The sequence below is a fragment of the Streptococcus sp. 449_SSPC genome, assembly GCF_001073005.1.
GTDB classification, from domain to species: domain Bacteria; phylum Bacillota; class Bacilli; order Lactobacillales; family Streptococcaceae; genus Streptococcus; species Streptococcus salivarius_F.
In genome coordinates, this window is record NZ_JVGR01000005.1 from 1 (window position 1) to 44861 (window position 44861).

A 44861-nucleotide genomic window follows, 5' to 3' on the forward strand; every position below is an offset into this window, starting at 1 on the left:
CGCTAAGCGACTACCGTATCTAACAGGGGGCAACCCCCAACTACATCAGGCGTACTAGGGCTTAACTTCTGTGTTCGGCATGGGAACAGGTGTATCTCCTAGGCTATCGTCACTTAACTATGAGTATTCTCAACTCAAAATTGAATATCTATACTGTATCAAGAAACCTTAACGTTGTCAATATGTCTCAGTTACTTTCTTTGGATAAGTCCTCGAGCTATTAGTATTAGTCCGCTACATGTGTCACCACACTTCCACTTCTAACCTATCAACCTGATCATCTCTCAGGGCTCTTACTGATATAAAATCATGGGAAATCTCATCTTGAGGTGGGCTTCACACTTAGATGCTTTCAGCGTTTATCCCTTCCCTACATAGCTACCCAGCGATGCTCTTGGCAGAACAACTGGTACACCAGCGGTAAGTCCACTCTGGTCCTCTCGTACTAGGAGCAGATCCTCTCAAATTTCCTACGCCCGCGACGGATAGGGACCGAACTGTCTCACGACGTTCTGAACCCAGCTCGCGTGCCGCTTTAATGGGCGAACAGCCCAACCCTTGGGACCGACTACAGCCCCAGGATGCGACGAGCCGACATCGAGGTGCCAAACCTCCCCGTCGATGTGAACTCTTGGGGGAGATAAGCCTGTTATCCCCAGGGTAGCTTTTATCCGTTGAGCGATGGCCCTTCCATGCGGAACCACCGGATCACTAAGCCCGACTTTCGTCCCTGCTCGAGTTGTAGCTCTCGCAGTCAAGCTCCCTTATACCTTTACACTCTGCGAATGATTTCCAACCATTCTGAGGGAACCTTTGGGCGCCTCCGTTACCTTTTAGGAGGCGACCGCCCCAGTCAAACTGCCCGTCAGACACTGTCTCCGATAGGGATAACCTATCTGGGTTAGAGTAGCCATAACACAAGGGTAGTATCCCAACAACGCCTCACTCGAAACTGGCGTCCCGAGGTCATAGGCTCCTACCTATCCTGTACATGTGGTACAGATACTCAATATCAAACTGCAGTAAAGCTCCATGGGGTCTTTCCGTCCTGTCGCGGGTAACCTGCATCTTCACAGGTACTAAAATTTCACCGAGTCTCTCGTTGAGACAGTGCCCAAATCATTACGCCTTTCGTGCGGGTCGGAACTTACCCGACAAGGAATTTCGCTACCTTAGGACCGTTATAGTTACGGCCGCCGTTTACTGGGGCTTCAATTCATACCTTCGCTTACGCTAAGCACTCCTCTTAACCTTCCAGCACCGGGCAGGCGTCACCCCCTATACATCATCTTACGATTTAGCAGAGAGCTGTGTTTTTGATAAACAGTTGCTTGGGCCTATTCACTGCGGCTGACCATAAGTCAGCGCCCCTTCTCCCGAAGTTACGGGGCCATTTTGCCGAGTTCCTTAACGAGAGTTCTCTCGCTCACCTGAGGCTACTCGCCTCGACTACCTGTGTCGGTTTGCGGTACGGGTAGAGTATAATTAACGCTAGAAGCTTTTCTCGGCAGTGTGACATCACTAACTTCGCTACTAAACTTCGCTCCCCATCACAGCTCAATGTTAGAGATATAAGCATTTGACTCATATCACACCTCACTGCTTGGCCAGACACTTCCAATCGTCTGGTTTAGTTAGCCTACTGCGTCCCTCCATCACTATATACTCTAGTACAGGAATATCAACCTGTTGTCCATCGGATACACCTTTCGGTCTCTCCTTAGGTCCCGACTAACCCAGGGCGGACGAGCCTTCCCCTGGAAACCTTAGTCTTACGGTGGACAGGATTCTCACCTGTCTTTCGCTACTCATACCGGCATTCTCACTTCTATGCGCTCCAGCACTCCTCACGGTACACCTTCTTCGCACATAGAACGCTCTCCTACCATACCTATAAAGGTATCCACAGCTTCGGTAATATGTTTTAGCCCCGGTACATTTTCGGCGCAGGGTCACTCGACTAGTGAGCTATTACGCACTCTTTGAATGAATAGCTGCTTCTAAGCTAACATCCTAGTTGTCTGTGCAACCCCACATCCTTTTCCACTTAACATATATTTTGGGACCTTAGCTGGTGGTCTGGGCTGTTTCCCTTTCGACTACGGATCTTAGCACTCGCAGTCTGACTGCCGATTATATCTCGTTGGCATTCGGAGTTTATCTGAGATTGGTAATCCGGGATGGACCCCTCACCCAAACAGTGCTCTACCTCCAAGAGACTTAACATCGACGCTAGCCCTAAAGCTATTTCGGAGAGAACCAGCTATCTCCAAGTTCGTTTGGAATTTCTCCGCTACCCACAAGTCATCCAAGCACTTTTCAACGTGCCCTGGTTCGGTCCTCCAGTGAGTTTTACCTCACCTTCAACCTGCTCATGGGTAGGTCACATGGTTTCGGGTCTACGACATGATACTAATGCGCCCTATTAAGACTCGGTTTCCCTACGGCTCCGTCTCTTCAACTTAACCTCGCATCATATCGTAACTCGCCGGTTCATTCTACAAAAGGCACGCTCTCACCCATTAACGGGCTCGAACTTGTTGTAGGCACACGGTTTCAGGTTCTATTTCACTCCCCTCCCGGGGTGCTTTTCACCTTTCCCTCACGGTACTGGTTCACTATCGGTCACTAGAGAGTATTTAGGGTTGGGAGATGGTCCTCCCAGATTCCGACGAGATTTCTCGTGTCTCGCCGTACTCAGGATACTGCTAGGTATAAAGACTATTTCGAATACGAGGCTATTACTCTCTTTGGCCTACCTTCCCAGGTAGTTCTTCTATAATCTTTAAGTCCACGTTGCAGTCCTACAACCCCGAAGAGTAAACTCTTCGGTTTGCCCTCTTGCCGTTTCGCTCGCCGCTACTAAGGCAATCGCTTTTGCTTTCTCTTCCTGCAGCTACTTAGATGTTTCAGTTCACTGCGTCTTCCTCTACATTACCTTAACAGTAATGAGTGACAGGCATTACCTGCCGGGTTCCCCCATTCGGACATCTCTGGATCATTGCTCACTTACAGCTCCCCAAAGCATTTCGTCGTTAGTCACGTCCTTCATCGGCTTCTAGTGCCAAGGCATCCACCGTGCGCCCTTATTAACTTAACCTTATTTTGGTCTTTCGACCTAACTCATTAAATATTCACAGCGTTTCGGTTTATTTTCTTGTTACTATCTATATGTAATCAATTACATATGGAATTTGATATAGATATTCAATTTTCAATGGACAATACTTGAATCTTTCGATTCAATGGAGCCTAGCGGGATCGAACCGCTGACCTCCTGCGTGCAAAGCAGGCGCTCTCCCAGCTGAGCTAAGGCCCCACAAGACCTCTCAAAACTAAATAAGAAACTCAAGTACATTCCGTTTTTCCTTAGAAAGGAGGTGATCCAGCCGCACCTTCCGATACGGCTACCTTGTTACGACTTCACCCCAATCATCTATCCCACCTTAGGCGGCTGGCTCCAAAAGGTTACCTCACCGACTTCGGGTGTTACAAACTCTCGTGGTGTGACGGGCGGTGTGTACAAGGCCCGGGAACGTATTCACCGCGGCGTGCTGATCCGCGATTACTAGCGATTCCGACTTCATGTAGGCGAGTTGCAGCCTACAATCCGAACTGAGATTGGCTTTAAGAGATTAGCTTGCCGTCACCGACTCGCAACTCGTTGTACCAACCATTGTAGCACGTGTGTAGCCCAGGTCATAAGGGGCATGATGATTTGACGTCATCCCCACCTTCCTCCGGTTTATTACCGGCAGTCTCGCTAGAGTGCCCAACTGAATGATGGCAACTAACAATAGGGGTTGCGCTCGTTGCGGGACTTAACCCAACATCTCACGACACGAGCTGACGACAACCATGCACCACCTGTCACCGATGTACCGAAGTAACTTTCTATCTCTAGAAATAGCATCGGGATGTCAAGACCTGGTAAGGTTCTTCGCGTTGCTTCGAATTAAACCACATGCTCCACCGCTTGTGCGGGCCCCCGTCAATTCCTTTGAGTTTCAACCTTGCGGTCGTACTCCCCAGGCGGAGTGCTTAATGCGTTAGCTGCGGCACTGAATCCCGGAAAGGATCCAACACCTAGCACTCATCGTTTACGGCGTGGACTACCAGGGTATCTAATCCTGTTCGCTCCCCACGCTTTCGAGCCTCAGCGTCAGTTACAGACCAGAGAGCCGCTTTCGCCACCGGTGTTCCTCCATATATCTACGCATTTCACCGCTACACATGGAATTCCACTCTCCCCTTCTGCACTCAAGTTTGACAGTTTCCAAAGCGAACTATGGTTGAGCCACAGCCTTTAACTTCAGACTTATCAAACCGCCTGCGCTCGCTTTACGCCCAATAAATCCGGACAACGCTCGGGACCTACGTATTACCGCGGCTGCTGGCACGTAGTTAGCCGTCCCTTTCTGGTAAGCTACCGTCACAGTGTGAACTTTCCACTCTCACACTCGTTCTTGACTTACAACAGAGCTTTACGATCCGAAAACCTTCTTCACTCACGCGGCGTTGCTCGGTCAGGGTTGCCCCCATTGCCGAAGATTCCCTACTGCTGCCTCCCGTAGGAGTCTGGGCCGTGTCTCAGTCCCAGTGTGGCCGATCACCCTCTCAGGTCGGCTATGTATCGTCGCCTAGGTGAGCCGTTACCTCACCTACTAGCTAATACAACGCAGGTCCATCTTGTAGTGGAGCAATTGCCCCTTTCAAATAAATGACATGTGTCATCCATTGTTATGCGGTATTAGCTATCGTTTCCAATAGTTATCCCCCGCTACAAGGCAGGTTACCTACGCGTTACTCACCCGTTCGCAACTCATCCAAGAAGAGCAAGCTCCTCTCTTCAGCGTTCTACTTGCATGTATTAGGCACGCCGCCAGCGTTCGTCCTGAGCCAGGATCAAACTCTCATTAAAAACTTTAATAATTGTTCGAGCGTTAACTCATTACCGTCGTCTGACGATTTATTCTTGTAAATTGACAGGTTATAATGTCTTCTATCATAACCCTGCACTTGGTTTCTTATTCAGTTCTCAAAGGTCTTTGTCTCTCTTAAGACAACTTCTATATTCTAGCAAATCTAGAATACCTTGTCAACACTTTTTTTGAAGTTTTTTCACTTCTCGTGTCCGCTGTCTCTCCCGAAACAGCTTATTTATAATATCATCTCTAGCTTGTCTTGTCAATAACTTTTTTTAAGTTTTTTCAAACTTTTTGTTACTGGACAATTTCCTTAAGACTTTATTAGTCTATCAAGTTTGTGAACTAATGTCAATACTTATTTTCTATGCCAGAGTAAACGTAAAAAGAAGATCGCAAGTATCTCCTTTTTTACTTTTTTATAGAGCTGCGCGCATGCGTGCTTGTGAATTTTCGATATTTCGTATTGAACGTGGTAAGAAAGCACGGATATCATCTTCCTTATAGCCCACTTGCAATCTCTTATCATCAATTAAGATTGGACTCTTCAAGATTCTTGGGTTTTCTTGAATCAAATCAATCACCTCACTGACACTGAGCTCGTCGATATCACAATTTAGAGCTTTAGCATAGCGATTTTTTGATGAAACAATACTCTCAACACCATTCTCTGTTTTTGATAGGATGTTTAAGATTTCTTCTTTTGTAAGTGGTTCTTTACCAAGGTTTTGTTCTTTATAAGGAAGTTGATGGTTGTTCAACCATGTCTTTGCTTTTTTACAACTTGTACAACTTGAGATTGTATAAATCTTAATCATGTTAATTCTCTCTTTCTGTCACATGATACTATTATCTTATCACTGTCCTTGATTTTAGAAATCGGTCTAGCGACCTATTTTGAATCTTGGGGAACTTTTTCAATTATTACAGACCCTTTTTATTTAGATAAAAACAAAGAAAAAAAGAGCTCTTCAGCTCTGTTACACTTATTCTTCAATTTCAATGGTTGAATCTAGGTCTAAAACAAGTTCATCAGATGTTTCTTCAACTTGTGCTTCTTCAACAATATCCTCTTCATCTGGTTCAATCAAACCATAGTGTACACGTACTTTATGATCAATTTCTTCAAAAATATCTGGATGATCTGCCAAATATTTTTTAGCATTTTCAGACCCTTGACCAATCTTCTCTCCATTATATGAGAACCATGCTCCAGCTTTTTGAATAATGCCTAAGTCACTAGCGATTTTTACAAGCTCACCTGTTTGTGAAATCCCTTCACCATACATAATTTCAACAAAGGCTTCTTTAAATGGTGGAGCAACCTTGTTTTTGACTACCTTAATTTTAGTTTCCTTACCAACATTTTGGTCTTTTTTATCACCAGTCCCTTTGATTTGCGTATTTCCACGTACATCAAGACGTACTGATGCATAGAATTTTAGAGCACGTCCACCAGGAGTTGTTTCTGGATTACCAAACATAATACCAACTTTTTCACGCAATTGGTTAATGAAGATAGCAATTGTTTTTGTTTTATTGATAGAAGCAGAAAGTTTTCGCATGGCTTGACTCATCATACGCGCTTGAAGTCCAACATGGCTGTCACCAATATCTCCATCAATTTCTGCTCGAGGTACCAAGGCTGCAACTGAGTCAACAACAACCAAATCAACTGCACCAGAGTCAATCAGCTTACCAGCAATTTCGAGACCTTGTTCACCTGAATCAGGTTGTGACAAAAGAAGCTCATCGATATTAACACCTAGGGCTGCCGCATAAGCAGGGTCAAGGGCATGCTCTGCATCGATAAAGGCAGCAATTCCGCCTTCTTTTTGTGTCTGAGCAACAGCATGGAGGGCTACAGTTGTTTTACCTGATGATTCTGGTCCGTAAATTTCGATAATACGACCTTTAGGATAACCACCTGCACCAAGAGCAATATCCAAAGCTAGCGAGCCTGAGCTCATAACTTGAACTTTCTGCTCTGCACGCTCACCAAGACGCATAACCGCACCCTTACCAAAATCTTTTTCAATATTCTTCAAAGCATCGTCAAGTGCTTTACGACGCTCATCTCCAAATTTCTTTGTAATTTCTTCTGTTTTCTTTGTTTTCTTAGCCACTTATTTTCCTCTTCTTTCTATCGTTAAAGACAAACTTAAATTATGTCTTCTTGTAATAAAGCTTGGCGAACTAGGTTAAAGGCATAGAGGGTACTAATATATCTAACATCAGAACGACTTCTTCCACCTATAACAACCTTGATTGACCTTACTTGATTCCTATCAGCAATACCAATAAATACCGTACCTGCTGGGTGTCCTTCTAAGGAATCTGGTCCAGCTACACCGGTAAGTGCAATTCCATAATCGCTATCTGTTTTAGCTCGAGCACCTTCAGCCATTTTTTCTGCAGTAAAATGACTGACAACACCATGTTCTTCTAGTTGCGACAAAGGAATACCCAACATTTTAGCTTTTTCTTCAATGCTGTAAGTAACAAAGCCACCTTTAAATACTTGTGAGGCTCCTGAAAAATCAGCAATACTAGCCTGAAATAAACCTGCTGTTAGGCTTTCAGCTGCAGTGATGGTCTTGCCATGGTGCTTAAGCAAACGAAAAGCTTCAAAGGCTAAACTATTAGACTCTCCATATCCATAAATGAAATCAGATAAGGATTTGCCATCTAGAGTTTTAGTCGAACGAATTTGTTTTTCTAAAACATCTAGTTTTTGATCTGCTTCTTCTTGCGAAGAAGCCTTCGTTGACAAGCGAAGTGTTACTTCCCCCACTTTAGCGTATGGAGCTATGGTTGGATCTGTTTGGTTAACAATAAACTCTTTCAGAATAGTCACTAATTGACTTTCTCCAACGCCAAAGAATCTTAGGACTCTCGAATAAAGACTTGAGTGATTCTCAGTAAGAGCTGGAATAAGTTCTTGATTCACCATAGGTTTGAGTTCACTTGGTGGACCAGGTAAGACTACATAGGTCACCTCTTGAGCAGTAATAATCCCTCCAACTGCAAGACCTGTCGGGTTTTGCAAGGGAATAGCTCCCTCAACAATTTGTGCTTGACGTTCATTATTAGGCGTTCGTGTGTGTTTAGGACGAGTAGCAAAGAAACTATCCAGTTTTTTACTAGCCTCCTCATCAAAAACAAGTTCTTTTCCTAAAAATTTAGCCAGTGTTTGCTTGGTTAAGTCGTCCTCAGTAGGGCCAAGTCCACCACAAAGTATGACTAAATCACTACGTTGACTAGCCTGATCAAGAACTGAAAGTAGGCGGTTTTCATTATCTCCTACTGCTGTGTGAAAATACACGTCAATTCCTAGTTCAGCTAGTTTCTCAGATAAAAATTGGGCATTGGTATTGGTGATTTGCCCGGTTAGGATTTCAGTTCCTACTGCAATCAATTCAGCTTTCATTGGTTCACCTATATTACTATTCGTAAAATAATCTCAAAAACATGTTCGTTTATAAACTAACATGTTTTTCTCGTCTTGTCAATCAAATCTACTCATTTATTTGAAGTCACAGTTGTTTTCATGATCATTCACAAATCCTGCGGCTTGTAAAAATGAATATATAGTAGTCGGTCCTAAAAATTTGAATCCTCTCTTTTTTAGGTTTTTGGCAATCTGTTGGGATAAGTCAGTTGATGATGGGACATCCTTATATGTGGGTACATTATTTATCAAGGGCTTTCCGTCAAAGAAATGCCAAAAATAATGGGACAGTGAGCCAAATTCATCTTGGATTTTTAGTACTTGTTTGGCATTATTTACGGTTGCTTCTAGCTTAAGTTTGTGCCTAATGATGTCTGGATTTTGAAGCGCATCTTCAAGTTCACTTAGGCTAAACTGGGCAACACGCTCAATATCATAGTCATGAAAAACACGATTAAAGGCCTGTCTTTTATTTAAAACGGTTAACCAAGAAAGCCCTGACTGATAACTTTCTAAGCATAGAAGCTCAAAAAGTTTTTGGTCATCACCAATAGTTTTTCCCCACTCCTTGTCATGATAATCACAATATAATTTATTGTTTGTTGGAACCCAACGACAACGATTGACCATTGCTTACCTCATTTCATCAACATCTTAAGAGCCGATTTAATGTATTGCTCTGCCGTTTCATTAGTACCTTCGAAGAAGGCCTTGATTTTCTTAAGTTCTGCGGCTTTATAACCAAGAGCAAGCAAGGCTTCCATAGCCTCATCCAACTGATGATTTCCTTCAGGTTGACTTGGTGTCGTCTTGGTCGTTTCTGTTGGTAACTCTGCAAATTTTCCTGCCAAATCCAGAACCATTTGTTGAGCTGTCTTTTTACCAATCTTCGGAAACTTCATCAGGTACTTGATGTCACTATTATCAACGGCAGCAACCAAGCCTTGATTATCATCAACAGCAACAATGGCTAGAGCTGTAGTCGGACCTATTCCAGAAACTGAAATAAGCTTAAGGAAAACTTCTTTTTCATCTTCAGTATGGAAACCAAAAAGAAGGTGGGCATCATCTCTAATAACCTGATGAAGATAGACTTGAATGGTCTGGTTCATTTGGTCAGAAAAACTATATGGATTCGCTACAGTGACAATATAACCTAAGCCGTTTGCTTCTATAACAATATACTTGGCGGTAATTTTCACTAGAGTTCCCTTGATGTAATCATACATAGCGTGTGATTTCCTTTCTCGTTCGTTTCTTCAATGGATTGCTTTATCAATTTATACTTGTAAGATAATTGTCTTGAGTGTTTATTTGTCATCTCAAGCACTGCTGTACTATTGTAACAAAAAATCCACTCGAAGGTGGATTCTGTTTGCTCTATTTTATGGATGACTACTCGTCTTCAAAGTATCAGTAATCATCTTCAAACCTAATAGAATATATGTTACAACGCCTAAAGTAAAGGCAATGCTAGAAACATTTACGAGAGTATTCTCCAAACTTGGTTGACCTAACCAGGCCAAAATATAGAAAATCAAGCTAGTCGCTAAAAATGTTAAGCCAACAAGTAAAAAGTGTTTGTTAGTTTTTGTTAGGTGTCTCATCACTATACCTCCTAACTTAAAAATCAGGCAATCATCCTACAATGATCCGCTAAAACATTAGAAGATTCCTCATCTTCACCACTATTATAAATCTAACATTCCTATTCGTAAAGCAAGACCAAAAAAAGTTTTAATACTTCCCTAGGTCACGTAGACTTGTATGATTTTCTTGGATACGACGGAACATTTTTTCCATATCAGACTTGGTAAAGTTGACAAGTACTGGACGTCCGTGAGGGCAATTGTAGGGATTTTTACACTGTGCAAGCTGTACTAGGAGGTCACGCGCAGAGTAATCATCAAGAGCATGATTGGCCTTGATTGAACGTTTACAACTCATCATGATGGCCAACTCAGCACGGTAGGTCTTAACAGACACTTCATTCGTCAAAAGAAGCATGTCACACATTTCATAGACCGCTGATTCAATCTCTTCTTCCTTCATCCAGATAGGATGTTCACGAAGAATGAAAGTGTTGTTCCCATAAGGCTCTAAATAGATACCAACCTGGTTAAGAAGGGACATTTTTTCTTGTAAACTAATGTAGTCTGAACCTGAAAATTCAAAGAGATAGGGAACCAAAAGCTGCTGTAAACTGCTGTCAACCTCACCAATCTTTTCGCGATAGTACTCATACTTGACACGTTCTTGGGCAGCATGCTGGTCAATGATGTAAAGTCCGCCTTGTCCTTGCGCAAAGAGATAGGTTCCATGCATTTGACCAAAAAACTCTAATTCAGGGAAGGTTGATGTTTCCTCATTGTCCAGAGTTTCAAGCATGCGCTTCATTTTCGACTTGTTTTTATAATCAAGTTTTTCGTGTTCGCTATCACCTTCATCTACTGAACGTTGTGCCTGTTTAACAGAAGGTTGCGGTTTATTTTCTACCGATGAAACTGGAGACTCTGACTCTAATACAAGAGGTTTGATATCTTCTTGGACTGTCTCTGGTTTGACAAAGAAATCATTACGACTGCTATCATAGTAAAGATTGGTTTGTTTGAGTGGAAGACTGGTTTGAACTGGCTTAGCTGCACCTCTGGTACTAGACTTGGCTAGATTTTCAAGGGCATCAGGAATCAAATCCTGCTCTCTAAGGCTTTGAGCAATGGCTGAGCTGATAAGGGCCATGAGCTCTTTTTCTTTAGAGATACGTACTTCCTGCTTTGTTGGGTGAACATTGACATCGGCCAAGTAAGGATCAATCTGAATATCAATAACTGCAATAGGGAAGCGTCCTACCATGAGTTTAGAACCATAACCATCAAAAATAGCACGGTTAAGCAGGAAGTTTTTAATATAACGTCCGTTAATGAGAATCGTGATGTAGTTACGATTCGCACGGGTCAACTCAGGGAGACTAACATATCCAGAAACTTCAAAATCAAGGTCAGAATTTGAAATCTCCACCATTTTTTTAGCCGTTGTCAAACCATAAATACCAGCAATAGCTTGACGGAGGTCTCCAGTACCTGATGTCTGTGTCAACTGACGACCATCATTAAGCAAGGTAAAGGCAACCTCGGGATGAGCTAGACTCAGACGATTGACAACATCGACAATATGAGCCAACTCAGCCTGTAAACTCTTCATATACTTGAGACGAGCTGGGGTATTATAAAATAGGTTTTCAACGGTAATCTTTGTTCCAACTGGTGTTGAAATAGGGTCCTGACTCTCAATTTCTCCACCTTTAGCAACCAGTTTAGTCCCGTAGGCTTCCCCATCCGCTGCTGTCACAATAGTTAGGTGACTGATAGAAGCTATAGAGGGAAGGGCCTCACCTCGAAAACCAAGGGTTCGAATACGAAAGAGATCTCCTTGATTTTTGATTTTACTTGTTGCATGACGGCGCAAACTCATGGCCACATCAGCTTGAGCCATTCCTTCACCATTGTCTGTTATTTGAATTTTTGAGAGGCCTGATTCTTCAACTTCAATGGTAATCTGGGTGCTACCTGCATCAATAGCATTTTCCACCAACTCTTTGACAACACTAGCTGGACGCTCTACGACCTCACCAGCAGCAATCTGGTTGGCTAACACCTCTGGCAATTCGATGATTTTTGGCATAATTATTATTTTCCCTTCTAAAAGGTTGTGAGATTACTGTTTCTAACTGTTACTGATGCTTCCTATAAAGCCATAACTCACACACAACTGTTAGCCAAGATAAGGCTGTAGCTATAACAATCATATCCCCATGACGAAGGTTGAACCAAATGAGCCCAGAAAAAATCAAGAGGTAGGTGACTTGGAAAATCCATTGGTAGGTTTTGGGTGAACTTGTCGAATCCATAAACTGCTTAACAAAGAAATAAAGCAAAAGCAAGTTCAGTGTTAGTGCCTTTTCAAAAGGTGTAAAAAAGCTCAAAATCAGACTGCAGGCAAGAAAAATTCCTGCTAGCCATTTCATTATAGATTTCATGTGATTACCTCGTCAGTACGTTTTCATTAAGTATAGGGGTTTTCGAAAATATTTTCAACCACTTAGACAACATATAGGACCACATAGACAAACGCTATTGCTGTGGCCTAGTAAATAGTGTTTAATAAAGGTGTGAAAGGGAGGAGACCTCCTCAATTACCAATAAGAAAGGATAGTTATGAAAATAAAAGTTCAGATTGACTCGGTATTTCAAGAAGAAATGTTGCAGATTCAGGCACCTAGTCGAACGCCTAAGATTCAGCAAGTTGTCGAGTTTGTCGAAAGTTTGGATGATAACCAACGACTCAAAGGAAAAAAGGATGGCGAAACTTATCTCATCGAGCCTAATGCTATTTCCAGAATTTACATCGAAAATCGTCAAGTTCTAGCTGAAACTATTCAAGGAGAGTACCACTTAGGCTTACGTCTCTATCAAGTTTTAGAAAAACTGCCATCTTACTTTATCAAAATCTCACAATCAGAGATTGTCAACCTCAAAGAAATTGAACGCTTCAACATTACCCCTAACGGCCTCGTTGAAATTCACCTTAAAAACAAGGGAACCACCTACTCATCACGCCGTTACCTCAAAGCAATAAAGGAGAAATTACAATGAAAAAGCAACTTTTTAAATCAGGCACAAAGGGCATCCTTATCGGACTTGCCGTATCCATGATTATGTCTCTTATCTGGTCACCAAGCTACATGCCTCTTAATCCTCATTCAGCTATTGGACAATGGATGACGTCACATCAGGTTCACGGATCTTTGGTATTGGCCTACTGCCTCATCACTTGGTTTGCTATCGGTATCCTCTTTGAAGTCGCTAGTTATATTTTCCGTAAGGCTGAGTGGAGTTTACTTCGTGCAACCCTCACTCACTACGCCTTGACCTGTCTAGGTTTCATTCCACTAGCTACCCTCAGCGGATGGTTCCCTCTACGTTTAACTTTCTACTTGGAGCTAGTCATTGAATTCAGCCTTATCTATCTCCTCGTTTGGGTCTTCTCTTATTGGAAAATGAAAAAGGATATTGAACAACTCAACCAAGAATTGAAACACCTATAAAAGACAAGAAGCCTGTCAATCGACAAGCTTCTTTTATAATTTCTGTTTCAAATCTGCTACAGCCATCATGACCTGCATCGGTGTCATATTGTAAATGTCCAAATCACGTAACTCTTGAAGAACTGGATTTTCAGTAAAATCATCAAAGAGAGAGATTTGCTCGTTGACATGCGTTTCAGTGGCAGGCTTCTCTTGAGGCGATACCTTTTCCTGAGGTTGGATGGTAACTGTCTCGCCCTCTAGTTGTGTCAAGATGGTGTCAGCACGTTCCAGTAAATCTGCTGGTAAACCTGCAATCTTAGCTACATGAATACCATAAGATTTATCGGCTGGACCATCGACAATCTTGTGAAGGAAAGTCACCTCTCCGTCCTTTTCAAGTGTCGCCACATGAACGTTGACAAGGTGTGTCAAAGTATTTGACAAGGCTGTCAACTCATGATAATGGGTAGCAAACATGGTTTTAGCCCCCACCTTGTCATGAATAAACTCAATGATAGACTGGGCCAAAGCCATACCATCATAGGTGGCTGTCCCACGCCCCAACTCATCAAAAATAATCAAGGAATTAGGTGTCGCCCGCTTAATGGCCTGATTAGCCTCCATCATCTCAACCATGAAGGTCGACTGACCTGAAATCAGGTCATCTGCAGCACCAATACGTGTATAGATGGCGTCAAAAACTGGCAAATCAATACTATCTGCTGGCACGTAAGAGCCCATCTGAGCCATAACGACTGACAAGGCCAACTGACGCATATAAGTAGATTTACCACTCATATTTGGTCCTGTGATGAGCTGAACATTGGTCTGACTGTCAAAGGTAATCGTGTTTGGAATGTATTCCTGAACGCCCATAACCTTCTCAACCACCGCATGACGGCCTTGATTAATAACGATACGATGCTCATCATTGAACACAGGACGAACATAATGATTCGTCTCTGCTGTAACTGCTAAACTCTGAAGCACATCGACTGTCGCAATAGCCTTAGCCAAAGATTGCAAACGGTCAATATAGCGTTCAACCTGCTCACGGACACGCATGAAAATATCATACTCTAGCGTTGATGACTTTTCACGTGCCTCAAGCATCTCACCTTCAATCTTAGCCAACTCGGCAGTTCCAAAACGCTCTGAGTTTTTCAGGGTTGCCTTGCGGAAGAAATGGTCAGGAACCAAGCTAAGGTTAGAGTTGGTCACATGGAAGTAATAACCATCTTTACGGTTATAATCAATTTTTAGTGTTGTAATACCAGACGCTTCACGTTCCTTGGCTTCGATGTCTGCGATCCATGACGTCCCCTCGCTCATCACCTTGCGATACTTGTCCAAGGTCTCATCAAAACCAACACGGATAATGCCACCTTCTGTAATGGTTGCTGGAGCATCGGGATCAATAGCCGACCGAATCAAACTTTCTAATTCTGGCAGAGCATCTAGCTCTTGTAAAAGACGTGACAAGGCCTCGTCATCAAAAGACTCCAAAATCGCCTTAATAACTGGAACCTGAGCTAGGGTATGACCTAGCTGAATCAAATCTTTAGGGTTAGCCTTTCCGAAGGAAATACGACTAGCCAAGCGCTCAATGTCGTAAACCCCTTTAAGACTCTCTGTCAGGTCACTACGCTCGAAGAAATTGTCCAAGAAAACTTGGATAATATTCTGACGCTCCACGATTGCAGCCTGATTCACTAAAGGACGGTCAATCCAAGTACGCAAGAGACGCATCCCCATAGCTGTCTTGGTTTCATCCAAGAGCCAGAAAAGAGAACCGTGTTTCTTACCTGTTCTAGCATTTTCCAACAAATCCAAACTTGACTTGGTCGCATAGGACATCTGCAAGTAATCCTTAATCTCATAGTGCTGAGCCTTTTGTAAATGGCTAAGCTCGCGCATCTGAGTACGGTGCACATACTGGAGAAGTTTACCCGCTACACTGCTTTCCAGGTCTGTCAAGCTAGTGTCAATCAAGTGGACATCATCGTAAACCTCTGTTTCCTTGGAAAGTAGAAGGTTGAGTTGCTTCACCAAAACTTGTTCATCAGCTTCGGGTAAATCATAACCAACCACTACTTCACGTGCCTTAAGGTTCTGAATTTCACTATAAACTGAACTGAAATCGTCCAACTCTGTCGCAAAAAATTCACCCGTTGACACATCCATATAGGCCAGGCCGAATCGACTTCCAGCCTTGTCAATAGCTACCAAGAAATTGTTGGCATTATCAGGTTTAGAACTGTCAACCACTGTCCCTGGCGTGATAACCTGAACCACCTCACGCTTAACCACACCAACAGCCTGTTTAGGATCCTCCATCTGCTCAGCAATGGCTACCTTGTAGCCCATCTCAACCAAGACATCAATATAGGATTGAGCTGAATGGTAAGGAACACCAGCCATAGGAATGGGATTATCGGCGTTCTTATTCCGACTGGTTAGGCTAATTTCCAAAATCTGGGCAGCCTTAACGGCATCATCATAAAATAATTCGTAAAAATCACCCATACGGAAGAGCAAAAAAGCATCTGGATAATTTTCCTTGATATCCAAATACTGCTGCATTCCTGGAGATATTTTTTCCTTAGCCATGTCTTAACTCCTCGTTAATCCTTTCTTCGATAGACTTGGTCACATATTGGATCAAGTCACTGGCATCCTGCATTTTTTGACGGTAGTCCTGAACAATAGGTAAATTTTCCAACTCATGCTGAATCAAATCTGCTTGCTCACCTGCCTCCTCATAGGCACGTTGTTTCTCAATTTTTTGAAAAAGCACTGCTTCTTGTTGATAAGCCTTCATCTGTCCAGCTAGATGACTGATTTGAGGTACCTGTCCAATGGCCTTCTCAGCCTCTTGAAAAGCAAGAACCGCCTCATGGTGTTTGAGGAGGTCGATTAACTCTTCTTTGGCTTTTTGGAGATCCTGATGAGGAGTGTTCATCAGTGAAACTCGCTTTCCAGTTTTTCAGCAACCACAGCATCCTTACAGATTACCAAGAGGGTATCTGCACCAGCAACGGTTCCTAAAATTTCAGGATTACCATCACTATCAATTAGGTTGGCCAAAACATCAGCTTCACCCAACTCTGTGTGAAGGACCAACATAAACTGGGCACGGGAAACTGATTTGACATAGTCCTTAACCGTAGGATCCAAACTTGGAAGCACATGCTCAGACAAACTATAGTAGAGTTTTCCTTCTTCATCACGAAGCTTCAAGAGGCCAATCTCACGCAAGTCACGTGACAAGGTAGCCTGAGTAACCGTGATACCTTCCGCCTCTAAGCGTTGCTTAATTTCCTCTTGTGTCCCAATCTTATCTCTTGAAATCATCTGTTTGATAACAGCTTGACGATCTCTCTTCATTATCTTTCCTCTTTTTATGTATATTCTTTGCATATTATAACAGAATTTTTGTATTTTTTCATGAAATACTTCCTAATTGATGCTTTCTTGTCCCTACCCTATTAACTAAAATAATGGTAAAATAGGTATGAATGACAAGATTTGAAATGGAGTACCTATGAATACTAAAGAACTCATTGCAGCAGAAATTGCCAAAGTTGTTCCCGAATTGGAACAAGAAAACATTCAAAATCTGCTTGAAACCCCTAAAAATGCTGATATGGGAGACCTCGCCTTTCCTGCCTTCTCATTGGCTAAAGTCTTGCGCAAGGCTCCTCAAATGATTGCAGCAGACATCGCTGAAAAAATCGATGCCTCAAACTTTGAAAAGGTTGAAGCTGTTGGTCCTTACATCAACTTCTTCCTTGATAAATCAAAAATCTCAGCGGACGTTCTTGGACAAGTCATCGCTCAAGGTAGCCACTACGCTGACCAAAACATCGGTCACGGACGTAATATTGCCTTTGATATGTCTAGTCCTAACATTGCTAAACCTTTCTCTATCGGTCACTTGCGTTCAACAGTTATCGCTGATGCTCTGGCCAACATCGTAGCTAAACAAGGCTACAAACCAGTCCGTATCAACCACTTGGGTGACTGGGGTAAACAGTTTGGTATGCTGATTGTCGCCTATAAGAAATGGGGTAGCGAGGAAGCTGTCAAAGCTAACCCTATCAACGAACTCCTTCAACTTTATGTGCGTATCAATGCCGAAGCTGAAGAAGACCCATCTGTAGACGAAGAAGCTCGTGAATGGTTCCGCAAATTGGAAGCTGGTGACGAGGAAGCAACTGCCCTCTGGCAATGGTTCCGTGACGAAAGCTTGGTGGAATTCAACCGTCTCTACGATGAACTCGGTGTTTCTTTTGATAGCTACAACGGTGAAGCCTTCTACAATGATAAGATGGATGAAGTCGTTGACATATTGACACAAAAAGGACTTCTCCAAGAATCTCAAGGTGCCCAAGTGGTTAACCTTGAAAAATACGGTATCGAACACCCAGCCCTCATCAAAAAATCAGATGGTGCGACACTCTACATCACACGTGACTTGGCTGCTGCCCTCTACCGTAAACGTACTTACGACTTTGCCAAAGCCATCTATGTGGTTGGTAATGAACAATCTGCCCACTTCAAACAGTTGAAAGCTGTTCTTAAAGAAATGGGCTACGACTGGTCTGACGACATGACTCACGTTGCCTTTGGTCTTGTAACTAAGAACGGTAAGAAATTGTCAACTCGTAAGGGTAACGTTATCTTGCTTGAGCCAACTATTGCTGAAGCTGTTAACCGTGCCCAAGCTCAAATCGAAGCTAAGAATCCAAACTTGCCTAACAAGGAAGCTGTTGCTCATGCTGTAGGTGTCGGAGCTATCAAGTTCTACGACCTTAAAACAGATCGTATGAATGGTTACGACTTCGACCTTGATGCCATGGTATCCTTCGAGGGAGAAACTGGACCTTACGTTCAATATGCACACGCTCGTATCCAATCTATCTTGCGCAAGGCTAACTTCACGCCATCTGCAGATGCTACATACAGCCTAAACGACGTTGAAAGCTGGGAAATCATCAAACTCATCCAAGACTTCCCACGTATCATCAACCGTGCATCAGACAACTTTGAGCCATCTATCGTTGCTAAATTTGCTATCAGCTTGGCTCAAGCATTTAACAAATACTATGCGCACACACGTATCTTGGACGAAAGTCCAGAACGTGACAGCCGTTTGGCTCTTTGCTACGCAACAGCAACAGTTCTCAAAGAAGCCCTTCGCCTTCTCGGTGTTGAAGCTCCAGACGAGATGTAAGCTATATTTAAAACGCCTAAGGGCGTTTTTTTAATTGCCAAAAAAAGAACCCAACACAGCGTGTTGAGCTCTTTTGGAGATTATGAAAAAGAAAAGTTCGTTGTTCTACAAAAAGTGTAAGCCAACGAGACTTACTGAACGGCGTTCAGTAAAAGTTATTTAGGAGACTTAAAGTATAACCTGCATTCCTTAAAAAAACCTTAAATCGCAGAAAAAAATCCCCTAAGGGATTTTCACAGCAGTCCAAAGACCGCTGAAAAGATACGATTGTACAGGCTTCCCAACCTCTTCTTCCTAATCCTCCAAGGTGACCGCTTGTCCAATAGAATCTTTATATAACTATATTACCTTGTTTTGGAAGGGTTTTCAAGCAATTTCTTAAAATACCCTAATAAAACCTCAAAAAAGAAGAAAAAAGCCTAGATTTCTAGACTTTCTTCGGGGAGATTTGTTATGAAAAAAATTATGTTACCTCTAGCTCACAAAAGCTAGCTGCCTTACTAGGATGGTTATAATATATCTTAATAAACTTAAAAGTAGCTTAAGAGATTATTATTTTTATCACTTTTTAAAATAATAAGCAAAATAAGTAATAGTAAGGAACCACTAGGAATATCCTTATCTAAAAACCAAGAGGGGGCTTTGATACTTCCAAGATCATTCATGATGCGGATGATATTATAAGCAATGCTTACTATTAAGAGGCTAAGTTCCGGTAAATAGTTAAGTCGTCCTTTTAAGATTACTAACTTCTCCTTTCTGATAGTTTTCTTGCGATGACCCTATTATAAGGCTGAAAAGGAAACAAAACTAGTGACATAAATGTCACCATCAAAAAAAGCAGGGCAAACCTGCTTTCTGTTATTTTGTTTAGATTAGTCACCCAAACCGATGCGTTCGAAGATTTCATCAACACGTTTAGTGTAGTAAACAGGGTTGAAGATTTCGTCGATTTCTTCTTGAGTGAGGCGTGATGTTACTTCTGGATCTGATTCAAGAAGTGGTTTGAAGTCTACTTGGTTATCCCATGATTGGGCTGTCTTAGGTTGAACAAGGTCGTAAGCTTGCTCACGTGTCATGCCTTTTTCAATCAAAGTAAGCATCGCACGTTGGCTGAAGATCAAACCAAATGTAGAGTTCATGTTGCGGATCATGTTTTCTGGGAAGACTGTCAAGTTCTTAACGATGTTTCCGAAACGGTTGAGCATGTAGTCAATCAAGATAGTTGTATCTGGTGCGATGATACGCTCAGCTGATGAGTGAGAGATATCACGTTCGTGCCAAAGGGCTACGTTTTCATAAGCTGTTACCATGTGACCACGGATAACACGCGCAAGACCTGTCATATTTTCAGAACCGATAGGGTTACGTTTGTGTGGCATTGCTGAAGACCCTTTTTGACCTTTAGCAAAGAACTCTTCCACTTCACGTTGTTCAGATTTTTGAAGACCACGAATTTCAGTTGCCATACGCTCGATAGAAGTTGCGATGCTAGCAAGAACTGCAAAGTACTCAGCATGAAGGTCACGAGGAAGAACCTGTGTAGAGATTTCTTGAGCACGGATACCAAGTTTGTCGCAGACGTATTTTTCAACGAATGGTGGGATGTTGGCAAAGTTACCAACCGCACCAGAAATCTTACCAGCTTCCACACCAGCAGCCGCATGCTCGAAACGCTCAATGTTACGTTTCATTTCGCTGTACCAAGTGGCCAATTTAAGACCAAAAGTTGTAGGTTCAGCATGCACACCGTGGGTACGACCCATCATGATAGTGAACTTGTGTTCTTTCGCTTTATCAGCGATGATATTGAGGAAGTTTTCAAGGTCCTTGCGGATGATGTCGTTGGCTTGTTTGTAGAGGTAACCATAGGCAGTATCTACCACGTCAGTAGAAGTCAACCCATAGTGAACCCACTTACGCTCTTCACCAAGCGTTTCAGAAACCGCACGTGTGAAGGCAACCACATCATGACGAGTTTGCTGCTCGATTTCAAGAATACGGTCGATGTCAAAATCCGCTTTTTCACGAATCAAAGCCACATCTTCCTTAGGGATTTCTCCCAATTCAGCCCATGCTTCGTCAGCCAAGATTTCCACCTCAAGCCAAGCACGGTATTTATTTTCTTCAGTCCAAATGTTCGCCATCTCAGGGCGAGAGTAACGTTCGATCATGTTTTTATTTTCCTTTCTTTTGATGTTTTACATCAGTTAGCAACCAACTGTCGCTTTATTCAAATTCCTCTTTCCCAATCCACACTGATGGATAGTGATCTAGTTTATTCAAATCAGTATCCATCGGCAAATCATAGATAGCTAAATAGTTTTCAGGATATTGAGCAACCAACTCTTCATACTTAGCTCTCACTTTTTCGTGATTGCTACTAGCATACAAGACTTCGACGACTGCTCCAGTCTTATCTTTTTCAACAAATGCGTTGACGATGAGTTGAATCATAAAATCTCCTAAATCGAAATTCTCTTCATATTTGCTTCAAGAATGGGCATTTCAACACCTAATTCCTGACCGGTCTGATAGACACTTTGACAACAATAGAAGATGTCCTGTTTATCATTGTGTAAGGTCATGATTTTTCGTGTCAGCTCATTTTTCGCAAACATGATTTTCATGGCTTTTCCTGCAATCCAAGCGGGAATTTTGTAGGGCAAGAGTTCGGCTTTGTAAAGTTTCAAATTCACACCACGCGCTTCTACGACTTTCAAAGCCTCTCGAATGGCCTTGATAGCCAATGACAATTCCGAAGAACTATTCATCAAGTTCAGAGCCAATTCTTCTGGATTTTCCAGATTTCCTGAACGAGCAGCTGTCGAAGTGACCCCTGCGTTAATCGCCATATGAATCCAAATCCACTCGATCATATCATGAGGTACTTCCCACTTCAAATCTGCAGAAGTCAGCAAAGTCGTCAAATCAGAATAGTTAGAAATGTGTGCTTTTTGCTCACCTTCGAGCATTAAATGGTCAAACAAGACACCATCCAAATGGTGTTCCTGCATGTGACCACCCGCTGTCGGAAAGGCTAGAATATAGTCGTAATCTCCTGCCCACTCTTGGACCTCTTTTCGAGTATCCCAGAAATTACAGAAGAAAACAAGGGTGCCTTTGATATTATTTTTTCGCAAGGTTTCCACGGCTTCTTTGACAAAACCATGACGCACACTGAGAAAAATAAAATCATATTCCGAATCAGCTTCCGCCACATGAACCTCATAGGTATCATGCTTGTTCTCACCTTTGGAATGATAGCGACCATCTAGCAAATCAACCGAGAGGGATTTGGGAGCATTGTTCCGCTTACTGTCTCTAAGGACATGCTCTACTTGATGACCTGCTTTTTGAAAAGCATAGGCATAAGTCGTTCCAATGACTCCGAGTCCTAGGATTGCTATTTTCACCTAAAAATCAATTCCTTTCCCGAACTCAACCACACTATCTAGTTCATCACTAAACAAAGTCACATGTCCCATTTTGCGGTTGTGCTTCGCTTCTAGTTTACCATACATGTGGAGGTGGGCGCTTGGATTTTCTGTGACATAACGCTCAGCTGCTTCGACGTGTTGCCCGAGGACATTGAGCATGACAGCTGGCGCATGGAGGTGGATTGCTGGAAGTGGCGCTCCGAGAACGCCCAGGATATGCGTATCAAACTGTGAAAAATCGCAAGCTTCGATTGAGTAGTGACCTGAATTGTGTGGACGTGGTGCGATTTCGTTGACGATGATGTCATCAGCTGTCGCAAACATTTCCACACAGAGAGTACCAGAGAGATTAAGCTGCTCAGCAATCTTCATAGCCATAGCTTTAGCTTTCTCAGCTAGACTATCAGAAATGCGAGCGGGCACGATGGTTTTAGAAAGGATGTTATTGCGGTGGATATTTTCCTGAACTGGAAAAACCGTCACATCCTTGCCATTACCAGACACGATGACTGAAATTTCAAGGTCGAAGTTGACGAACTCTTCCAAGACACACTCAGCTGAATTAGCAAGGGCATTTGCCTCTTCCAAATCGTCAGCTGACGTGATGACTTTTTGACCGTGGCCATCGTAACCACCTGTCGCAGTCTTGAGGACGTATTTTTTAGAAAGGTCAATATCTTCCAAATCAAGGCTAGATGTCACGACTTTGTAAGGAGCAACGGTTACTTTAGCCTTGTTTGAGAGAAAGTCCTTCTCAAAAATACGGTTTTGTGAAATGCGAAGCAGGTCTGTTCCTTGTGGAAGTTGACCATCTTTGATAACAGCGTCAAGGCCGTCAGCGTCAACATTTTCAAACTCATAAGTGAGAACATCACAGCTGTCTGCCAACTGACGAAGGGCATCTACGTCATCGTAGGGTGCCACGATAACCTCAGACACACGAGAAGATGGACAATCTGCTGCAGGATCAAGGGTGATAACCTTGTGACCCATATAGATAGCTGAAATAGCCATCATCTGACCGAGCTGGCCACCACCGATGATACCAATGGTTTTAGTTGAGCTCATTTGTAGACTCCTCTGCGATTTTTCCTTGTTCTTCAGCAAAATTAGCAAGCGCATCCGCAATGGCCTTGTCTTCTACTGAGAGGAGACGGAGGGCAAAGAGGGCTGCATTAGTCGCACCAGCTTCACCGATAGCCATGGTTGCGACAGGTACACCACCAGGCATCTGAACGATAGAATAGAGCGAATCCACACCGCTAAGAGCACGTGATTTGACCGGCACACCAATGACTGGAAGGGTTGTTTTGGCAGCAACCATACCTGGCAAGTGAGCAGCGCCACCTGCACCCGCGATGATGACCTTAATGCCACGGCTACGTGCTTCTTCGGCATGTTTGAACATGAGGTCCGGTGTACGGTGTGCGGAAACAACTTTCTTTTCGTAAGCGACACCGAAGTTGTCGAGGACTTCAGCGGCTTTTTGCATGGTTGCCCAGTCGGATTTTGAGCCCATGATAATGGAAATTACTGGTTTAGTCATAATTTTTCCTTTTTCTTCTTTTGATAATGGTCTTAGGTGGTGGGGACGGAAGCAAACCTTCGGTTTCATTTCTAAACTTTGAGCCTAAGGTCTCAAAGTTTCCCCCGACCAGAACAGTAACTGTTCTGGTCTTTTCACCACGGCGACCATTATCGGATTGGCGACTTCGTCGCCTAAAATAGCATTGATATTCGAAAACTCAAAGAAAATCATAGAGTGACAAGGCAAAGCGACGAAGATAGAACTAAAGTTCATCAAGGAGCTTTAACACAGTCAATCGAAGGTTTTCGAAGAGTTTTATTTATTAGCCTTACTACCGATATCATTTCGATAGAAGAGGCCTTCTGTGTTTTGTTTGTTGAGTTCGTTGTAGATGATGTTTTGGCCGTCTTTGACGGTGTCTGCTGTTGTGACAAGCATGTAGACACGTCCTCCGTTTGAGAGGAGGTCTTGGCCATTTTCAGCGAATTTAGCACCGGCATAGTAAGTGATGATGTCGCCCACTGTCTTGGCTGGAAGTTTGACACCCTTCTCATAAGCGAGTGGGTACCCATTTGAGGCTACAACCACGCCTAGTGTCACCCCCTTGTCCGTCCAAGTGATAGCTGGTTCTTTACTATCCAAAATGTCCGTGATATTTTGCGCAAAGTCAGATGTCAAACGAGGCAAGATGATTTGCGTTTCAGGATCACCGAAACGTGAATTGAACTCGATGACTTTAGGTCCGTCAGCTGTCAAGATAAGTCCCGCGTAAAGGACACCAGTGTAAGGACGACCTTCTTTGATCATGCCTTCAAGAACTGGCTTGACAATAGTGTCAACTGCTGTGTCAACCACGCTCTGTGGCAAGTGAGGAACTGGCGCATAGGCACCCATCCCACCAGTGTTAGGACCCTTGTCGCCATCATATGCGCGTTTGTGGTCCTGAGCCGTTGGCATGATGTAGAACTTGTCCCCATTGACAAAGGCAAAGAGAGAGAACTCTTCCCCGTCAAGGAATTCCTCGATGACCACACGCGCACCTGAATCACCGAATTTATTGTCTAAAAGCATCTCGTGAGCAGCTTCGACGGCTTGCTCAACCGTTTCAGCAACGACGACACCTTTACCTAGGGCTAAGCCGTCTGCTTTGACGACGATTGGAGCGCCTTTTTCCTCGATGTAGGCCTTGGCTTTCTCGAAATCTGAAAATGTGCCATAGGCTGCTGTCGGAACGTCGTACTTGACCATGATTTCCTTAGCAAAATCCTTAGACCACTCAAGCTCAGCCGCAGCCTTGGTAGGACCAAATGCCTTCAGACCGGCTGCATTGAAATCATCCACGATACCAGCTGCAAGGGCATCATCTGGACCGATAAAGGTCCAAGCAATATCGTTCGCTTTTGCGAAGTCAATCAGCTTAGAATGTTCGGAAATTCCGATATTGATCAAATCAAGACCGTCCAGTGTCATCCCGTCATTACCAGGAGCCACGAAAACTTGCTCAACGTCCTTAGACTCCAATAATTTCTTGGCAATCGCATGTTCACGACCACCAGAACCAACAACCAAAAGTTTCATTTGAAAGATACCTCAATATCAAATAAGACTAGGGGCAAATGCCCGTTAACGACAATCATTCGGAAAAATTAGCAATTTTCACGAATTATACATAACCATTATAACATATTTGTTCGGAGATATGGGTGTGTATCCAAATTTGGACATAAAAAAGGCGGCCACTTGGACCGCCTCTTGGGAGATTATGAAAATGAAAAAAGTTATTTAGGATTGATGATAGTATATCCTGAGCAGCTTAAGGGAGGCTTAAACTCACTATTTTATAATAACTTGATATACCTTCTTTAGAACTAAAACCTTATTACCTCCAAAAATTCCATTGCTAGTCAATGATTTGAAACCATCCTCTTTGCGACAATTACGTTAGATAGTGTGCCTTTATAACTTGTAAGTCATATTCATCCTTAACCTCCTCAAGGAATATCATATTATCAGTCTGGTACTATGCTACACCCTCTAACACCTAAATCTACTTAATAGGATTTATTTGAATATCTCGTCTTCGTCATCACCAGTATTTACCCAGTTGAAACAATCAGAGCCCAAAAATAAACTAAACAATTTACTCTTATCTCGATGATTTGCCTTCTCCAACAAGTCAGAATTTTAATGTATATATTTTTTGAAAAAAAGATAAATTTTTCTATTTTCTCAAAAAAACTGCGAATAGGTAGGTGGAGGTTAAAATGAAGAAAAAATTACTTAATTGTCTTTTACCGCTAGCTTGTCTAGCGACTGTATCGGTTTCGTGTGGTTCCTCTGCACAGGCGGCTGTTCTCGGAGATGACTATCCTTCCTCTTGGAAATATGGTGGCTTCGGCGTAGATCCTTGGACCATGTACTGGCGTCAGTGTACATCCTTTGCAGCCTATCGACTCAGTAATACCAATGGTTTCAACCTACCTGCAGGCTATGGAAACGCTATCACTTGGGGCAGCATCGCACGTTCCAATGGTTACCGTGTTGACATGAATCCTGCCGTCGGTAGCATTGCCTGGTTCTCAGCTGGTGTCAATGGGGCCGGTCACATGGGACATGTGGCTTGGGTTGCTGATGTTCAAGGCGATCAGGTCACTATTGAGGAGTACAACTACGATGTGGGACAAGGACCTGAGAAATACCACAAACGTACCTTCCATAAGAGTCAAGTATCTGGCTATATCCATTTTAAAGACCTCGAACCAGGAGCTCAAAATGGAAATTCTACTAACTCTTCTATCAAAGTTGGTGATACAGTGCGCTTCACAGGAACATTCCGTGTCACGTCTGTGTCAGGAAATACCATCACCAGCCAAGATTTAGCTGGAGGTACACCAACCAAACACAATGTCGTTGATCCTGGACCCGTTCTTGAAGTTGATGGTCAAGGCAATCCAACTTCAGACCAGTACCTCAATCCTGGTGAGACCTTTACTATTCCAGGTAACTTCAAGGTGCTAGCGATTGACCCACCTAGCGATGGCGTCCTCGTCCAAATCGGAAATCGCAAGACTTGGGTAACCCAGTCTGTCCTTGAAAAGGTTTAAATCTATTGAACAATCGTGAGAACGGTTGTTTTTTTGATACTCTGAAATAAAAAAGCCCAGCGGGTGCTGAGCTCTTAGGAGATTTATGAAAAAGAAAAGTTTTTTAGGATGGTATTAGTATAACTTGGGTAGCTTAAAGGAAACTTAAGGGATTTACAAAACATCCAATTTCTTGGATGCTTTGTAAATTCTTAATGACGGAAATGACGAACTTCTGTAAAGATCATTGTCAAACCATGTTTATCAGCCGCCTCGATTGACTCTTGGTCACGTACTGATCCACCCGGTTGGATGATTGCTTTAATACCTGCTTTAGCGATTTCTTCCACGTTATCTGCAAATGGGAAGAAGGCATCTGAAGCAAGAACAGCACCATCAAGACGGTCTTTAGCTTGGTCAATGGCGATACGAACTGAAGCCACACGGTTGGTTTGACCTGGGCCAACACCAAGTGTCATGTGGTCGTTAGTCACAATGATACCGTTTGATTTGACGTACTTGATAGCTTTCCAAGCAAACTCAAGAGCTGTCGTTTCTGTCTCAGTTGGTTGGCGTTTAGTAACCACTTGCCAGTCAGCTGGACTTTCTTTAACAACGTCTTGGTTTTGAACGAGGAGACCACCAACAACACCAGTGTATTCTGCTTCCACTTCGCTAGCATCTTGAGCGTCAAATGGCAACTCAAGGATACGCAAGTTTTTCTTCTTAGTTGTCAAGATTTCAAGCGCTTCGTCTGTGTAGCTTGGTGCAATGATGATTTCAAGGAAGACACCATGCATTTTCTTAGCTGTCGCAGCGTCAACTTCACGGTTGAGGACTACGATTCCACCAAAGATTGATACTGGGTCAGCTTCATAAGCATAGTCCCAAGCTGTTTCGATGTCGTCAGCTTGACCGATACCACATGGGTTCATGTGTTTGAGAGCCACAACTGTTGGACGGTCTTTGAAATCACGGATGATACGGATAGCGGCATCAGCATCACGGATATTGTTGAATGACAATTCTTTACCGTTAAGTTGTTTAGCTGAAGCAATTGAGTAAGCTGTTGGCAAACCTTTTTGGTAGAAGTCTGCGTCTTGTTGAGGGTTTTCACCGTAACGCATTGGTTGCTTAAGGTCATAAGTCAAAGTGAGTTTTTCAGGTTTTGTTTCACCCACTTGAGCTGTGAAGTATTCTGCAATCAAAGCGTCGTATGAAGCTGTATGACGGTATACTTTTGCTGCCAAACGTTGGCGAGTTTCGTAGCTTGTTTCGCCGTTCGCTGACAATTCGTCAAGAACAACAGCATAGTCAGCAGGGTCTACCACAACTGTTACGCTAGCGTGGTTTTTAGCTGCTGAACGAAGCATAGACGGACCACCAATATCGATATTTTCAACCGCATCAGCGTAAGTCACGTCTGGTTTAAGAATCGTTTCCTTGAATGGGTAAAGGTTTACCACAACAAGGTCGATAAGTTCGATATTATTGTCCTTGGCCGCTTGAAGGTGGCTATCGAGGTCACGACGAGCGAGGAGACCACCGTGGATATTTGGGTGGAGAGTCTTCACACGACCGTCCATCATTTCTGGGAAACCAGTCACATCGTCGATGGCGATAGTGTCTACCCCAGCATTGTCAAGGGCGACTTTAGTACCACCTGTTGAGATGATGTCCCAACCTAGTTTTTTGAGTTCTTGGGCAAATTCAACAATGCCCGCTTTGTCTGAGACTGAAATAAGTGCTCGTTTAGTCATTTTCTTTCTTTTCCTTTTTTTAAAAAAGTTCTTTATCTGCTACAGTCGAAAATTATCTTTCAGCTCTAGGGCTTTCTTATTTTCGTGCAACTCCCAAACTATCCAACACTTCTGGATAGAGCTTGTACTCTGTTTCGTGGATGCGAGTTTCGAAAGTATCAAGGGTATCACCTTCAAGGCGTGGCACACGGACTTGTTTGATGACCTTACCGGTATCAACGCCAGAATCCACCCAATGAATGGTCACACCAGACCGGTCAACACCTGCATTCCAAGCATCCTCAATACCATGAGCACCTGGAAATTCAGGGAGATATGCCGGGTGAATATTGATGATACGGCCCTCATAAGCTGCCAGCAAGGTTGGACCGACGATTTTCATATAACCGGCCAAGCAAACCAAATCTATCTGGTGTTCATCCAAGAGTTTGACGATAGCTTCTTCATAATCCACTTTATTGTCAAATTCCTTGAGTTCAAAGGCATGGCTCACCACGCCAAGGTTTTTGGCCCGTTCTAAGACATAGGCATCACGGTGATCGGAAAAAACAAATTCTACCGGAAATTGTTCAGCAATCACCTGAAAGTTTGAGCCATTGCCAGAGGCAAAAACAGCAATTTTCATATTCGATATAAAGGGACGTTTCGGCTAGCCGAACAGTTTCGTAGAAAAATAGGAAATCATTTTGTGTGCAAGCACCCAGCAATGATTTCTCTTTTTTCCTAGAAAATGAGTCCCGTGTTCAGTTAGGCTTGCTAACTAAACACTCCTTTCTACAATTTCTCCGTATAAAATGGTGATTTCACCATTATTTTATCACCACACTTGCGCCATCTTTCTTCACAATACGACCAATTTCATAAACAGGTTCGTCAAGAAGTTCTTTGACACGTTCAACATTTTCTGGTTTAACCGCAAGCATGAGACCAATACCCATGTTGAAGATTTCAAACATTTCTTCATGTTTGATTTCACCATATTTTTCAAGGGCTTTGAAAATTGGAAGAACTGGCACTTTGCTTTCATCAATTTCAGCAGCCAAGTCATCTGAGAACATACGTGGTACATTTTCGATGAAACCACCACCTGTGATGTGAGCAATACCGTTAACCAATTCTTCTTTGATGAGTGGCAAAGCTGCTTTGACGTAGATACGAGTTGGTTCAAGAAGAACGTCTTTAAGTTTTTTGCCTTCAAGTTCTGGAAGAACTTCTTCACCTGTGTAATCAGCAAAGACACGACGCACGAGTGAGTAACCATTTGAATGGATACCACTTGAAGCAAGTCCAAGAAGCACGTCACCTTCAGCTACTTTTGAGCCGTCGATGATTTGAGATTTTTCTGCGATACCTACCGCGAAACCTGCCAAATCATAGTCGTCTTCACCATACATACCAGGCATTTCAGCAGTTTCACCACCAATAAGGGCTGCACCAGCTTGCACACAACCTTCAGCAACACCAGCAACGACCTGCTCCAATTTAGCTGGTTCATTTTTACCAGTTGCTACGTAGTCAAGGAAGTAAAGGGGCTCAGCACCTGCGGCGATGATATCGTTAACACACATAGCAACACAGTCTTGACCGATAGTATCGTGTTTGTCGTACTTAATAGCAAGCATGAGTTTAGTACCGACACCATCTGTACCTGAGATCAAAACAGGCTCTTTGACACCTGTTTTTGAAAGGTCGAACATACCACCGAAGCCACCGAGAGCTCCCATGACACCTGCACGCTCTGTACGAGCAACGTGTTTTTTGATACGTTCAACAACTTCATAACCTGCTTCAACATCCACACCCGATTGAGCGTAAGCATTTTTATTTGTCATTTTATTTATTCCTTTTCTTTTTTCGAGAAAGAGTGCGACGTATTTTTAGATGAACCATCTTTTTATCTAAAAATACTAGTCAGGTCTCTAGCTTTGACCCCATAGGGCAAAGTGTCTACTGACAAATGCTTTAGCTTTTAGTCAGTAGTGAGACGTGGAGCGTAAGCATTTTTAGACATAATTTTTTCCTCTTTTTTCTTCTGCACTGCTCTTAATAGAAAGAAGTGTGTTCTTTCAAACTTTCCAAATAGCGTTCTTCGTAGTCATACAATGGTGTTGGATATTTACCATCAAAGTAAGCCACACAAAGGCCACCGTTTGGTGCATCTGTGTCAATTCCAATAGAATCAATCAATCCATCAATAGACAAGTAAGTCAAGCTATCCGCTCCAATGATTTCGCGTGTTTCCTCAACTGTATGATTGGCCGCAATCAATTCCTTACGTGTTTGAATATCGATACCGTAGAAACATGGGTAGGCAAGGGCTGGGCTACCGATTGCTACGTGGACCTCTGTTGCTCCTGCTTCTTTTAGCAAATTAACGATACGACGTGATGTTGTCCCACGTACAATAGAGTCGTCAATCATAACCACACGTTTTCCTTTAACAACACCTGATACGGCAGAGAGCTTCATACGAACCCCTTGCTCACGCAATTCTTGTGTTGGTTGGATAAAGGTACGTTGGGTGTATTGGTTTTTAATCAAGCCCATTTCATTTGGCAAGCCTGATTCTTCCGCAAATCCCATGGCTGCGCTAAGTGATGAATTAGGCACACCAACGACAATATCTGCTTCATGTTTGAACTCACGTGCCAATTGAGCACCCATACGTTTACGAGCTGTATGGACATTGACCCCTTGGATATTTGAATCAGGACGGGCAAAGTAGATATACTCCATCGAACAAACAGCCAATTGCGTATCCGTTGTATAGGTATCGTAAGTGATGCCATTATCATCGATGATAACAACCTCACCTGGATTTACATCCCGAATCCATTCTGCACCAACACCCTCAAAGGCACATGTTTCAGATGAAACCACGATAGCACCATTGCTCATCTTACCAAGAGAAAGGGGACGGAAGCCATTTGGATCCAAAGCTGCAATAAGCTTGTCCTCAATCATAAGAAGATAAGCAAATCCACCTTTAACAGTGCTCAGAGCTTCTTTTACTTTACCCATGAATGATGGGTTGTGGCTACGGCGAATCAAGTGAGCTAAGATTTCTGAGTCAGAAGTTGAGTTTAAGATAGCTCCATTTTTCTCCAACTCATGTCTTAGTGACTCTGCATTAGTCAAATTCCCATTATGAGCAAGACCAAGCTGTCCATCGTGAAACTTAAACATGAATGGTTGAATATTGTCTACAGAAGCTTCACCAGCAGTCGCATAACGAACATGACCGATAGCAGCCGTTCCAGTTAGCTTATCCAAGTTGGCTGGATCACGGAAAACTTCTGAGAGAAGCCCCATATCACGATGACGCTTCAATTGACCCGCATCATTTGAGAGAATTCCTGCTCCCTCTTGACCACGGTGTTGGAGACTGTGAAGTCCGAAATAAGTTAATTTGGCAGCATCCGGGTGACCCCAGATACCAAAAACACCACATTCTTCATTAAGAGATTTAACTTCGTATGTCATTTTTTATACCTTTTATTTTTGATATTTTCCTAATGTTATGCAAACGAAAAACTGTTCCTAGCCGCTCATTTCACTAATGTGAACTCAAGTTTTCAAGCTCTTTAAAACTACTGCTACATTGAAAAATATCATTACTGAGTGCACTTGGCACTCTATTATTTTCCAGTAAAGTATTTAACCGCTGACGCAAAGAGGTGTTGGTCTTTATTTCCTGGAATATTTTGGAAGAGACCGTCTTCGAAACGTTCTGAGTGACCCATCTTACCAATAATTTGACCGTTCTTACTTGTGATACCTTCGATAGCATTCACAGATCCGTTAGGATTGTATTTAGAATCCATGCTTGGTTTACCTTCGAAGTCAACATATTGGGTAAAGATTTGACCATTGTCACGAAGCTCTGCAAAGTCCTCATCTGTCACGACAAATTTACCTTCACCGTGTGATACTGGGATGGCATGGATGTCACCAACTTCTACTCCGGCAAGCCATGGTGAGTTAGTGTTGGCAATACGTGTTTCAACCATCTTAGCCACGTGTTGGTTGGCATCATTGTAGAAGAGGGTTGGACTCGTGCTGCTTGCATCTTCAAAGTTACCGTATGGAAGAAGACCTGATTTAACAAGGGCTTGGAATCCGTTACAGATGCCAATAATCAAACCACCACGTTCGATGAAGCTATCAATGGCTGCACGTACTTTTTCATTGAGCAAGATGTTAACGATAAATTTAGCTGATCCATCTGGTTCATCCGCTGCTGAGAAGCCACCTGCAAAGAAGATAATGTTAGCTTTTTCGATATTGTCAACCATAGTGTCAACAGACTTGACAATAGCTTCTTCATTAAGTGTTACAAATGGTACCAAGTTAACTTTTGCACCTTCTTTTTCAAAGGCCTTAGCTGAATCGTACTCAGAGTTAGTACCTGGGAATACTGGAATGTAAACTACTGGTGTCTCAACTGTTTCTTTAGCTTTGATCACAGCATCTGATGCCACAGCTGGCACTTCTTCCAACTCAGTTGCTTGTGCAAATTCCGTTGGGTAAACTTCTTCCAATTTACCTTGGAAGGCACTGTCAAGTTTGTGTCCATCAAGCGTTACATCATTGACAGTTAGTGTAAAGTCAGCTACTGTTTGTCCAATCTTGGCAACACCTGAAATCTCTTCCGGAGATGTGAAGACGAATCCACCCAATTGAGCTGTCAAGGCAGTCTCAAGATTTTCAAGGGTTACAGTGGCACCAATATGGTTACCAAATGTTGCAAGGGCAAGAGCTTCAACGACACCACCATATTTGACAGCTGATGCAGATGTGACTTTATGGTCACCTTGGATGGCTTCAAATTGAGCAAAGTTAGACTTGATAAGATTGAAGTCAATTTCTTGTGCCAAAGCTTGACCAGGAATGTAGTAAATATTTTCACCAGCAGCTTTGAATTCTGGAGAAAGAACCTTACGGCTATCTGCAGTTGTTACCCCAAAAGCAACCAAGGTTGGTGGTACTGTCAATTCTTCAAAGGTACCAGACATAGAGTCTTTACCACCGATAGATGGCAAACCAAGTTGAATCTGAGCTTCGATTGATCCAAGGAGAGCTGATACTGGTTGACCAAAGCGCTCCGCTTGTTTATCCATACGCTCGAAGTATTCCTGATAAGAGAAGCGAGCCTTAGACCAGTTTGCACCAGCAGCAACCAAACGAGCTGTTGCTTCGATTACTGCATAGGCAGCGCCATGATATGGAGACCATTCTGCTACATAAGGGTTGAATCCTTGCGCCATAACAGAAGCAGTTGTTGTCACGCCATGTTGGACTGGCAATTTCTGTACAGAAGCTTCCGTTGGTGTGATTTGGTAGCGACCACCGAGTGGATGATTGACTGTTGAACGACCAACTGAACTATCAAAGATGGTTTGTAAACCTTTTTGACTGGCATGGTTAAGGTCAGCCAAGACTTCAAGAGTATCAGCTTCAAGGGTTTCAGCAGATGTTTGACGTTCTTCTGGAAGCTTGACATCCTTGTCAACCACCTTAGCATCTACAACCACACGTACACCGTTTGTATCAAGGAAACGACGTTCCAAATCAACGATGGTTTCACCATTCCAGTGCATGACAAGATTTGGTTTTTCAGTCACTGTCGCAACAACAACAGCATCAATATTTTCTTTGTTACATTCAGCAACGAAGGCATCTACATCTTCTGGACGAACCACTACGGCCATACGTTCTTGAGATTCAGAGATGGCAATTTCTGTACCGTTCAAACCTTGGTATTTCAATGGCACTTTGTCTAGATCAATTTCAAGACCATCTGCCAATTCACCAATAGCCACACAGACACCACCAGCACCAAAGTCATTTGATTTCTTGATAAGACGTGTCACATCCCCATTACGGAAAAGACGTTGAATCTTACGTTCTTCGATGGCATTCCCTTTTTGAACTTCAGCACCAGCTGTTTCAACAGATTCAACCGTTTGAACTTTAGAAGAACCTGTCGCACCACCGACACCGTCACGTCCAGTCTTACCACCAAGCAAGATAATCACATCACCTGCTTCAGGTTTTTCACGGACAACATTTTCTTTAGGAGCCGCACCGACAACTGCACCTAGCTCCATACGCTTAGCAACGAAACCTGGGTGGAAGTATTCACGAACATAAGTTGTTGCCAAACCAATTTGGTTACCGTATGAAGAATAACCGTGTGCCGCTGTTTTAGAAATCACTTGTTGTGGCAATTTACCAGCGCGAGTTTCGGCAATTGGTGTTGTAATATCACCAGCACCTGAGATACGCATAGCTTGGTATACGTATGAACGCCCTGACAATGGATCACGAATGGCACCACCGATACAAGTAGCCGCTCCACCAAATGGTTCGATTTCAGTTGGGTGGTTGTGGGTTTCATTCTTGAACATGAGAAGCCATGGTTCTTTCACACCATTGACATCCACTTCAATTTCAACTGAGCAGGCATTAATTTCATCAGACACTTCCATGTCATCCAAACGACCATTAGCACGCTCATAACGGCCAAAAATAGTCGCCATATCCATCAAGGTTTGAGGCTTTTCTGTACGTCCCAACTCATCACGCATGGCAATATACTTGTCATAAGTCGCTTGCAATTGTTTTTCAAATTTAGAAGCTGAGAAGTCAATGTTTTTCAACTCAGTCTCGAAAGTTGTATGACGGCAGTGGTCAGACCAGTAAGTATCCAAAACCTTCAACTCAGTCTCAGTTGGTACACGTCCAATGGATTTGAAGTAATCTTGAATGAAGAGAAGGTCATCCACTTCCATTGCCAATCCTTGCTCAGCCTTATACTTAGCAAAATCTTCTGCCGTATAAGTTTCAAAGAAATCCAAGCTTGGAATGGTCTTGTCAGACTCAGAGAAATCCTGTTTAGCAATACCAACAGTGATATCTTTGAAACGAGAATCCACTGGGTTCAAAAGGTAGTTTTTGACAGCCTCCAACTCATTCGCATCAATATCCTTGTTAACCAAGTACAATTGTGCTGTGTTCACTGTTACATCATTTGAACTACCAAGCAAAAGCAAAGCTTCTTGTGAAGATGCCGCACGTTGGTCAAATTGACCAGGCAAACTTTCGATAGCAAAGAAAGCATACTTCTCAAGATCAGCCTTAACCGCAGCCTCGTCCAAAACAGTATCAGTCACTTGCTCAGAGAAGATGTGTTTTTCCGCACGCGCAAACAAGTCCTCTGCCAAATTAAAGACATCGTAAACCTGAACAATACGAAGATCATTCAAAGTTTTCAACTGAAGATTATGCTTTAATTCTTTTACTAAAGACTGAGATTTTACACGAAAATCAGCTTTTTTCTCAACGAAAATACGTTTATCCATTTTATTTCCTTTATCTATTTCTACTTAAAGATTGTAGTGAAGACCAAGCATTCTATTTGTGAAAGGCTACTTCAATCCTTGCAATTTTTCCAATACAACTTCATAAACATCTGTCAAGCTACCAAGATCACGACGGAAGACATCCTTGTCCATATGGTGCCCTTCAGCATCCCAAAGGCGGCAGTTATCTGGTGAGAATTCATCTGCCAAGATAATCTTGCCATCCTTATCAAAACCAAATTCCAATTTGAAGTCAATCAAGCGAAGACCAATTTGTGCAAACCAATCTTTTAGTAATTCATTGATACGACGCGTTTCTTCCTTGATATAAGCAATTTGTTCATCATTGGCAATATCCAAGAACTTCACATGCTCATCATTGATGAATGGGTCATCCAAATCATCATTCTTGTAGTAAAATTCAACGATTGGAGTTTTCAAGTCCAAACCTTCTTCAACGCCAAAACGTTTAGAGAAAGAACCCGCAGTCACATTACGAAGAACAACCTCCAAAGGAATGATAGTAACTTTCTTGTTAAGTTGTTCGGTATCAGAAATACGTTCGATAAAGTGAGTAGCTACACCCGCAGCATTCAATTTTTCAAAAATAAGAGACGAAATCTGATTATTTAGCACACCTTTTCCCTTAATAGTCTCCTTACGAGCACCATTAAGCATGGTTGCCTGGTCCTTATAGACCGACTTAATCACATTTTCGTCTTCTGTACTATAAATATCTTTAGCTTTCCCAGTATAAATCAGTTGGTTTGACATGGAATTGTTCGCCTTTCAAGTTTATTCGTCTTAATTATACCACACCAGAATCCAAAAACCAACATATAGCAAACTTTATTACTTAGGTAAAAAAAAACGTTCGTGTTTTAGTTCTTTTTTAGAGTTTCTTAATAAATAATGTATAGAAAAAAGGAGTGTGACAGAACTAAATCCATATAACATTTAGTTTCTTGCCTCACTCCAACAAAAATAACAATCGTATAGTAAATAACTATTATATTATTACGTCTAGCTTTCTTATTCTTTATTCAATTCCTCAGACAAATAGTCCAACAAATCAGCTACCTTAACCATATGGTCAATAGTATCATCGGAAATCTCAAGGTCGAACTCATCCTCCAAATTAATAATGAATTCCATAAGCTCTATTGAATCCACACCCAAGTCATCTAATTTGGTAGCTTCGGTTAAAACAATGTCCTCTTTACCCATCTGCTCTTGAATTACGAGCTGCATTTTCTGAAGAATTTCTACTCTACTCATCAGTTAGCCTCCTCTTTCGGACTAAAGGCTTCAACTAGCTGCTCAACAACCTTAGTATCAAGCATCGTACGAACCTGCTTAATAGTGTAGTAAACCGCCTTAGCATCACTAGATCCATGACATTTTACTACGGGAGCTTTAAGACCAAAGAGAACCGCACCTCCAGCGCTAGAGTAATCCATAGTCTCTTTCATCCCTTTTAGGCTGTCTTTCAATAGGAAGGCACCTAACTTAGCTTTAAGACCACCATTCATGATAGCTGACTTAAGGGTCTTCATAGCACCAAGTCCCGTTCCTTCGATTGCCTTAAGAACTGCATTTCCGGTGAAACCATCAGCTACGACCACATCAGCAGCTCCAGACATAATTTCACGCGCCTCAACATTACCAACAAAGTTAATACTTGGCTCCTTAGATAAGAGCTCAAAAGCCTCCTTACGAAGACTATCCCCCTTTGTTTCCTCAGTCCCATTATTAAGGAGACCTACACGAGGGTTGGCAATTCCACGCACATTTTTAGCATAGAAAGATCCTAAAATAGCATATTGATGCAAATGACTAGCTGTATTTTCCGCATTAGCACCCAAATCAAGCATATCAAAGGGTTGACCAGTAAAACTTGGCATTGTTGACATAAGACCCGGACGCTCAACTCCCTTAATACGTCCGACCACAAAGAGACCTGCAGCCAGAAGGGCACCTGTATTTCCCGCAGAAATCACGGCACCTGCTTTTTTCTCCTTAACAGCCTGTGCACCTAAGACCATTGAAGCTTTTTTCTTCTTACGAATGGCTTTAGCTGGCTCATCATCCGAATTTATCTTTTCATCAGTATGCACAATGCTCACACGTTCATTCGCTGTCAAATAGGTCTTAATTTTAGCTTCATCACCATAAAGCTGGATTTCAATATCTTTGAAATCTGCTATAGCTTGGTTGACACCCTCTACAATTGCTTGTGGCGCATTATCGCCACCCATAGCATCTACTGCAATTACATGCATAGCATTCTCCCTCTTGTCCTCTGCCATAAAACATAAACTCAGATTTCTATCAATAAAATATTATGTAACTAAAATAGACTAGTTCACTATTTCTAGCAGAGTCTTTCAGCTTATTATCTTCTTATTATAGCACGAACTGACTTGCATTTTAACCCCTGAGACTGAAAACCATTACTTTCCTGTTTCACGTGAAACAAAAAGAAGATAATGTCTAGTCAGCACTATCTTCTTTATTCATAATATGACCCCAAGAATTTAGATTATCAATAAACTTCTTACTTTTAAGATGTATTCCAACATAATTATCATAGAGGTCATCAATAAAATGTCGTAGCTTTCGTTTCATGTCATCCTTAACAGATATGCTTCTCAATTCCTCAAAAGAAAGCCCCTGAAAACGATCTAAAAGATAAGGTACATTAGGATCCAAGTGACTACGCCTTTCATCCTCTGCATAGTGATTTGGACAAAGTAGCCCCGAGAACTTATACGAAAAATCAAAAGGAAGCCCCACACGATGGCAAAAGACACACTCGTGAAAATTCAATCGTACACCGAAACGGTCTAAAACCTGAATCTCAAAGATATTAGTCAAGATTTCATAATCCAAGCCTTCTGCCATTAATTCAAGCGTCTTCTCCAAAAATGCAAATAATTGCGCATCTGCCACACCGTCAGCAATAGCAGCATCCGTCAGAGCAGCTAAATAAGTCGCATAAGACAGCTTGAAAATATCGCTTGTAATTTCCTTGAAGGACTCTGCCTGGCTATAATCCTCTATGAAAGATAAGCCCTCATCATTTACAGTCATCATGAATTCAGCGATGGTTAAAGGTTGAATCACAGCACTTAATTTACCTGACCCACCACCTCTAACAAAAAACATCCGTTTACCAGCTTGCTCGGTATAAATCTTAACTAGCTTATCGTTCTCACGATAATTACGATTGAAGAGGACAAGCCCTCTACTCTCAAGCTTCTGCATGTTCTTCCATAAACTCTTTCAAACGAGCCATAGCTGTTTCAATAGTATCCATGCTAGCTGCATACGACAAACGAACATAGCCTTCGCCATACTTCCCAAAAGCAACCCCTGGGATAATCGCAATAGCTTTTTCACGAGCAAAGTCTTGACAGAACTTAAAGGAATCTTGAGTATAGCCTTCTGGAATCTTAGCAAAGATATAGAAAGCACCATCAGGTTTAATAATTTTGAAACCAAGTTCAGTCATTTTTTCAAGAATATAATCACGACGCTTCAAATACTCAACTTTCATTGGTTGGGCATCATCTTTACCAGCAGATAAGGCTTCAATAGCTGCAAATTGTGCCATAGTAGCTGCAGCTGTTACCAAATACTGGTGACTCTTAATCAACTGAGCCGTCAAGACTGCAGGTGCAAAAATCAAACCAATACGCCAGCCTGTCATCGCATGAGATTTAGACAAACCATTAATCAAAATCGTTTGTTCTGGCAAATACTCAGCAATAGATACATGTTGGTCCACATAAGTTAGCTCAGAGTAAACTTCATCGCTAACAACAAAAATATCGTATTTTTTCAGAACTTCAGCCAAATCTTTAATCTGTTGACGTGAGTAAGTCACACCTGTTGGGTTAGTTGGGTAGTTAAGTAAAACAGCTTTAAGCTTATCCCCCTGCTCCAAAATTGCCTTTTCTAACATCTCCGGAGTCAAAACAAAATCATTAGCTGTTGTATCAATTTCAACAATTTCAGCACCAACTAGATTTGCAATCGGCTCATATCCAGGATAGGCTGGTGCAGGTAAAAGAATCGTATCTCCTGGCTCCAAAATAGCAGTCAAAGTTGCAGAAAGGGCTTCTGTAGCTCCAATAGTCACCAAGATTTCATTATCTGGGTTATAAGTAAGATTATATTTTTCCTTAACAAAATCTGCCGCAGCTTGACGCAAAGCAGGAAGTCCTGCCATACCTGTATAGTGAGACTGGTTAGCATCGATAGCAGCTTTAGCTGCTTCTTTCACATGATCTGGAGTCGTAAAATCAGGTTCACCAAGTGTCAACTTTTTGATACCTGGTACATCTGAAATTGATTGGTCAAACTGACGAATCATCGAAACTTCAATCTTATCTAAATTTTTATTAAAACGTTGTGTTAAATCCATCACTGTCACCTCTTTGCAATTATGCCTTACATTATATCAAAAACTCAAACGCATTTAAACACCAAAAAAAGCTAGCCTAGGCTAGCTTTAGTCTATTTATGGCCCATTTCAAACAAAGGTGACAATGGACGTTTTTCATGAATACGAATAATTGCCTCTGAAATCAAATCAGCAATTGAAATTTGTTCAATCTTATCAATCAAACGTTCTTCTGGAAGATAAATCGTGTCCAATACGACAAGCTTCTCAATAGCAGATTTTTGAATATTATCAAGTGCTGGACCTGACAATACAGGGTGAGTACATGAGGCATAGACATGAGTCGCACCAGCTTCAGCAAGCGCATCCGCCGCATGACAGATGGTACCCGCAGTATCAATCATATCATCAATCAAAATACATGTTTTACCTTCAACGTTACCAATGATATTCATAACCTCAGAAGTGTTCATTTTATCAACACTACGTCGTTTATCAATGATTGCGATTGGTGTTTTCAAACATTGAGCAAGTTTTCGTGCACGAGTCACACCACCATGGTCTGGAGAAACAACAACAACATCATCACCAGTAAGACCAGCACGATCAAAGTAATCTGCGATAAGTGGTGCCCCCATCAAATGGTCTACAGGAATATCAAAGAATCCTTGAATTTGAGAAGCATGGAGGTCAACTGTCAAAAGTCGATCAACACCTGCAACCTCAAGCATATTAGCAACCAATTTAGATGTGATTGGCTCACGTGAACGTGCCTTACGGTCTTGACGTGCATAACCATAATAAGGCATAACAACACTGATCGTTTCTGCACTTGCACGTTTTAGCGCATCAACCATAATCAAGATTTCCATCAAGTTATCATTTACAGGAGAGCTTGTAGATTGAAGAATAAAAACGTGATGACCACGGATAGATTCTTCAATATTAACTTGAATCTCACCATCTGAAAATTCACGAACACTTGATTTTCCGAGTTCAATACCCATTTTATCAGCAACTTTTGCTGCTAATTCCTGGTTAGACGATAAAGCAAACAACTTCAAATTCGTATAAGACATGATTTCCTCCAAAATATCTACTAAACCATTCTACCTTTTTTTAGATTGATTTTCAATGCAAAATAAATGGTGTCACAGTAACTTAACAAGACTAAAAAGATTTAACCTTAACCTCGACATTTTCCCGTCTAAAAGTAATTCCAGAAAGTAAAGACATTTTGCTATAAAATAAAAACGATTCGAGAAAATTCGAATCGCCTTCTTGTAGTCATTATGGGTAAATATAGTATACAGAACCACCATGAGCTGAAGATGTTGGATCAAATGTACCACGGTAGTTACCGATTGACATGTTACCAGCATAGTTTGATTCCATAACTTGAATTGAATTTGCACCTGATGCTGATGTTACGTAAGCTACGTGACCATAACCACCACCATCATTTGGCCAAACCGCAATTGCTCCGGCTACAGGAGTTGTACCAACTGAGTGGCCAGCTGCTTGTGCGCTAGCAATCCAGTTTTTAGCATTACCCCAGTAATTACCAACCCATGAAGCTAATGATTTAGCACCCCAAGTACATTGACCAACAGGATATGTATTAGGAGTTGAGGCAGCTGATACTTTAGGTGTTTCAGCTGCTGGAGCTGGTGCTTCTGAAGCTGCAGGTGCTTGACTTGCTGGTGCTTCTGAAGTTGCTGCAGGTGCTTCTGAAGTTGCTGCAGGTGCTTCTGAAGCTGCTGGAGCAGCTGATTCTGGTTGTGCTTCAGGCTCTTGTGTTGCTTCAGATGTTGCTGGAGCAGCAGGCTCTTGTTGTGCCTCTGAGGCAGCTGATTCTGGTTGTGCTTCAGGCTCTTGTGTTGCTTCTGAAGTTGCAACAGTTGGCTCTTGAGTAGTTTCTGAAGTTTCTGATGAAACTGGTTCTTGTACTGCTTCTGAGGCTGTTGCTGTTTCTGAAACAGTAGCTTCTGAAGGTTGAGCTACAGCTTCTGAAGTTGCTGCCGCCTCTGATTGAGCTACAAATGCTGCCGCTTCTGAAGATGCTACTGCTTGTGCTGCTGCCTCTGATTCTGCAATTGCTTGTGACTGAGCAACTGATGCTGCAGTTGAAGCTGCCACTGCTTCTGCAGTTGATTTAGCAGAAACAAGTGATGTTTTTTCATCTTGAGCTGTAGCCAATTCTGCAGCCAAAGCAACTTGTGCTGCTTCTAGTTCTGCTTGTTGAGTTGTCAAACCAGCTTCTGTTGTTTCAAGTTCTGCCTTATTAGTTGCAATCTCATTAATAGCAGCTTGGTTTTGTTCTTGTTTTGCAGCAAGCTCTTTTTGATCAGACTCTTGTTTTGTCAACATGTCATTATTAGCTGTAACAACTTTTGAAATAGCTGTGATACGAGTAATAGCTTCAGAGATTGACTTAGAGTTCAAGATAGAGTTGATGTAGCTAGTCGCAGTATTATTTTGTTGAGCACTACGAGCTTGTTTCGCCAAAGAATCTTGACGAGCTACAATTTTACTTGATAATTCTTGAATTTCAGATTCCAAATCTGCTGATACTTTTTCAAGTTCAGCATTTTTAGTTTCCAATTCTGATTTTTGTGTTCTAAGTGTAGATACTTGAGATTGGATTGTAGCAACTTGCGCTTGTGCAGTCTCTTGTTGAGAAGCAAGGTTACTAATTGCGTTATCTGCAGCAGCGATTTGCGAATCATAATCCTCTGCATGTACTGATGCAGCTGCTGATAAGGTTACACCACTTACCAACACTGCTGAAAGAATACGTTTTTTCATAATATAAAATACTACTCCTTTTCGATAAGACCTATTAATTGTATCAAAAAATGGCGCAAACTTTGTTACGCCAATATTACAGTTCTATTTAAATCTATCAACTGACAGATACAAAAATAATTTTTCAAGAATAGGTTTAATAAAGATAAAGGTCAAAAGATTAAACACTATACTAGGACTTAGTTGATAAATAATAAAATCCGTCACAGACTCATTGGAGAAACCATAAAATAAGGCAAAGCCAAAATTTATAGTATCAAAGAGAAAGAGGAATAAAAACATTAACAAAAAATCAACATAGGTATTTCTCTTAACAATTCGACCTAGCTGAGTTAACAGATAGCATAACAGCGGCAGAGTTAGAATTACTATACCAACTGTTTTGAAATAATAGGTATCATAAAGAAATCCAAAACAAACAAGGTAAAGAAAGGAATACTTATTTGGAAAATCAAGAGTTAAGATAAAAATATAAATAATGAAAAGATGAGATGATAGAAAAAATTCAGGAGATAAATAATGATTAAGTATCATCGAAATATGACCATCCCATAGAAAAGGAACAATACTCAGTAAGAAAGGAATAATAGAATACTTGGATAATTTCATATTATTTACCATCTCCAACTAAAGTAACATAAGAAATTTTATCAAAATCAGCATAAGGTTTTACCAAAATCGTACGATTTCCTTCATAATCACTCACAGAGTCTACAGTACCAATTGGAACATCCTTTACTGATACATCATCAAGACCACTTGTAACTACTTCAGTCCCAACCTTAACGTTAGAAGATGAATTGAGTTGTGTCATCTCTAACAGCTTCTTTTTATTATCATAACGAGATATAATCCCGAAAATCTGGTTATCATCCTCTGATTTGACGCTAGAAGCAAGGTAACTATCACTAGAACTACTAGAAAGTAAAGAAATAGTAGTAGTATCATCATATACCTTAGTTACAAAACCAATTACTCCACCATTAGAAGTTGCTAGCATAGATTTACTAACATTCTTAGACTTACCGACATTAATCGTTAACTCTTTTAACCAAGTCACAGAAGGTCGCATAGAAACTTCAGCAGTGAGAACATTATCACGACTTAGCTTGTCCGAAAGATTAAGCGAAGCTCTTAAAGAATCATTCTCTTCTTGCAAGTTAGAAATAATAGATGATTGATTTTCTAAATTCGATAAAGATTTTTTTAAATCTTGATTCTCATTATAGGTTGATAAGAGATCAGAAATAACATTATGAGATTTTGATAAAGCAATAAATGGAACTGAAACAACTGAGTCTACTTTGGTAACGAAACCCGAAACATTAGACGAGATATCCTTGGTTAATTTTTTATTAGTAAAGACAAAAGAAAAAAGCATTACAAAAAAAAGAATAATAATAAACCCATAAAGAAGAAATCGATAAAAACTATTTTTCATTTTGTCACCTCAAAAAAAGAAAACGAATTATCTAAAAGATAATTCGTCATAATACTACGGAGAATGGGGGATTCGAACCCCCGCGCCAGTTACCCGACCTAACGATTTAGCAAACCGTCCTCTTCAGCCTCTTGAGTAATTCTCCAATATGGGCACGAGTGGAATCGAACCACCGACCTCACGCTTATCAGGCGTGCGCTCTAACCATCTGAGCTACGCGCCCAAGCCAAATGCTTGGTTATTTGTTTCCAAATAAAGCGGGTGACGAGAATCGAACTCGCGACAACAGCTTGGAAGGCTGTAGTTTTACCACTAAACTACACCCGCTTAA

At 41.9% G+C, this 44861-nt stretch carries 35 protein-coding genes, 4 tRNA genes and 3 rRNA genes; 4 read left to right on the top strand and 38 right to left on the bottom strand.

Annotated elements, in window-relative coordinates:
* Nucleotide 1: 1 nt before the first annotated feature.
* The 12 genes from rrf to ADH51_RS01500 all read right to left on the bottom strand — a co-directional run bounded on the left by rrf (nt 2) and on the right by ADH51_RS01500 (nt 12412).
* A 5S ribosomal RNA gene (gene rrf / locus ADH51_RS01445) occupies nt 2-117 on the bottom strand.
* 83 nt (nt 118-200) lie between these two features.
* Nucleotides 201-3100: ribosomal RNA gene (locus ADH51_RS01450) — 23S ribosomal RNA — on the bottom strand.
* Nucleotides 3101-3246: 146 nt separating this feature from the next.
* Nucleotides 3247-3319 (bottom strand) — tRNA-Ala (locus ADH51_RS01455).
* A gap of 54 nt (nt 3320-3373) precedes the next feature.
* Nucleotides 3374-4921, bottom strand: a 16S ribosomal RNA gene (locus tag ADH51_RS01460).
* Together the 16S, 23S and 5S rRNA genes with 1 tRNA gene alongside form the textbook arrangement of a ribosomal RNA operon.
* Before the next feature lie 423 nt (nt 4922-5344).
* On the bottom strand, nt 5345-5743 hold the full coding sequence (spx, locus tag ADH51_RS01465) for a transcriptional regulator Spx (RefSeq protein ID WP_048674003.1): 399 nt from the start codon (nt 5741-5743) through the stop codon (nt 5345-5347).
* Between the two features lie 168 nt (nt 5744-5911).
* Entirely contained in the window at nt 5912-7051 is a 1140-nt protein-coding gene (gene recA, locus ADH51_RS01470; protein WP_002886327.1) for a recombinase RecA, read from the bottom strand.
* Nucleotides 7052-7086: 35 nt separating this feature from the next.
* Nucleotides 7087-8355 carry a competence/damage-inducible protein A gene (locus tag ADH51_RS01475; RefSeq protein ID WP_004181942.1) on the bottom strand — a complete coding sequence of 423 codons (1269 nt, stop codon included), beginning with the start codon at nt 8353-8355 and terminating at the stop codon, nt 7087-7089.
* A 96-nt stretch (nt 8356-8451) separates the two neighbouring features.
* A complete protein-coding gene (locus tag ADH51_RS01480; RefSeq protein WP_004181971.1) occupies nt 8452-9006 on the bottom strand; it encodes a DNA-3-methyladenine glycosylase I in 555 nt (184 codons plus the stop codon).
* A gap of 8 nt (nt 9007-9014) precedes the next feature.
* Nucleotides 9015-9605 carry a Holliday junction branch migration protein RuvA gene (gene ruvA / locus ADH51_RS01485; protein WP_004181981.1) on the bottom strand — a complete coding sequence of 197 codons (591 nt, stop codon included), beginning with the start codon at nt 9603-9605 and terminating at the stop codon, nt 9015-9017.
* A gap of 156 nt (nt 9606-9761) precedes the next feature.
* A complete protein-coding gene (locus ADH51_RS01490) occupies nt 9762-9983 on the bottom strand; it encodes a hypothetical protein (protein WP_002886321.1) in 222 nt (73 codons plus the stop codon).
* Between the two features lie 130 nt (nt 9984-10113).
* The gene (gene mutL / locus ADH51_RS01495; RefSeq protein WP_048674005.1) at nt 10114-12057 is read right to left on the bottom strand and encodes a DNA mismatch repair endonuclease MutL; all 1944 of its coding nucleotides are present in this window, start codon (nt 12055-12057) and stop codon (nt 10114-10116) included.
* Nucleotides 12058-12106: 49 nt separating this feature from the next.
* The gene (locus ADH51_RS01500; RefSeq protein WP_048674007.1) at nt 12107-12412 is read right to left on the bottom strand and encodes a hypothetical protein; all 306 of its coding nucleotides are present in this window, start codon (nt 12410-12412) and stop codon (nt 12107-12109) included.
* A gap of 178 nt (nt 12413-12590) precedes the next feature.
* On the opposite strand from ADH51_RS01500, the gene ADH51_RS01505 reads away from it, so the two are divergent.
* The gene (locus ADH51_RS01505; RefSeq protein WP_048674008.1) at nt 12591-13028 is read left to right on the top strand and encodes a LytTR family DNA-binding domain-containing protein; all 438 of its coding nucleotides are present in this window, start codon (nt 12591-12593) and stop codon (nt 13026-13028) included.
* On the top strand, nt 13025-13480 hold the full coding sequence (locus ADH51_RS01510; RefSeq protein WP_048674010.1) for a DUF3021 domain-containing protein: 456 nt from the start codon (nt 13025-13027) through the stop codon (nt 13478-13480). The genes ADH51_RS01505 and ADH51_RS01510 overlap by 4 nt, the downstream gene beginning before the upstream one ends.
* 33 nt (nt 13481-13513) lie before the next feature.
* Here ADH51_RS01510 and mutS read toward each other — a convergent pair whose 3' ends face one another.
* The 3 genes from mutS to argR are packed head-to-tail and all read right to left on the bottom strand — an operon-like array spanning nt 13514 to nt 16852.
* Nucleotides 13514-16072 (bottom strand): DNA mismatch repair protein MutS, encoded by a 2559-nt coding sequence (gene mutS, locus ADH51_RS01515; protein WP_048674012.1) that lies wholly within the window; start codon nt 16070-16072, stop codon nt 13514-13516.
* On the bottom strand, nt 16065-16424 hold the full coding sequence (locus tag ADH51_RS01520) for a YlbF family regulator (RefSeq protein WP_002889586.1): 360 nt from the start codon (nt 16422-16424) through the stop codon (nt 16065-16067). The genes mutS and ADH51_RS01520 overlap by 8 nt, the downstream gene beginning before the upstream one ends.
* Nucleotides 16424-16852, bottom strand: coding sequence for an arginine repressor (gene argR, locus ADH51_RS01525; RefSeq protein WP_171963651.1), 429 nt, complete (start codon nt 16850-16852; stop codon nt 16424-16426). Before argR ends, ADH51_RS01520 begins: the two co-directional genes overlap by 1 nt.
* Before the next feature lie 154 nt (nt 16853-17006).
* Between argR and argS the strand changes: the two genes are divergently transcribed.
* Nucleotides 17007-18698 carry an arginine--tRNA ligase gene (gene argS / locus ADH51_RS01530; RefSeq protein WP_048674015.1) on the top strand — a complete coding sequence of 564 codons (1692 nt, stop codon included), beginning with the start codon at nt 17007-17009 and terminating at the stop codon, nt 18696-18698.
* Nucleotides 18699-19573: 875 nt separating this feature from the next.
* Here the strand turns inward: argS and purB are convergent.
* From purB to purD, 6 genes are all read right to left on the bottom strand, one after another.
* Complete coding sequence (purB, locus tag ADH51_RS01535; protein ID WP_002886310.1) at nt 19574-20872, bottom strand: adenylosuccinate lyase; 1299 nt, start codon at nt 20870-20872, stop codon at nt 19574-19576.
* Nucleotides 20873-20927: 55 nt separating this feature from the next.
* The gene (locus ADH51_RS01540) at nt 20928-21155 is read right to left on the bottom strand and encodes a hypothetical protein (protein ID WP_004181931.1); all 228 of its coding nucleotides are present in this window, start codon (nt 21153-21155) and stop codon (nt 20928-20930) included.
* An 8-nt stretch (nt 21156-21163) separates the two neighbouring features.
* On the bottom strand, nt 21164-22114 hold the full coding sequence (locus ADH51_RS01545) for a ketopantoate reductase family protein (protein ID WP_048674017.1): 951 nt from the start codon (nt 22112-22114) through the stop codon (nt 21164-21166).
* Complete coding sequence (gene purK, locus ADH51_RS01550) at nt 22115-23206, bottom strand: 5-(carboxyamino)imidazole ribonucleotide synthase (RefSeq protein WP_048674019.1); 1092 nt, start codon at nt 23204-23206, stop codon at nt 22115-22117.
* Nucleotides 23193-23684: a 5-(carboxyamino)imidazole ribonucleotide mutase gene (gene purE / locus ADH51_RS01555; RefSeq protein ID WP_006150912.1), complete on the bottom strand. Its 492-nt coding sequence runs from the start codon at nt 23682-23684 to the stop codon at nt 23193-23195. Before purE ends, purK begins: the two co-directional genes overlap by 14 nt.
* A gap of 297 nt (nt 23685-23981) precedes the next feature.
* On the bottom strand, nt 23982-25244 hold the full coding sequence (gene purD, locus ADH51_RS01560) for a phosphoribosylamine--glycine ligase (protein WP_048674021.1): 1263 nt from the start codon (nt 25242-25244) through the stop codon (nt 23982-23984).
* A 686-nt stretch (nt 25245-25930) separates the two neighbouring features.
* Between purD and ADH51_RS01565 the strand changes: the two genes are divergently transcribed.
* The gene (locus ADH51_RS01565) at nt 25931-26770 is read left to right on the top strand and encodes a CHAP domain-containing protein (protein WP_048674023.1); all 840 of its coding nucleotides are present in this window, start codon (nt 25931-25933) and stop codon (nt 26768-26770) included.
* A 191-nt stretch (nt 26771-26961) separates the two neighbouring features.
* Here the strand turns inward: ADH51_RS01565 and purH are convergent, their stop codons facing one another.
* The 17 genes from purH to ADH51_RS01650 form a co-directional block, all read right to left on the bottom strand.
* On the bottom strand, nt 26962-28509 hold the full coding sequence (gene purH / locus ADH51_RS01570; RefSeq protein ID WP_048674025.1) for a bifunctional phosphoribosylaminoimidazolecarboxamide formyltransferase/IMP cyclohydrolase: 1548 nt from the start codon (nt 28507-28509) through the stop codon (nt 26962-26964).
* Nucleotides 28510-28585: 76 nt separating this feature from the next.
* On the bottom strand, nt 28586-29134 hold the full coding sequence (gene purN, locus ADH51_RS01575) for a phosphoribosylglycinamide formyltransferase (RefSeq protein ID WP_048674027.1): 549 nt from the start codon (nt 29132-29134) through the stop codon (nt 28586-28588).
* Between the two features lie 184 nt (nt 29135-29318).
* Nucleotides 29319-30341: a phosphoribosylformylglycinamidine cyclo-ligase gene (gene purM, locus ADH51_RS01580; protein ID WP_013989890.1), complete on the bottom strand. Its 1023-nt coding sequence runs from the start codon at nt 30339-30341 to the stop codon at nt 29319-29321.
* A gap of 211 nt (nt 30342-30552) precedes the next feature.
* A complete protein-coding gene (purF, locus tag ADH51_RS01585) occupies nt 30553-31992 on the bottom strand; it encodes an amidophosphoribosyltransferase (protein WP_004181972.1) in 1440 nt (479 codons plus the stop codon).
* A gap of 155 nt (nt 31993-32147) precedes the next feature.
* Nucleotides 32148-35873 (bottom strand): phosphoribosylformylglycinamidine synthase, encoded by a 3726-nt coding sequence (locus ADH51_RS01590; RefSeq protein WP_048674028.1) that lies wholly within the window; start codon nt 35871-35873, stop codon nt 32148-32150.
* A 66-nt stretch (nt 35874-35939) separates the two neighbouring features.
* Nucleotides 35940-36647 (bottom strand): phosphoribosylaminoimidazolesuccinocarboxamide synthase, encoded by a 708-nt coding sequence (purC, locus tag ADH51_RS01595; protein ID WP_002886293.1) that lies wholly within the window; start codon nt 36645-36647, stop codon nt 35940-35942.
* Nucleotides 36648-36905: 258 nt separating this feature from the next.
* On the bottom strand, nt 36906-37151 hold the full coding sequence (locus ADH51_RS01600; protein WP_004181960.1) for a phosphopantetheine-binding protein: 246 nt from the start codon (nt 37149-37151) through the stop codon (nt 36906-36908).
* Nucleotides 37151-38155, bottom strand: a complete 1005-nt coding sequence (plsX, locus tag ADH51_RS01605) for a phosphate acyltransferase PlsX (protein ID WP_013989885.1) — start codon at nt 38153-38155, stop codon at nt 37151-37153. The genes ADH51_RS01600 and plsX overlap by 1 nt, the downstream gene beginning before the upstream one ends.
* A 211-nt stretch (nt 38156-38366) precedes the next feature.
* On the bottom strand, nt 38367-39140 hold the full coding sequence (recO, locus tag ADH51_RS01610; protein ID WP_048674031.1) for a DNA repair protein RecO: 774 nt from the start codon (nt 39138-39140) through the stop codon (nt 38367-38369).
* Nucleotides 39127-40302 (bottom strand): pyridoxal phosphate-dependent aminotransferase, encoded by a 1176-nt coding sequence (locus ADH51_RS01615; protein ID WP_014633755.1) that lies wholly within the window; start codon nt 40300-40302, stop codon nt 39127-39129. The genes recO and ADH51_RS01615 overlap by 14 nt, the downstream gene beginning before the upstream one ends.
* Before the next feature lie 92 nt (nt 40303-40394).
* Nucleotides 40395-41360: a ribose-phosphate diphosphokinase gene (locus tag ADH51_RS01620; protein WP_002886286.1), complete on the bottom strand. Its 966-nt coding sequence runs from the start codon at nt 41358-41360 to the stop codon at nt 40395-40397.
* Nucleotides 41361-41571: 211 nt separating this feature from the next.
* Entirely contained in the window at nt 41572-43089 is a 1518-nt protein-coding gene (locus ADH51_RS01625) for a PcsB-like coiled-coil domain-containing protein (RefSeq protein ID WP_048674034.1), read from the bottom strand.
* A gap of 84 nt (nt 43090-43173) precedes the next feature.
* A complete protein-coding gene (gene mreD / locus ADH51_RS01630; RefSeq protein ID WP_022495821.1) occupies nt 43174-43698 on the bottom strand; it encodes a rod shape-determining protein MreD in 525 nt (174 codons plus the stop codon).
* Between the two features lies 1 nt (nt 43699).
* On the bottom strand, nt 43700-44530 hold the full coding sequence (gene mreC / locus ADH51_RS01635; RefSeq protein ID WP_048674036.1) for a rod shape-determining protein MreC: 831 nt from the start codon (nt 44528-44530) through the stop codon (nt 43700-43702).
* Between the two features lie 57 nt (nt 44531-44587).
* Nucleotides 44588-44675: transfer RNA gene (locus ADH51_RS01640), tRNA-Ser, on the bottom strand.
* 4 nt (nt 44676-44679) lie between these two features.
* Nucleotides 44680-44753, bottom strand: a tRNA-Ile gene (locus tag ADH51_RS01645).
* A 33-nt stretch (nt 44754-44786) separates the two neighbouring features.
* Nucleotides 44787-44857, bottom strand: a tRNA-Gly gene (locus ADH51_RS01650).
* Nucleotides 44858-44861: the final 4 nt, after the last annotated feature.

What these genes read in the sequence shown, in the direction of transcription:
- spx (WP_048674003.1), bottom strand. Translation starts at nt 5,743, where the DNA reads ATGATTAAGATTTATACAATCTCAAGTTGTACAAGTTGTAAAAAAGCA.
- ADH51_RS01475 (WP_004181942.1), bottom strand. Translation starts at nt 8,355, where the DNA reads ATGAAAGCTGAATTGATTGCAGTAGGAACTGAAATCCTAACCGGGCAA.
- ADH51_RS01480 (WP_004181971.1), bottom strand. Translation starts at nt 9,006, where the DNA reads ATGGTCAATCGTTGTCGTTGGGTTCCAACAAACAATAAATTATATTGT.
- ruvA (WP_004181981.1), bottom strand. Translation starts at nt 9,605, where the DNA reads ATGTATGATTACATCAAGGGAACTCTAGTGAAAATTACCGCCAAGTAT.
- ADH51_RS01490 (WP_002886321.1), bottom strand. Translation starts at nt 9,983, where the DNA reads ATGAGACACCTAACAAAAACTAACAAACACTTTTTACTTGTTGGCTTA.
- mutL (WP_048674005.1), bottom strand. Translation starts at nt 12,057, where the DNA reads ATGCCAAAAATCATCGAATTGCCAGAGGTGTTAGCCAACCAGATTGCT.
- ADH51_RS01500 (WP_048674007.1), bottom strand. Translation starts at nt 12,412, where the DNA reads ATGAAATCTATAATGAAATGGCTAGCAGGAATTTTTCTTGCCTGCAGT.
- ADH51_RS01505 (WP_048674008.1), top strand. Translation starts at nt 12,591, where the DNA reads ATGAAAATAAAAGTTCAGATTGACTCGGTATTTCAAGAAGAAATGTTG.
- ADH51_RS01510 (WP_048674010.1), top strand. Translation starts at nt 13,025, where the DNA reads ATGAAAAAGCAACTTTTTAAATCAGGCACAAAGGGCATCCTTATCGGA.
- mutS (WP_048674012.1), bottom strand. Translation starts at nt 16,072, where the DNA reads ATGGCTAAGGAAAAAATATCTCCAGGAATGCAGCAGTATTTGGATATC.
- ADH51_RS01520 (WP_002889586.1), bottom strand. Translation starts at nt 16,424, where the DNA reads ATGAACACTCCTCATCAGGATCTCCAAAAAGCCAAAGAAGAGTTAATC.
- argS (WP_048674015.1), top strand. Translation starts at nt 17,007, where the DNA reads ATGAATACTAAAGAACTCATTGCAGCAGAAATTGCCAAAGTTGTTCCC.
- purB (WP_002886310.1), bottom strand. Translation starts at nt 20,872, where the DNA reads ATGATCGAACGTTACTCTCGCCCTGAGATGGCGAACATTTGGACTGAA.
- ADH51_RS01540 (WP_004181931.1), bottom strand. Translation starts at nt 21,155, where the DNA reads ATGATTCAACTCATCGTCAACGCATTTGTTGAAAAAGATAAGACTGGA.
- purK (WP_048674019.1), bottom strand. Translation starts at nt 23,206, where the DNA reads ATGAGCTCAACTAAAACCATTGGTATCATCGGTGGTGGCCAGCTCGGT.
- purE (WP_006150912.1), bottom strand. Translation starts at nt 23,684, where the DNA reads ATGACTAAACCAGTAATTTCCATTATCATGGGCTCAAAATCCGACTGG.
- purD (WP_048674021.1), bottom strand. Translation starts at nt 25,244, where the DNA reads ATGAAACTTTTGGTTGTTGGTTCTGGTGGTCGTGAACATGCGATTGCC.
- ADH51_RS01565 (WP_048674023.1), top strand. Translation starts at nt 25,931, where the DNA reads ATGAAGAAAAAATTACTTAATTGTCTTTTACCGCTAGCTTGTCTAGCG.
- purH (WP_048674025.1), bottom strand. Translation starts at nt 28,509, where the DNA reads ATGACTAAACGAGCACTTATTTCAGTCTCAGACAAAGCGGGCATTGTT.
- purN (WP_048674027.1), bottom strand. Translation starts at nt 29,134, where the DNA reads ATGAAAATTGCTGTTTTTGCCTCTGGCAATGGCTCAAACTTTCAGGTG.
- purM (WP_013989890.1), bottom strand. Translation starts at nt 30,341, where the DNA reads ATGACAAATAAAAATGCTTACGCTCAATCGGGTGTGGATGTTGAAGCA.
- purF (WP_004181972.1), bottom strand. Translation starts at nt 31,992, where the DNA reads ATGACATACGAAGTTAAATCTCTTAATGAAGAATGTGGTGTTTTTGGT.
- ADH51_RS01590 (WP_048674028.1), bottom strand. Translation starts at nt 35,873, where the DNA reads ATGGATAAACGTATTTTCGTTGAGAAAAAAGCTGATTTTCGTGTAAAA.
- purC (WP_002886293.1), bottom strand. Translation starts at nt 36,647, where the DNA reads ATGTCAAACCAACTGATTTATACTGGGAAAGCTAAAGATATTTATAGT.
- ADH51_RS01600 (WP_004181960.1), bottom strand. Translation starts at nt 37,151, where the DNA reads ATGAGTAGAGTAGAAATTCTTCAGAAAATGCAGCTCGTAATTCAAGAG.
- plsX (WP_013989885.1), bottom strand. Translation starts at nt 38,155, where the DNA reads ATGCATGTAATTGCAGTAGATGCTATGGGTGGCGATAATGCGCCACAA.
- recO (WP_048674031.1), bottom strand. Translation starts at nt 39,140, where the DNA reads ATGCAGAAGCTTGAGAGTAGAGGGCTTGTCCTCTTCAATCGTAATTAT.
- ADH51_RS01615 (WP_014633755.1), bottom strand. Translation starts at nt 40,302, where the DNA reads ATGGATTTAACACAACGTTTTAATAAAAATTTAGATAAGATTGAAGTT.
- ADH51_RS01620 (WP_002886286.1), bottom strand. Translation starts at nt 41,360, where the DNA reads ATGTCTTATACGAATTTGAAGTTGTTTGCTTTATCGTCTAACCAGGAA.
- ADH51_RS01625 (WP_048674034.1), bottom strand. Translation starts at nt 43,089, where the DNA reads ATGAAAAAACGTATTCTTTCAGCAGTGTTGGTAAGTGGTGTAACCTTA.
- mreD (WP_022495821.1), bottom strand. Translation starts at nt 43,698, where the DNA reads ATGAAATTATCCAAGTATTCTATTATTCCTTTCTTACTGAGTATTGTT.
- mreC (WP_048674036.1), bottom strand. Translation starts at nt 44,530, where the DNA reads ATGAAAAATAGTTTTTATCGATTTCTTCTTTATGGGTTTATTATTATT.